We start from the raw sequence: 56,237 nt of genomic DNA on the forward strand, positions 1-56,237 counted from the left end.
ATGGATGGCAACTTGCCGCCGATAGAAGCGCCGTACGCGCGCACTGCGCGCTGGTTCGGTCACACGCCCGGCCAAGGATGGCCGGGCCGCCTTCTGTAGGAGCGGCGTCAGCCGCGACAGCCGCAGCGGTGTGCGCAAGCGTTGCGGCCGAAGACCGGACGTGCGAAACCGGCGCCCGACCGCGAGCGCAGAATAGGACGCACAAAAAACGGCCGTTTGTCGGCCGTCTCGGGTGGAATACGTGGTATTCGGCCGCTGCGATCGTCGCGGCTTACGCCGCTCCTACCGGGCGGCGAGGCTTACTCGAGCCCGTACTCGCGCAGCTTCTTGCGCAGGGTGGCGCGGTGGATGCCGAGCATCGCCGCGGCGCGGCTCTGGTTGCCGTCGCAGTGCTGCAGCACCTCGGCGAACAGCGGGATTTCCAGTTCGCGCAGGGCGATCTCGTACAGGTTTTCGGTGCCGCTGCCGTTCAGGTCGCCCAGGTAACGACGGATCGAAGTCGCGACATGATCGCGCAACGGAACGCGGGGTCCGGAGCGGGCGGCTTCGTTGCGGTCGTTGAGAGCGTTCAAGTGCGTCCCCGTGCAGGTATGTCCGCCGGGATCAGTACGGCGCGCTCGTTGCGCGCCCGCCGACGGGAGGGGGAGTCTAGCGCGCGGGAGTCGCGGCAGACAACGCGACGGTCGGTTTTCAGCGGAAGTCGAAGGTGAACGCGACCACATGCGGCGCCGGTTCGAGCACGTCGAACTGGACCGCCGCGCTTTGTCCCGGCGCGATCAGCCCGGCCGACGGCTGGCCTTTGCGGTAATCCTGTGGAGAGAACGCGCGCTGCCCGACCCGGCGGCCATCGACGTCGTCCAGACTCAGCACCAGGGTCGGCCAGGGCTGCGGCCAGCGCGCGTCGTTGCGGAAGCTGGCGGTGACGCGCAGCACCCCGGCGCGGCCGTCGAGCGGCAACACGTTGCGGTTGAGCATGGTCAGCGCGGCCGGTTCGCGCCACGGCGGAATCGCGCACGACAGCGCGCTGCACAGGCCGGCGACCAGCGGCCGCCAGCGCGCGTCGGCGGCGAGTTCGGCGCGTTGCGCCAGCAGCAATTGCAGCGCCAGCGCCAGGCTCAGCACGGCGACCGCGAGCGGGCCGAGCCACGGCCGCCGCGACGGCGCCGCGGCGGCTTGCGCGCGTGCGCGGCTGCGCACGAAGCTGGGCTGGGTGCGCACATGCGCGACCGCGGTTTCGGGCTTGCCTTGGCGGCGCGCCGGCGCGCGGCGCGGCGCCGGTTCGGGCACGGCCTGGGTCAGCGGCGGCAACGGAGCAACGGGCGCGGCCGCGGCCGCATCGGCCGTCGCTTCGTCCGCGGTCTCCTGCGCGGCTTCGCCGTCGCTGTCGTGCGCTCGCTCGTCGTTCTCGTCGTTCTCGTCGTCGGCTCCGCCGCGCGCCGCGTTCGTGGCCTCGAGCGGCTCGGCGCCGGGCGCAGCATGCGGCGGATCGTCGGCGGGCGGCGCAGCGGTCTGGCCTGCGGCCCGATGGTCCGCCGCGCTTGCGCCATCGTCCGTCGCGGCGTCGTCGGCCGCCGGCCCCGCCTCCGATGCCGACGGCAAGGCGCGTCCGCAACGCGGGCAGGAGCGCGCCGGACCGTCCTGTCCGACGATCAGGGCGACGAGGTAACCGCAATGAGGGCAGGCGACGAACATCGGTTTATTCAATCACGCCCGGAGCCTCAGCGCCGGCGCACGCCTGTGACCCGCATCCAGTCTTCGAGCCGGTCGGCGCGCAACTGCTCGAAGTCCTGCGCATAGCGGGCCAGCACCTCGTCCTCCTGGCCGGCGAGGATGCCGGACAGGGCGATGCGGCCGCCGGGTTCGACCCGCGCGGCCAGCGTGTCGGCCAACGCGACCAGGGCCGAGGCGAGGATGTTGGCGACCACCACCGGGTAGCGCTGCGCCGGTTCGTCCTGCGGCAGGTAGACCTCGATGCGCTCGCCGACCTGGTTGCGTTCGGCATTGTCGCCGGTGGCGAGGATCGCCTGCGGGTCGTTGTCCACGCCGACCGCATGCGCGGCGCCGAGCTTGAGCGCGGCCAGGGCGAGGATGCCGGAGCCGCAGCCGAAATCGAGCACGCGGCGGCCGCCGAGTTCGCCGTCGTCGGCCAGCCGGTCCAGCCACTGCAGGCACAGCGAAGTGGTCGGATGGGTGCCGGAGCCGAACGCCAGGCCCGGGTCCAGCCGCACCACCGCCGCGTCGGCGGCGCCGGCGCCTTCGGGCAATTCCTGGTTCCAGGGCACGATCCAGGTGCGGCGGCCGAACTGCAGCGGCTCGTACTGGTCCATCCAGGCGCGTTCCCAGTCCTGGTCCTCGACCCGGCGGAACTGCACCTGGGTCCATTCCAGGTCGGGATCGAAAGACTCCAGCGCCGCCAGCAACACCAGCGCATCGGCGTCGTGCGGGAACAGCGCGCTGAGCACGATCGACTGCCACAACGGCGTTTCGCCGACCCCGGGCTCGAGGATGGCGTGTTCGTTGCCGGTGTCGGCATCGGCGTCGAGCATGGTCACGGCGAGCGCGCCGACGTCGTCCAGTGCGGCTTCGTAGCGCGGCTGTTCGGCTTCGCTGCAGCGCAGGGTGAGTTCGAGGAAGGGCATCGGCACGGCGTGGGACGGAAACGGCGGCCATTATTGACCCGTTTCGCGGCGATCAGATAGCGTGCCGCCACCGAACAGGAGCGATACGCCATGGAACCGCATCTCCCGACCGCCCCGGCCGCCGCGCGCCTGCGCACCTGGGTTCTGCTCGGCGGGCTGGCCCTGGCCGCCGCCTGCGCCCGCGAGGCGGCTCCTGCCGCGACCGCCGACGCGCCGGCGCCCGCCGCCAACGCGCTGCCGGCCGCCAGCGCCCCGCCGGCCGAACCGGCGCAAACGCCGTCCGGCGGCGCCGCGGTCGAAGTGCGCGGCGAGTTCCCGGGGCTGCGCCTGGAGGCATTGAGCGCGCTGCCCAGCCCCGGCGAGGCGGCGCTGCCCAGCGAAGCCGACTCCAGCGATTGCGGCGTCTCCGCGCTCTCGCAGGAGGGCGGCCTCGCCGACAAGGCCGGCTGGACGGTGTTCGCCGAAGAAGCGTGGAACGGCTACCGGGTGGTCGGCATCTCGCATCCGGCGGTGATGCTGGCCGGCATCGGTTGCACCTACCCCGGCGGGCGGGTGCTGTTCTTCCGCGACGGCCGGCCGGTGGCGCAGGTGTTCGATCCGAACGCCGACACCAGCGAGGCCGACAGCGGCCTGCAGGGGCTGTGGAATCCGAGCAAGGACAAGGCGCCGGCGATGGAGGGCGCGGCCGAGGAACTGCGCCTGGGCGGCCTGCATTCCGCGCGCGCGCGGGTGCTGGCGCGCGGGCAGGCGCTGGAGCTAGCCGCATTGCCCGAGCTGGACCGCTACTGCGGCGGCCAGGCGCAAGTGCCGCGGATCGAAGGCCTGGACCTGTCCAAGGCGCGCGCGCGGCTGTTCGCCCAGGGTTGGCGCGGCGACCCGCCCGAGCGCGAGCAAGGCGTGGAGAACTTCCTGGGCGGCATGATCCAGGCCTTCCCCGAGGTCGAAGACTGCGCCGGCACCGGCATGGGTTTCTGCCGCTTCGCCTATCGCAACGCGGCCGGGCATGGGCTGGCCCTGATCACCGCCGGTGAGTACCAGGCGGCCGAGGGCGATCAGCGCGGTTACGAGCCCTCGGCGATCGGCTACGACGTCAGCTGCGCGGCCGGCGGTCCCGGCTGAAACTGAACAGGCGCGCGGCCGGATGCCGGCCACACGACCAAACCGAGTAATGGTTCACGATTCATCCGGGCGCAGGCATCGGCGCCCGGCTTGACTTACTATCGGCACCTCAGCGAAGCACCTCTTGCGCCGCGCGGTTCCCGCCGGCCGGCGCCGGGGGGCTCGTCGCGCCTTGCGGCGAGGCTTCATTTCCGCCGAGTCACCCCGCCGAGTAACGGTCTTGATGTCCGATGCCTGCACGTCCGACTACAAGCAGCGCCCGCCCGCGGCGTTGGCGGGGTCGCGCGTGAGCCGCTGGCCGCTGTTGGCGGCGCTGGGCGTGGCGGCCCTGACCGCGGCGCTGGTGTATGCGCGCCGCCCGGTGGAGGCGCCGTCCATGGCCGCGCGGACCGCCTTGGTCATGCCGACCACGGCGCGGGTCGCGCACGGCGATACGGCCCGCGACGACGCGGTGGCCGCGATCGCGCCGCGCACCGCGCCGCGCGGCGCGTCCTCGCCGTCGGCGCTGCGGGTCCAGTTCGAGCAGGCGCCGGACTTGTTCGCTTATGCGCAGTCGATCCGCTCGCGCGCCGAGGCCGGCGAGCCCGAAGCGATCTGGCTGCTGAGCCGGGTCTACGACTACTGCGCGAATTACGCCAGCGCGCCGGTCGACTACGCCGCCGACACGCGTGCGATCGAGTCGATGAAGCTGCGCACTTCGGCGGCGATGGTCGGCGCGCGGCAGCGGGTCAGCGATCGCTGCGCGCGTTTCTCGCCGGACGACGGGCTCAGTTATCAGCTGGTGTTCTTCAAGCGGGTCGAGGCGGCGCAGGCCGGCAGCCTGCCGGCCGAGGCCTCGCTGCTGGCCGGCGGCAAGCCGCTGGAGAAGACCGAGGAATACCGGACCAACCTGGTCGACCGGGTGCTGCGCTCGAAGGACCCGGAAGCGTATTCGGCGCTGGCGCCGGGGATGGGCATCGCCTCGGCCGGCCGGCGCAGCGCGGCGTCGCGCGTCGCCGGCACCCAGTTCGCGGAACTGGCCTGGCAGCTGGCGGCCTGCCAGCTCGGCCAGGACTGCAGCCAGAAAGGCTCGTTGATGACTTCGTATTGCGCCAATGGCGGCATCTGCTCGCAGGATCCGACCCAGGATTTTGCGGGCTTCGTATACGACGCGGCGATCCCGCGTCAGGGGGCGGAAGTGGTGGATGAAATGGTCGATTCGCTGGTCGGCGAAAAGAGGACAGTGCAATGAACCGCAAGCACTACGTAACCACGGCCAAGATCGGTTTTTGGACGCTGCTGCTCAGCGCGTACTCGGTCGGCGCCGCCGGGGTGATGATCGATGTGTTCGCCGACGACTACCGCGACCTGTCGCGGGTCGCGGTGACCTCGGTCGACTCCAAGAGCGAGCTGCGCTCGCTGAGCGCAGCCCAGATCGCGGCGGTGTACCGCGCCCAGAGCGGCGCGCCGTTCTCGTCGCTGCCGCCGGGCAGCACCTTCAAGGTGGTCTGGCCGGACGGCTCCAGCGAGTACGTCATGGTGGTCAGCCCGTCGTCGAGCGGCGGGGTGCGGCCGATTCCGGGCACCCAGGTGCCGGCGAGCGGCAAGGGCGACAAGCAGGCGCCGAAACTGGTGCCGCCGTCGGCCGACCTGACCGAAGGCGACGTCCAGGATCTGGCGGCGTGGGTCGACCCCTCGCTGCGGTGAGCCGGCGCCGCGTGACCGGCCGGCGCGGCCGATAGCGACTGCGTTGCGGGCGCTGCCGGCGCGCGCCGTTTCGCCGAAAGGCCGGCGGACCCGGCGAGTCGACCGGATCGAGCGGACAAACGAAACGGCCCGCGTCCTGCGACGCGGGCCGTTTCTGTTTGCGCCGTGGCGGCCGCGGCTCAGACGATCGAGATCGTCTTTTCCTTCTGCTCCTTGAGCCGCTTTTCCAGGTAGTGGATGTTCATCCCGCCCTGCTGGAAACCGGCGTCGGACAGGATGCGCTGCTGCAGCGGGATATTGGTCTTGATCCCGTCGACGACCATTTCGCTCAGCGCCACCCGCATGCGCGCGATCGCGGTCTCGCGGTCGGGGCCGTGCACGATCAGCTTGCCGATCATCGAGTCGTAGTTCGGCGGCACCCGGTAGCCTTCGTAGATGTGGCTGTCCACGCGCACGCCCGGGCCGCCCGGAGCGTGGAAGTGCTGGATCAGGCCCGGGCAGGGCATGAAGGTTTCCGGATCCTCGGCGTTGATCCGGCATTCGATCGCGTGGCCTTCCAGGACCACGTCCTCCTGCTTGATCGACAGCTTGCGGCCGGCGGCGATCATCAGCTGCTCGCGCACCAGGTCGATGCCGGTGACCAGTTCGGTGACCGGATGCTCGACCTGGATGCGGGTGTTCATTTCGATGAAGTAGAAGCGGCCGTTCTCGTACAGGAACTCGAACGTGCCGGCGCCGCGGTAGCCGATGCGGATGCAGGCTTCGACGCAGACCCGGCCGATCTCGGCGCGCTGCTCGGCGCTGATGCCCGGTGCCGGCGCTTCCTCGACCACCTTCTGGTGGCGGCGCTGCATCGAGCAGTCGCGCTCGCCCAGGTGGATGGCGTTGCCCTGGCCGTCGGCCAGCACCTGGATCTCGACGTGGCGCGGGTTCTCCAGGAACTTCTCCATGTACACCATGTCGTTGCCGAACGCGGCCTTGGCTTCGGACTTGGTGGTCTGGATCGCGGCGTTGAGGTGGGCTTCGGTGTGGACCACGCGCATGCCGCGGCCGCCGCCGCCGCCGGCGGCCTTGACGATGATCGGGTAGCCGATCTCGCGCGCGATCTTGATGTTGGCCGCGTTGTCGTCGCCGAGCGGGCCGCCGCTGCCGGGCACGCAGGGCACGCCGGCCTCCTTCATCGCCCGGATCGCCTCGACCTTGTCGCCCATCAGGCGGATGGTCTCGGCGCGCGGGCCGATGAAGACGAAGCCGGACTGCTCGACGCGTTCGGCGAAGTCGGCGTTCTCGCTGAGGAAGCCGTAGCCGGGGTGGATCGCCTGGGCGTCGGTGACCTCGGCCGCGGCGATGATCGAGGCCATGTTGAGGTAGCTCTCCGACGACGGCGCCGGCCCGATGCAGACCGACTCGTCGGCCATGGCGACGTGCTTGAGATTGCGGTCGACGGTGGAATGCACCGCGACCGTGCGAATGCCGAGGGCGTGGCACGCGCGCAGGATGCGCAGCGCGATTTCGCCGCGGTTGGCGATTACGACTTTGTCGAGCATAGAGGTTCCGGGACTCGGGACTCGGGACTCGGGACTCGAAGCGGCTCTCGCGATCGGATATCGGCGGCGGGCCGCGTCCGGCGCGCGAACGCGCGCGACGACGTACCGCCTTGCCGAGTCCCGAGTCCCGAGTCCCGAGTCCCGCGCATGTCAGCCGATGACGAAGAGGGGCTGATCGAACTCGATCGGCTGGCCGCTTTCGGCCAGGATCTTGAGCACGGTGCCGGAGACGTCGGCTTCGATCGGGTTGAACATCTTCATCGCCTCGATGATGCCCAGGGTGTCGCCGGCCTTGACCGACTGGCCGACCGAGACGAAGGACGGCTTGTCCGGGGCCGGGGAAGCGTAGAAGGTGCCGACCATCGGCGCGCGCACGACATGGCCGTCGGGCAGGTCGCTGCCGGCCTTGGCGCTGCCGCCGGTGGCCGCTTCGGTCGGCGAATGCATCGGCATCGGCGTGGCCGGACGCTCCGGGGCCGGGGCGTAGACGGCCGGGGCCGGCGCGGCGACCGCGTAGCCGCCCTTCGGCGCGCGGGCCAGGCGGACCGACTCTTCGCCTTCCTTGATCTCGATCTCGGCGAGGTTGGACTCCTCGAGCAGGTCGATCAGTTTTTTGATTTTTCGCAGGTCCATGGAGCGGGCCTCAAGTGGGATTCGTCGGGCGGGCCGCGCGGGCGCGGCCCGGTTGGATTCAGGATGCCAGCCGCTTGATGGCAGCTTCGAGTGCGTAGCGGTAGCTGTCGGCGCCGAAGCCGCAGACGACGCCGACCGCGAGGTCGCTGACGTAGCTGTGGCGGCGGAACGGCTCGCGGGTGTGCGGGTTGGACAGATGGATCTCGATGAACGGGATCGCCACCGCGGCCAGGGCGTCGCGGATGGCCACGCTGGTGTGGGTGAAGGCGGCCGGGTTGATCAGGATCAGGGCGGTGCCGTCGCCGCGCGCGGCCTGGATCCGGTCGACCAGCGCGTGCTCGGCATTGGACTGCAGGCTGTCCAGGCGATGGCCGGCGGCCTCGGCGCGGGCGCGCAGGTCGGCGTCGATCTCGGCCAGGGTGGTGCGGCCATAGACCTCGGGCTCGCGCGTGCCGAGCAGGTTCAGGTTGGGGCCGTGCAACACCAGGAGCTGGGCCATCGGACCGGGGGCGGGTAGCCTTCGAAGGCCGGCAGTGTGCGTCACCAGCGCGGAGCTGTCCAGAAGTTGCCCGCCAAATCGACGAAGTTGCGGCGTTTTAAGCAGTTGTTTGAGTGCCTGCTCTAGACCGGATCCGGTCGCTTGGCAAGTCCCGGAACGGCAGGGCGCGACGCCTTTCCGGCCGGGTCGTGGGCGCTGCCGCGGTTACGGCTTGCGATCGGCGTCACGCCGGCCCGAACGGCGTTTCGGCGACGTTCGCCGCCGTTGCCGGCACGGCGCGGCTCGGCGTGCCGGTCACTCGACCCAGGCGTCGATTTCGCCCTCGGCGAAGGGCCCGATGCGCTGTTTGAGCAGTGTGCCGTCCGCGCCGATCAATACCGTGTACGGCAGCACGCCTTTGGGATTTCCCAGCCGCACTCCGGCATCGCGCGGCCCTGGGGCGTCGAGCAGGATCGGGTAGCCGACCGGCACCCTATGCAGGAAGGCGGCGACGGAATCGCGGTCGTCCAGGGCGATGCCGACCACTTGCACGCCGTTGCCGCCCTGGCTGCGCGCGTAACGGTCCAGTTCGGGCATTTCCTTGATGCAGGGGCCGCACCAGCTGGCCCACAGGTTGACCAGCACCGGCCGCCCGGCGTAAGCCTGCGGCAGCGACATCGGGCGGCCGTCGAGGCCGGGCAGGGTCAGGCTGGGCACCGGCGCGCCGCGCCGGGCCACGGCCAGCCCGGCCGGCGGCGCGGGCGCGTCCTTCGCGTACCAGGACTGCAGCGCGCGCTGGCCGAGTTCGGTGCGGGTCAGCAGGCCGCCGCCGCCGACCCACTGGCCGGCGAGCAGGCCGATGCCGCCGGCGAGCACGGCGACGGCGACGATCTTCAGACTGGACGGAATCGCCATCGGCGCCGGCTCAGGGCTTGGCCGCGCGCGCGGCGCGTTCGGCGAAGGCCGGCGCCTTCTCGAAGCCGAACAAGCGCAGTTCGCGGCGTTCGGCGCCGGCGACGAAGTACAGGGTCGCCGGCGGGCCGATGATGCCCAGGCGCTGCATCAGCGCCTGATCGAGTTCGTCGTTGGCGGTGACGTCGGCCTTGAGCAGGACGAAGCCGTCCAGGGCGCGGTGCACCTGCGGCTCGGGGAAGGTGTATTTCTCCATCTCCTTGCAGGCCACGCACCAATCGGCATAGAAGTCGAGCATCAGCGGCTTGCCGGCGGCCTGGGCCGCGGCGATCTCCCGGTCGAGGTCGGCGCTGGACTTGATCTTGCGGAACGGCAGTTCGGCCGGATGCGCGGCGCCGCCGCGCAGGCCGACGAGCGGGCGCAGCGGATCTTGGCCGCCGGCCAGGGCGCCGAGCACCTGCGCCGCGCCGGCCAGGCCGAGCAGCAGCGCGGCCAGCCAGGCCAGCGCGCGCAGGCCGGTGCCATGGCCGCGGCCGCCGCCCGCCAGCGCGACCAGCACCGCCGCGCCGAGCAGCAAGGCGCCCCACAGGGCCAGGGTCAGCGCGCCGGGCAGGATCCGCGACAGCATCCACACCGCCATGCCGACGAACACCAGGCCGAACGCGCGCTGCACCGCGATCATCCACGGCCCGCTGGTCGGCAGGCCGCGGCCGGCGGCGACGCCGAACGCGATCAGCGGCGCGCCCATGCCCATCGCCAGGGCGAACAGCGCCGCGCCGCCGAACAGCGGGTCGCGGGTCTGGCCGATGTACAGCACCGCTGCGGCCAGCGGCGGCGCCACGCAGGGGCCGACGATCAGAGCCGACAGCGCGCCCATCACCGCCACGCCGAGCCAGGAGCCGCCGCGCTGGCGGTTGCTGAGCTCGCCCAGGCGGTTGCGCAGCGCGGCCGGCAACTGCAGTTCGTACAGGCCGAAGCTGGACAGGGCCAGGGCCAGGAACAACAGAGCGAACAGCACGATCACCCACGGCGTCTGGAAGGCGATCTGCAGATTGGCGCCGACCAGTCCGGCGACCACGCCGGCGACGGTGAACACCACCGCATTGGCGAGCACGTAGACCAGCGACAGGGCGAACGCGCGGCGCGCGCCCAAGCCCGGACCCTGGCCGACGATCAGGCCGGACAGGATCGGCACCATCGGCAGCACGCAGGGAGTGAAGGCCAGCAGCAGGCCGAAACCGAAGAAGGTCAGCAGCGCCCAGTAACGGTTTGGGCCTTTCAGCGACGCGGCGAGCAGGCTGTCTTCGGCCTGCGGCGCAGCGGCGGCGTCGGCGCTCGCCGGCGCGGTTGCGGCGATCGTTGCGTCGGCGGCGGCGATATCCGTGCCGGCGGCCGGCGGCGCCGCACTCGCGGCCGCATCGTTGGCGTCCATCGCAGCCGCAGGCGCGGCGGCGGCGCCGGCCGCATCGGTAGCCGATGCCGGGTTCGGCGCGGCCGGGGGCGCGCCGGCCGGCAACGTCGCCGCGGCTGTCGTCGCGGTGCCGGCGGTCGTCGCGGCGGTCGCGCCGACGTGGCCGCGCGGCAGGTCGACGGCGATCTTGCGGGTCATCGGCGGGTAGCAGATGCCGTCGGTCTGGCAGCCCTGGAAACCGACGGTAAGCGTGAGCCTGGCCGCGTCCGCGGTCTTGCGCAGCAGCGGCAGCGGCACGTCGATCTGGTCGAAGAACACCGTGACCTGGCCGAAGTGCTCGTCGCGATGGGCGACGCCGCGCGGCCATTGCGGCTTGCCGGCGACGATGTCGGCGCGGTCGGTCTTGAGCGAGGTCTTGTCGCGATACAGGTAATAGCCGCGCGCCGGGGTGAAGCGCAGCAGCAGGCTGTCGCCGTCGCGGGCGATGGCTTCCACGCCGAAGGCCTGTTCCGGCGGCAGCGGCAAGGCGTCGGTGGCGCCGGCAGCGTTGCTCGGCGCGCCCAGGGCCGGCGCGCCCAGCAGCGGATTGGACGCGGCACCGCCGCGCACGCCGAAGCCGGCCAGCGGCGCGGCCGCGGGCACCGGATCGACCGCGCCCTCGGCGGCCGCGGGCAGGGCCACGGCGACGGTGCGGGTTTGCGGCGGGTAGCAGATGCCGGCGTCGGCGCAGCCCTGATACTTGATGGTCAGTTTGACGCTGCCGGCCTGGGCCTGGCCGGGCAGGCTGGCCGCCACCCGGTCGCGATACGTCTCGACGTCGCCGAAGAACTCGTCCTTGTAGGCCTTGCCCTTGGGCAGTTGCAGCGCCTGCGCGGCGAAGCCGGCGTCGGCCTTGACCGAAATGCGGTGCTTGTAGAGGTAGTAGCCCTTGGCGATCTTCCAGTCGATGGCGATGCGATCGGCGGAAGCGGCCTGGGCGCCGAGCACGAAGGCCTGGTCGACCGGCAGCAGGTCCTGCTCGTTCACCGCCAGGGCGGGAGCGCTGGCCAGGGCGGCGACGGCGGCGAACGCGAAGGCCGCGGCGGCGCGCAGGCGCCGGCGGCGGCGGAACGGATGGTCGGTCATCGGTCGGGGGTCTGCTCGTTCACCCATAAGCCGTAGGGTCGGTAGTGGTCGCGCGGTTCGACCACAAGAACCTCCGGCAGTTCATACGGATGCAGTTCGATCAGGCGTTCGACCAGGGCCGGATAGGTCGCGGCGCCGGTCTTGATCAGCAACTGCACTTCGGTCGCCTGCTCGACTCGGCCCTGCCAGCGGTAGGTCGAGCGCGCTCCGGGCAGGCGGGTGACGCAGGCAGCCAGCCGTTCCCCGACCAGGGCCTGGGCGATGGCGTCGGCGCTGGCCTCGTCGGGACAGGTGCTGAGCACCAGCATGGGCAGGGTGGAAGTCGGCATCGGCCAAGTGTAAGGCCCCGCGCCGCGGCGCCGCCGGGGGCGGAACGCGACGGCTTTGCCGATTCGGCGCGGTTGCCGCGCTCACGCGGCCGGGCTTGCCGCTGCGCGCTCAGCCTCCGCCGGCGACGACCCGGTCCCAATGCGCCGGCTGGCCGAGGGTCTGCTCGAGGAAATCGATGAAGGCCTCGACCTTGCGCGGCCGGTACTCGCGGCTGGGATACACCGCATAGATGCCGATCGGCAGCAGGCTCCAGTCCGGCAACACCTCGACCAGGCGGCCGTCGGCCAGTTCGTCGGCGACGGCGAAGGTCGCGGTCTGCAGGATGCCTTCGCCGCGCAGGGCGGCCTCGACCAGGGGCAGGCCGTAGTTGGCCTTGAGCCGGCCGCGCACCGGCACCCGCAGCGGTTCGCCGTCGCGCTGGAATTCCCAGGTCGGCGCATCGCGGAACAGGGTGTAGTGCAGGCAGTCGTGCTCGATCAGCGCGCCCGGCGCGGCCGGCGCGCCGCGCCGCTGCAGGTAGCACGGCGCGGCGACCAGGATGCGCCGGGTCTGGGCGATGCGCCGCGCGACCAGCCGCGAATCCTCTAGCGCGCCGATCCGGATCGCGACGTCGAAGCCTTCGCCGATCAGGTCGACGAAGCGGTCGTCGAACTGCAGGTCGAGTTCGATCTGCGGCCAGCGGCGCAAAAACTCGCCGATGTGGGGGATCACGTAGAGGCGGCCGAAGTTCATCGGCAGCGACACCCGCAACTCGCCGCGCGCCTGCGCCGACAGATCGTGCACGCGTTCGCCGGCGGCGAGGATCTGGGCCAGCGCCGGCGCGACCTGGGCGTAGTAGTGGCGGCCGGATTCGGTGAGGCTCAGCCGGCGGGTCGAACGGTTGAGCAGCTTGGTCCCCAGCCGGGCTTCGAGCGCGGCCAGGCGCCGGGTCACCGCGCCCGGGGTCAACTCAAGATGGCGCGCCGCGGCGGTGAAGCTGCCATGGCGGAGGATGGCCTCGAAGGCTTCGAGTTCGGAGTACAGCCCGCCGGACATTATTGAGTCGGTCTCAATGATGAGTTGTCGCGACGATCCTATATCGCCGTACCCGGCAACAATAGCCTGTCCATCTCCGGCGCCACCGCGCGCCGTCCTGTTCCAGGAGCACTCGATGGACGCGTTCCAACTGCAAGGCCACGACCTCGCCAGCCTGCGCCGGGTGGCGCTGCCCGAACCCCGGCCCGGCCCCGGCGAAGTGCGGATCCGGGTCGCCGCGGCTTCGGTCAATTACCGCGACTACGCCCTGGCCACCGGCCGCTACCAGCCCCAGCTGCCGCGCCCGTTCGTGCCGCTGTCCGACGGCGTCGGCCGGGTCGATGCGGTCGGCGCCGGCGTCGACGGGATCGCGCTCGGCGAGCGCGTGCTCGGCCACTACACCACGCGCTGGACCGACGGGCCGTTCAAGTCCGAGAACCATTTGAGCAAGCTCGGCGGGCCGCGCGACGGCTGGCTGGCGCAGTGGATCGTGCTGCCGGCCGCGGCGGTGCTGCGCGCGCCGGATTTTCTCGACGATGCCGCCGCTTCGACCCTGCCGGTCTCGGGCCTGACCGCCTGGAGCGCGCTGCGCAAGCTCGAACTCGCCCCCGGCGCCAGCGTACTGGTGCAGGGCAGCGGCAGCGTGTCGCTGATGGCCTTGCAACTGGCCGCGGCGCGCGGCCTGGACGTGATCGCCACCACCGGCGACGCGGCCAAGGCCGAACGGCTGCGCGCGCTCGGTGCGCGCGCGGTGATCGATTACCGCGCCCGGCCCGACCTGGCCGCGGCGGTGCGCGAGGCGACCGGCGGCCGCGGCGTCGACGGCATCGTCGACGTGGTCGGCGGCGCTTCGTTCGCCGGCCTGCTGCAGGCCGCCGCCGACAACGCCCACATCGCGGTGGTCGGCTTCCTGCAGGGCACCCGCGTGGACGGCGAACTGATCGGGCCGATCATGGCCCGCCAGCTCAACATCCACGGCGTCAGCGTCGGCAGCCGGCGCGACTTCGAGGCCTTCCTGGACGAAGTCGAGCGCGCCCGCATCCAGCCGGTGGTCGGCGAACGCTACGGCTTCGCCCAGGGCGTCGAGGCGATCGCCGGCATGGCCGGCGCGCGCGCGTTCGGCAAGCCGGTGGTGCTGTTCGACGGCGTGGGGTGAGCGGGGCTCAGGCCGTGGCCGGCTCCTTGGCGGCGTCGGTCACGCCCTTGATCGCCTTGACCACGGCCTTGGCCTCGCCGGCCTGCAGCGCGATCGCCAGCGTCACCACGGCGGCGGCGATGCGCAGCCCGCGCTTGATCTGGGCGATGTCGTCCAGTGCGTCGCGCGCCGAATCGACCGCCTCGGTCAGTTCGGCCTTGGCCTGTGCGGCGCCCTTGCCAAGCAGTTGGATGCCGTGGTTGCGGAACAGCACCACGAACGCGTCCAGGTAGTCCTCGGAGCGTTCCAGGGCGCGCGCCTGCTCCGGTTCGAGATCGTGGGTGACGCGCAGTTCGAGAATACGCGCCGACACCTGGGCGAAGGAGTCGGCGATCGCGTAGGCCTGCTGGGCCTGGATGTTCGCGCTTTCGGTGGGCATGGCGGTCTCCGGGTCGCTCAGAACGCGTCGCGCAGTTGCTTGCGCAGCGCGGCGACTTCCTTGGCGTAATCGTTTAGTTGCTTGGCCAGTTCGGCGTCGTCGAGTTTGTCCAGCTTGCGCCGCAGTTCGGCATGGCTGGTCTTGAGCCGGTCGGCGGCCTTGAGGAACTGGTCGATCGAGGCCTGGCGCGCCTCGACCTGGCGGGTTTCGGTCAGCAGCGCGGCCTTGGCCGCGTTGGCCGCCAGCGGTTCGGTCTTGGCCGCGCGTTCGATCGACAGCCGCAACGGGCCCATGCTGCGCAGTTCGTCGCGCAGGTAACCGCGGTAGTTGAGGTCGGCATAGGCCTTGAGCGTATCGACCACCACGAACACCGCGTCCTGATGGTCGAGCAACTCGCGGATGTGCTTGCGCTGCTGGCGCTGGGTGGCGACCCGGGCCAGGAAATCGCCGAGCGCGATCACCGAATCGAGCTGGGCCTTTTCCAGCATCGGCGTGCTGCCGTCGTCGCGGGTCAGCTTGGCCAGGCTGCCCTTGAGCGAGCCGAAGTCCTCGCTGTAGGACGGCAGTTTCTTGTCGCTGAGCGCGGCCAGGGTGTCGGCATACTGGCTCAACAAATCGTTGAGCGCGGCGATGGTGCCGTTGGCCTCGGCGATGCTGGCGCAGCGCTCCTTGGCCTGGACTTCGACCTGCGCCGGATCGAAGCTGGGCGAGGCGATCAGTTTCTTGCGGGTGTAGTTGTCGACGCAGCTCTGCACCGAGCCGGCCATCATCGGCGCGAATGCCGCCGAGAGTTTCTTGGTCTGGTCGGAATACTTCTCCACCGCGGAGAAGTTGGCGCAGGCGCCGGCCGCCAGGCACAACGCGAGCGCCACCGGCAGGCGCAGCCGCGCGGTCAAGGTCCTTCTCATGCATCCCCCTGTGTCTTCGGCGCCGGTTGCGGCCGGGCGGCGCAACGGCCGGCGCCGATTGCCTGGAACAACGCGACCGCGCGACCAAACAGGACAATGTGCCGAGGGGGAAAACGGACGCCCGCAGCGAGCGGGCGTCCGTAAGTGCGCTTGCTTCTAGCCAGGCGCGATCCGATTACGGAATCAACTGGCAGCTCGCCGGCTTGGTCGAGGTGAACAACGACGCCGTCGCCCATTCCGGATGGTCGATGAAGGGGTTGCGGTTGCCCTGGAAGCTGTAGATCACTTCGTTGCGGGCCTTTTCCGCCGCGGTCGGCGGGTCGGCCTGGTGCCACTGCAGCAGGGTGGTCAACAGACCCATGTAGGCCGGCGAGGACGAAGTGATGACGATCTTGCTGCGGTCGTCGGTCAACTCCAGGTCCGGCTCGGACTGGCCGCTGTTCGGGTCGGTGCCGCCTTCGTAGCGGATCGCCATGTACAGGATCGCGCGCGCCATGTCGCCCTTGCGCTGGCCCCAGACTTCGAACGAACCGGCGTTGCCGTCCGGGGTCTTGAACCAGTTCGAGTTGCCCGGGTACACGCCGCTGCCGCCGCCGCTGCCGTTGTTGGCCTCGGTGACGCGCTCGCCGCAGCCGCTGGACAGCGAGCAGTTGGCGTAGGGCTTGTTGCCGCGGTCGGCGTTGTAGCCGGCGTCGGTGAGGTACAGCATGTGGGTGTCGGTGTACGGCGCGTTCGGCAGGCCCAGGTTGCCGGTGGTCGAGCCGAAGCCCAGCGAGTTCGGCCAGGTGTGTTCGCGGTTGTACTTCAGCCCGCTGCCGCTGCCGGCGCGGTCGGTGACCTTGAGGTAGCTGCGGTTGCGGTAGGCGTCGAGGATGCGGCCGGCGTTGTTCGGGTCTTCGTCGGCGATCTCGAGGATCGACCAGGTGTTGGTGGTGCCGCCGCTGTACGGATAGACGGTGTGGCCCTTGATGGTCGCGTGCAGCGAGCAGCGCAGCTGGCTGGCGCTGCTGGTGTTGACGTGGGCGTAGTAGCCGCTGGTGCCGCCGCCGCTGGCGACGTTGAAGTTGACCACGGTGTTGGCGGCCGGGCTGGCCCCGCCGGCGTCGGTGACCTTGCTGGCCACCACGGTGAAGGTGCAGGCCTCGCCGGCGTACAGGGCGGTGCCGGTCGAGGCGGAGATCGCGGTGCCGCTGGACGGATAGGTCAGTGCGACCGCGCCCGAGGTGGCGCACTGTAGGGTCAGCGCGCCCGCGGCCAGGCTGACCGCTTCGCTGAAGTTGGCGACCAGGTCGCCGGCGGCGGGGAAGTTGCTGGCGCCGTTGGCCGGGGTGGTCGAGGTCACGCTCGGCGGCGTGTTCGGATTCGAGCCGGTGAAGCTCTGGCCGTTGTTGCAGGCGCCGAAGGTCTGGTTGGCCGAGCTCTGCCAGGCGAACTGCGAGTACGCGCTGCCGCTGCCGGACAGTTGCAGCGAGGTGCCGGCCGCGGTCGAGCCGGACTCGGACACCGGCAGATTGCTGCTGGTCTTGCCGGCGGCGGGGCCGTTGCTGGCGGTGATCGAGCCCTCGTAGCTGAGGAACTGGACCACGTTGCCGCTGCCGTCGACCAGGGCGAAGCCGTCGTTGGAGCCGTTCTGGATGCCGTTGGTGGGGTAGCTGAGGGTGGCGATGCGCACGCTGCCGCCGCAGCTGACCACGCTGCCGGCCGGGACCGGGTCGTTGTCGTAGGTGGTCGCCGCCGACGGCGAGCTGCCGTTGTACAGGTAGATGCGGTAGTTGCTGAGCGTCTCGCCGGCCGTGGCCACGACCTCGATGCGCTCGCCGACGTCGCCGGACGCGGTGGCGTCGTCGTAATGGAATTCGTTGACGAACACCGCGGCCGGGGCCACGGACGGGATCAGCGCGGCCAGCGCCAGCGCCAGCGGCGCGCGGCGGCGCCAGGACGGAACAACGGGACAGCCACGAACGGACTTCGACATCGAACGGCTCCTTGTGATGGCGACGCGCACGCATGACGGTGGGCGCAGTCGGAAAGCGCCTCCCCAGGCGCATCCGGCCGAGTCTAGTCGGGGTTTGTGACAGCGCCGGCTGTCCTGCGTCACGCTTTGCGAGCGCGGCGCCGGTCACGCTTCCTCGGCCGCGAGCGCGGGCTCAGCCCGGTGCGCGCTTGGACACCGCCGAGCGCGCGCGGCCGGTGCGCAGCTCGGCCAGTTGCTCGGCGACCTCGACCAGGGGCGCGCGGCTGCGGGTCGGCGCCTCGCGGAAGGCCAGGATCAGGCGCAGTTCCAGCGGGTCGTCGACCAGCAGCGCCTCGGCCGCGGCGACCGAGTCCATCGCCGTGTCGGCCGAGAGGTTCATCTTGCCGCGCCCGGTGGCCAGCCACTCGAACTGCACTCCGGTCACCAGGGCCAATTCGCGCAGATGGGCCATGCTCGGAAACTTGCCCTGCGCCGACTCCCAGTGGCCGACCGCGCTGCGCTGCACGCCGACGGCGGCGGCCAGCGCGGCCTGGGACAGGCCGGCGTGGCGGCGGGCGAGGCGGATGCGCTGTTGCGGGGTCATCGGCGTTGCTCCGGCATCGAGGTAGGCGCTGAGTGCATTTTGCTACCGATTTTCACCTGGTGACCGATAGACGCCATAGCTGGTGCGCTACGGGTCACCAAGCCGATCTGACTTTATTTATGAAACATGGATTTATCGTGTTCCCATGCCGCTGATGCTACCGATAGTAGCGCCGTCCGCGCCTCCGTCGGCTGGTAACCGTTACCCGGACTTCGCAAGATCGGTTCCACGCCGATAGGGAGTTCGGCGAGACACGAGGTCGGTTCGGGGGAAGGGCGCCGGATAGCGCCATGCAGAGGACAGGCCGTCTCCGTACCAAAGAGCGCGTTCCACGGGACGCGCTCTTTTCTTTTGTCCGCCGCGCGCCGCTCAATCGAGCGGGCGCAATTGCTCGTCCAGCGAGCGGGTCTTGTCGGTGATTACCTCGCCGGTGTGCAGGGTGGTCTTGCGCTCGATCAGCAGCAGGTGGCATTCCTCCTCGGCGATCGGGTTGTGGCGCATGCCTTTGGGCACCACGAACATCTCGCCTTCGCCCAGTTCGATCCGGCGGTCTTCCAGTTCGATCGTCAGCCGGCCCTTGAGCACGTAGAACAGCTCGTCTTCGTCCTGGTGGCTGTGCCAGGCCAGGGTGCCGTGCACCCGCGCGACCTTGACGTAGGCATCGTCGACCTCGGCGACGATCCGGGGCGACCACAGTTCGGTCAGGGCAGCGGCGATGCGTGCGGGGGAAGTGGCGGACATGCGGTTTCCTGGCGACGGGGCTGGGCGCGCGATGGCGGTATCGGCCTTACCTTAGCGCGCGCCCGCGCCGACCGCGCTCAGGGCTGGGCTTCGACCCAGGCGCGCAGCTGCGGATCGCGGATCTGCATCGCCTCGAACAGGCCGATCGCGCGCAGCGCCGGCAGGACCTCGCGGATATGGCGTTGGGCCCGCTCGCGCGCCGCGGCGTCGGCCTGCGGGTCGGCCAGGGTGCGGGCGTTGGCGAGAAAAGCGGCGACCGAGCCTTTGCGCACGATGACGCCGCCGAGCACGGCGGTATCGGCACCGTCGGCGAGAATGTCGTGAGGACGCATGCGGGGATTCCTCGAATGGAGCGGGGTGGAAGCGGGAACGCCAGCTTGGGCGCCGCGCCCCGGCTCTGCTACGTTGCCGCGGCCGAGTTCCATCGCGTTCCGGCCAAACCGGAGGCCGCCCTTGCCCGATCCTCACTCGCGCGACCTCGCCCGGCGCGACGCTTCCGCGTCCGGCCAGGCCTGGCTGAGCGCTGCGCAGGCCGACGCCGGCGACGGCCCGGCGGTGATCGCCGTGGTCGGCGATGCCCGCGGCCCACGAACGACCGCGCCGCACCGCCACGCCCGCGGCCAGTTGCTCGGCGCCCGGCGCGGCCTGCTGACCGTCGGCAGCGAGCGCGGCCGCTGGCTGGTGCCGCCGTCGGACGCGGTGTGGATGCCGCCGCAGGCCGAACATTCCTTGCGTTCGCACGGCCCCGGCTTCGCCGGCTGGAGCCTGTACGTGGCCGCGGACGCCTGTGCCGGGCTGCCGGCGCAGCCCTGCGCGCTGCGCGTGTCCGGGCTGCTGCGCGAGATCGTCGCCCGGCTCGGCGACGGCACCGAAGCCACGCCGGCGCGGGCCCGGCTGGGCGCGGTGGCGCTGGACGAGATCGCCGCCGCGGGCGGCCGCGACGGCCGGCTCGGCCTGCCGATGCCCGACGACCCGCGCCTGCTGAAGATCGCCCAGGCCCTGATCGAGCGCCCGGACGACCCGCGCGGCGCGGCCGAATGGGCGGCCTGGGCGCACCTGTCCGAGCGCAGCCTACGCCGCCGCTTCGCCGCCGAGACCGGCTACAGCCTGCTGCAATGGCGCCAGCGCGCCGGGCTGATGACGGCATTGGAACGGCTGGCCGCCGGGGTCGCGGTGACCACCGTGGCCTTCGACCTGGGCTATGCCAGCGCCAGCGCCTTCGGTGCGATGTTCCGCCGCCATCTCGGCGCCAGCCCAAGCGCCTACCTCGATGCGGCGGGGCTGGGACCGGCCGGGGCCGGGGCGGAGCCGGGCGCGCCGTAGCGCCGACGCGAACGGCGGCCGGGGGAGGGGCGGCAGGGGTACGGGCCCCAGGACACGGCCGAAGCCGGCCGGGGCGGCTTTGCGACTTTTTTCGCCCGGGCCCTTGAAAGGCGCCGGCCGCGCCTCATCTAGCGTCCAGTCCCGGCGCGTCCGGGCGCTTTCGTCCCCGGCGTTGGCACTCTCCGGTGGCGACTGCTAAAATTCCGATTCTTTTCCCGATCATTCAATCACTTACAGAGGGACGCCATGAATCTCAAGCCGCTTTACGACCGCGTTGTGGTCAAGCCGATCGAAGCCGACGAAATCTCGGCCGGCGGCATCATCATCCCCGACGCCGCCAAGGAAAAGTCGACCAAGGGCGAAGTCGTCGCGGTCGGCGAAGGCAAGGCTCTGGACAACGGCAGCGTGCGCGCGCCGAAGCTCAAGGTCGGCGACAAGGTCATCTACGGCCAGTACGCCGGCAGCACCTACAAGCAGGACGGCGTCGAATTCAAGATCCTCAAGGAAGACGACGTCCTCGCGATCGTCGGCTGAAAGCCGGGAATCGGGAATGGGGAATCGTGAAGCGCTTGCGCTGACGAACCCGCCCCGCCCGATTCCGCCCGCTTTCGCTCGTCCCATTCCCGATTCCCCATTCCCTATTCCCGGAGTCAGCAACAATGGCTGCTAAAGAAATTCGTTTCGGTGAAGACGCTCGCGCCAAGATGGTGCGCGGCGTCAACGTGCTCGCCAACGCCGTCAAGGCCACCCTCGGTCCGAAGGGCCGCAACGTCGTGCTCGAGAAGAGCTTCGGCGCGCCGACGATCACCAAGGACGGCGTGTCCGTCGCCAAGGAGATCGAACTGGCCGACAAGTTCGAGAACATGGGCGCGCAGATGGTCAAGGAAGTCGCTTCCAAGACCTCCGACAACGCCGGCGACGGCACCACCACCGCGACCGTGCTGGCCCAGGCGCTGATCCGCGAAGGCATGAAGGCGGTCGCCGCCGGCATGAACCCGATGGACCTCAAGCGCGGCATCGACAAGGCCGTGACCGAAGCCGTCGGCGAGCTGAAGAAGCTGTCCAAGCCGTCCTCGACCTCGAAGGAAATCGCCCAGGTCGGCACCATCTCGGCCAACTCCGACGCCAACATCGGCGACCTGATCGCCCAGGCGATGGACAAGGTCGGCAAGGAAGGCGTGATCACCGTCGAAGACGGCTCGGGCCTGGAAAACGAACTCGACGTCGTCGAGGGCATGCAGTTCGACCGCGGCTACCTGTCGCCGTACTTCATCAACAACCAGCAGTCGATGTCGGCCGAGCTGGACGACCCGTTCATCCTGCTGCACGACAAGAAGATCTCCAACGTCCGCGACCTGCTGCCGGTGCTGGAAGGCGTGGCCAAGGCCGGTAAGCCGCTGCTGATCGTCGCCGAGGAAGTCGAAGGCGAGGCGCTGGCGACCCTGGTGGTCAACACCATCCGCGGCATCGTCAAGGTCTGCGCGGTCAAGGCTCCGGGCTTCGGCGACCGCCGCAAGGCGATGCTGGAAGACATGGCCGTCCTCACCGGCGGCACCGTGATCTCCGAAGAAGTCGGCCTGCAGCTGGAAAAGGCCACGATCAAGGATCTGGGCCGGGCCAAGAAGATCCAGGTCTCGAAGGAAAACACCACCATCATCGACGGCGCCGGCGAAAGCTCGGGCATCGAAGCGCGCATCAAGCAGATCAAGGCGCAGATCGAAGAGACCTCTTCGGACTACGACCGCGAGAAGCTGCAGGAGCGCGTGGCCAAGCTGGCCGGCGGCGTTGCGGTGATCAAGGTCGGCGCCGCGACCGAAGTCGAGATGAAGGAAAAGAAGGCCCGCGTCGAAGACGCGCTGCATGCCACCCGCGCTGCCGTGGAAGAAGGCATCGTCCCGGGCGGCGGCGTCGCGCTGCTGCGCGCCAAGGCCGCGATCGCCGGCCTGAAGGGCGCCAACGAAGACCAGAACCACGGCATCCAGATCGCCCTGCGCGCGATGGAAGCGCCGCTGCGCGAGATCGTGACCAACGCCGGCGACGAGCCGTCGGTCATCCTCAACAAGGTCATCGAAGGTTCGGGCGCCTACGGCTACAACGCCGCCACCGGCGAGTACGTCGACATGATCGAAGCCGGCATCCTGGATCCGACCAAGGTCACCCGCACCGCGCTGCAGAACGCCGCGTCGATCGCCGGTCTGATGATCACCACCGAAGCGATGGTCGCCGAGCTGCCGAAGAAGGACGAGCCGGCGATGCCGGGCGCCGGCGGCATGGGCGGCATGGGCGGCATGGACTTCTGATCCGTACCGTTCGCCGTTCGCGCGACACGAAAAACCCCGCCGCGAGGCGGGGTTTTTTTTGCCCGAGGCGCGCTGTCGGGTTAGGTCCGCGCCGGTCGGATTCGCCGCCGCAGGCGCACGGCGTCGCCGTGGCGCAGGGGAGCTGGCCCGGCTGGCGACGGGCGTCGCGGCGAAAGGCGGTTAGGCATGCGGGCGGAGCTCGTCCGTGTAGACGAATATGCATCGCGAATCGATCGTCTATACCGCTCGTCGGATAGATGCGGACATCTCGCGGCACATTCGACAAGTCACATTTTTCGTGCGCGATAGTGCGCCCGTCGGCCGACAAGGACGGGAAGCGGAATGGGATTGCAGACGAGGTATCGGCGCGCAAAGGCATTGCGCAATGTGCACTGGCTGGGCGCGATGCTGGCGATCGCGGCGGCGCCGGTAGCCGCGCAGCAGGTCGTGTACGACCCAGCCAACTTTGTCGAACAGGTGCGCCAGGCCGCGGTCGACGCAATCGAGTTCGGCAAGACCGCGCAGCGCTGGAGCGAGACCGCCAGCCACTACCAGCAGCAGCTGATTCGCGTGCAGCGGATCAATTTCAGCCAGACCCGGATGCACGACGACTTCCCGCCGCGCGCGGCCGATCACGGCATGGCCGACCTGTGTCCGGGCGACTCCGCGCCGCGCGAGCCGGTCGCGGCGGCGCTCAGGCTGGCCTTGCCCAGGCTCGACGGCAATCTGGTCAGCGAGCAGCTGACCCTGTGCCAGCGCCGGGTTTATGCCGAGAACATGAAGTACAACGAGTCGGTGCAGATGCTGCGCACCCTGGTGGCGCGCAACCGCGAGTTTGAGTCGATCGAGCTGCAGCGCGACGCCGCCGGCACCAGCCAGGGCGCCCTGGCCGCCAACGACAACGAAGCCCATCGCTTCATGCTGCGCACCTCGATGGAGCTGGACTACTGGCAGGCGCGGATGAAGGCCTACGACGACTACATCGCTGCGCTCAAGGCCGACCAGTCGCGCCTGGCCAAGCGTGCGCTGGACGGCAACAAGGGCACGCTGATCGGCAACGTGATCCAGGCGGCGCTGTTCGCGGCCGCGTTGCGCCATTGATCCGGACGGAGAACCCATCGCAATGGACCTGCCGTCGCTCGCAGACCTCGCCCCATGGCTGGCCCCGCAGTCCCAGTCGGGCTTGGTCGACTATGCGTTCTACAAGCTGATCAACAACTATTTCACCGAAGAGATCAACGCCTTCGGCTTCGCCCTGATGAAGCGCATGATGAGCTGGGTCGCCAGCGTCGCCTTCACCCTGGCCACGCTGTATTTCCTGATCATGGGCTATCGCGTCGCCACCGGGCAGTCGCGCGAGCCGATGATGGGGCTGGTGGTGAGCGGGATGAGGGTCGCGCTGATCCTCGGCGTGGCCACCACGATGAGCTTCGCCAGCCTCGACCTGTACCGCCTGCTGACCACCGGCCTGGACCAGGAGATCCACGAGGCGGTCAGCGGCAACCGCGGCCAGACTGCGGCGGAGGCGGTGGACCAGAACCTGGCCTACATGCAGATCGCGATGAACGCGATCGACGCGGTGCGGATCGTCGACGGCGACGATGAGACCCGCGAACAGAAGTCGCGCGCCCTGCTGATGGCCGGATTCGGCACCGCCAGCGTGCCGATGACGGTCGGCGCGCTGATGCTGATGTACAAGTTCGGCATCGCCTTCTTCGTCGGCCTGGCGCCCTTGTTCATTCTGTGCCTGATGTTCGACCAGACCCGCGACCTGTTCCGCAAATGGCTGATGTCGGGCATCGCCACCTTCTTCTCGATGGCGGCGCTGAGCATGATGTCGGCGATGGCGCTGAAGCTGACCGGCAAGGTCGCGGCCGCGTTCTGGGCCGCCAAGGCCGCCGGCATCCTCGGCCTGGAGGCCGAAGGCATGTCCTCGCTGGCGATCCAGCAGGGCGGCCTGGGCCTGATCCTCACCGTCGCCCTGATCACCGTGCCACCGATGGTGGGGATGTTCTTCCATGGGGCGCTGGGGAACTTCCTGCAATTTCCAGCATTTGGCAGTGGCGGCCAGACGCAGGGGGATAGGCCGTCGGGGCATGGTCGGGCGCTGGCTGGCGCAGCATCACCGAAGCAGTACCCTGACGAGACGACCTATGGCGCTAGCAAAGCCGGAACCAGCTACGACCAAGGCGCAAGACGAAGCTACCCCTCGGCGGTCGAACCGGTGAACCAGGACGAGATCAGAAAGAAATGAAAGCCTCGGTCTTGATTAAGGCGATAGTCCTGTACGGCATTGCCCTTTCGGTAAGCGCCGAGGGTGGGTGTCCTCCAGGCATGATTCCTTACCGAGGATCGGATGTGGCGTCCTGCGGTCCAATTCCCACCTCGGGAAACGATGTCCCTAGCGGACCGGTGTGGTCGAACCGCTGGGGGGCTGTGGCCAGCGATCCGAACAACGGCGTCATGGGGGCGGTTGCGAACCGACGAAAAAGGGATGTCGCTGAAAGAGCCGCGATCAAGGAGTGTGAATCTCGTGGCGGGATAAGCTGTCTGATCGAGACTTCATACAGCAATCAATGCCTCGTCACGATTCAGGGAAAAACGGGCGTGACTCATTCCAAGTCGAGTTCAGTCGAGCAGGCGGAAAAACTCGGTATGGATGCGTGCGCGAAGCGCGGCGATCCCGACTGCCATGTCTACTACCAGGCCTGCAGCCTTCCGGTTCGGATTCAATAAGGCGCCAAGATACCGGTTGCTAGCGGAGCGGCGACGATGGATTCTCGTTTATTGCCGCCGCTCCACCATGGTGTCGCCGAACATGATGTCGGCGATGGCGCTGAAGCTGACCGGCAAGGTCGCGGCCGCGCTCTGGGCCGCCAAGGCCGCCGGCATCCTCGGCCTGGAAGCCGAAGGCATGTCCTCGCTGGCGATCCAGCAGGGCGGCCTGGGCCTGATCCTCACCGTCGCCCTGATCACCGTGCCACCGATGGTGGGGATGTTCTTCCATGGGGCGCTGGGGAATTTCATGCAGTTCTCGGCGTTTGGGGGGCAGGGTGGAGCAGGTGTAGCACACACTGGATCAGCCGGGCCGACCGAGCCGGTACGGGGCATTCCGCATAACCGCGACACCGGTGCTCCGCAAATGGAGCGAATGCAAGGATCTAGCTACGATCCAAGCGTCAGAGTGGTGCCAAGTGGAAATTTTCTCAGCCAAAATGAGATCAAGAAGAAATGACTAATAGCGCCCTTCGCTCGGCGACAGCGATATGTCTCTTCGCCATCTCTGGCTGTTTGCTTGCGGAAGGGGGATGCCCGGCTGGAATGATTCCGGCCCAAGGAACTTCGATTTCAACTTGCGCTCCGATACCTTCGGTGCCTGGAGAGTCCGTTCCCGCGGGGCCGAAGTGGAAGTCGCGGTGGGGTGCGATCGCGGCTGACGAAACACTGGGGATAATGGGCGCGGTCGCCGACCGTGACAGTAAGCGAAAAGCATCCAGCGACGCGTTATCGGAGTGCCGCATTCGCGGTGGAGTAGCCTGCAAGGTCAAGCTTGCCTACCACGATCAATGCGTGGCCACAGTGCAAGGTGCGACTGGGGCCAATAACGCTCATGCGGAATCTACGAATTTGGCGGTCCGTATCGGCATGGACGCATGCCGAAAGCGCGGTGACGGCGACTGCCATGTCTACTACCAGGCCTGCAGCCTTCCGATCCGTATCCGCTGAGCGTCAGCAAACAGGCCTTTCGGGGCCTTAAGATTCTTTGCGGTGGTGGTTCTGGCGACGACGCGAGCACGGCCGGAATAACGCCAACGAATGTACGCGTCCGCCGCAGCTCTACATTTCGAAGCGAGTAGGCCAACATCGAAGCAAGGATGCGCTCGACAAAGTCGAAGACGGGGACGATGGCCATCGCCAAGGCGCTAGCCATGATCGGGGGTGTCATGCAGAAGGCGGTTGTCCCAGCGGCCTGATTGCCTATGGCAGCGGGGACGTCGCCTCTTGCGGCCCGATCCCGGTCTCCGGCGACACCTGGGCCGCCGAGCCGCAATGGCGGATCGCTGGGCGCGATCGCCGGCGACGCGGAACGCAAGGTCTTGGCGGCCGCGGCCGGGCTCGCTCGCCGGCGCGCGGCGGAGGAACGGGCCGTCGGGGCGTGCCGGGCGCAAGGCGGCCGCGGTTGCACGGTCCAGATGACTTATCGCAATCAATGCGTGGCGACGATCCGGGGCGTCGCGGGGACCGAGCACATCAGGGCGGTGTCGGCCGAGCATGCCATCGGGGTGGGCATGGCGCTATGCCGCAAGCGCCGCGACGGCGATTGCCGCGTCCACTACCAAGCCTGCAGTTTCCCGGTTCGCTTACGCTGACCCGAGCGGTACGGCTCGCAACCGGCCAAGGCGCCGTCGACGCGGAGATGCCCGCAGTCCGGCGATTTACTCCCGCCCCGCCCACCCCGGACAATGACCGCAGGCCCTCTTCCGGTGGTTTCCATGTCCCGATCCCCCGTCGCCTGGCTCGCGCTCGGCCTCGCCGTCCTGCTCGGCAGCGGCTGTGCCGTGGTCAAGGTCAAGGAGCGCGCTTTCGGCGAGGTCGCGGTCGAGCGCAGTATCGATGCGCTCAGCGGCGACCGGCTTAGCGCCTCGGCGGCGAGCGTGCTGGGTTCGGCTGGGCTGGATCCGGAGGCCTGCGCGCGCGAGCCGGGGCCGTGCATCGAGCAGTTGCGCTCGCTGGCGCCGGTCGAGGACTGGCTGGCGGCTTCGGCGGAACTGCAGTTGCTGCGCATGAACGCCTTGCCGGCTTCGGTGAGCCGGGCGGCGGAAAGCGCCGGCCTGGCGCGCAAGCCGGTCGAACCGGCCGCCATCGCGGCGCCGGACGTGGCCGACGACGCGCGCACCGCGGCGGCGATCGAGGCTGCGCGTTATGCCTACGCCTACCTGTTTCTGACCCCGCGTACGCCGGAGCAGCGGGTGTTCGAGGCGCGGCAGGAGCGGATGCTGCGCTTCTACAACCGCGCCGTCGATGCGGTCGCCCAGGCCGCGTTCGAGGCCAGCCGCGGCCAGGTCGGCGCCAGCCCGGTGCGGGTCGGCGGCCTGGAGTTGCGCATCGCCCTGCACGGCTACGAATCGTCGGAGATCGAGCAGCAACCGGAGGCGTTGCTGGCCTCCGACACCCTGGGCTTCGACAATCTGCGCGCGGTGTACCGCCGCGACGGCTTCGGCACCTCGCTGGTGGCGGTGTTCCCGCGCCGCGCGCCGACGCAGGGGGCGGCGGCGGAGAACGTGCCCTATCGAGATACCCGCTACCTGCCGGTCACCGCGACCCTGCGCTTCGGCGGCGATTCGCTGGACGCGCTGCTGGCCGAGCGCAGCGCGCGCATGGACGTGTACAACCCGTTCCGGATCGAAAGCGAGACCATCGCCGGGCGCAGCGTGCCGCTGGCGGCGAACTATTCGGCCGCCTACGGCATCTGGCTGGCGCGCTCGGAACTGGCGCGGCTGAGCCTGTCGAGCCTGCTGCGGCCGAAGCAGGCGCGCGCGTTCTCGCCGCGGGTCTACCTCAACCAGCCCTACGATCCGGACAAGCGGGTGATCGTGCTGGTGCACGGGCTGGCGAGCAGTCCGGAGGCCTGGGTCAACCTGGCCAACGAACTGCTCGGCGACGAGACCCTGCGCCGCAACTACCAGCTGTGGCAGGTGTTCTACCCGACCAACCTGAGCATCCTCGGCAACCGCGCGGCGATCGAATCGGCGTTGGCGCGAACCTTCGCCCACTACGATCCGCAGGGCGACGACATCGCCAGCCGCGATGCGGTGCTGGTGGGCCACAGCATGGGCGGGGTGATCTCGCGACTGCTGCTGAGCGACAGCGGCGACAAGGTGCGCGAGGCCAGCCTGAGCGGTTTCGACGCCGCCACCGCGCAGCGCCTGCGCGATGATCCGCTGGTGCGCGAGCTGACCGTGTTCCGGCCGATGCCGCAGTTCGGCCGCGCCGTGTTCCTGGCCTCGCCGCATCGCGGCGCGGTGGTCACCGACGCTTGGCCGCTGCGCATGGTGCGCAAGCTGATCCGGCTGCCGTTCGACGTGTTGCGCGATACCGCCGAACTGATCCAACGCAGCCAGCTCGATCAGGACCAGCTGCAGAAGATCGGCTTCCGCAAGGGCCGTCCGCCGACCGGGCCGGACGATCTCAGCCCGAATTCGTTGTTCATGCGCAGCACCGCCGGGCTGACCCTGGAAGCCGGCCTGCCGTACCACACCGTGGTCGGCTGGCGCGATCCGAAGCTGCCGCTGGCGCAGTCCAGCGACGGCGTGGTGCCTTACGCCAGCGCCCACCTGGAGGGGGCGCAATCGGAGAAAGCGATCGTCTCCGGCCACAGCGTGCAGGAGACGCCGCAGGCGATTCAGGAACTGCGTCGGATCCTGCGCATCGATCTGGCCGAGCACCACCGCCGCAACGGCCGCTGAGCGCCCGCGCAGGGCGGATCAGCGTCGCTCAGCGGCGCTGGCGCCAGTAGGCGGCGCGCTCGGGGTCGTGACGCTCGCTGTCCTCGTCGCCGTACAGCGCCAGCAGGTGCTCGATGCTGCCGCGATGGCCGCCCTCGGCGGCGGCCAGCCACAGCCTTTCGGCCTCCTCGACGTCGCGCTCGACGCCCTCGCCGCGCATCAGCAGGCCGGCCAGGTCGCTGCCGGCGACGTGCGCGCCGGCGTAGCGGTCGTGTTCGGCGGCGCGCCGCAGCCAGCGCGCGGCTTCGGCGCCGGCGGCGGCGCGGTCGGCGCCGGCATTGGCGCCCAGGCGCAGCGCGACCAGCCCGGCGCGATGGGCGCCGTCGCCGTCGCCGACTTCGGCGGCGCGCCGGTAGTGGTCCAGCGCGCGTTGGTGATCGATCGCGGTGCCGAGGCCGAACTCATGCGCGTGGCCGAGGTTGTACAGCGCGTCCGGTTCGGCTTGCGCGGCGGCGCGTTCGAACAGGCGCAACGCGCGCTCGGCATCGGCGTCGCCGCCGACCCCGTTCTGCAGCAGATGGCCGAGGCGGGTCTGCGCCCGCGGATGATCGGGCGCTAGCGTGAGCAGCCGCTCCAGCCAGTCCCGGGCCAGCGCCGGCGCGGCGGGGCCGCCGACGCCGTCGATCAGCATCGCCGCCAATTCGTCCATCGCATCGACGCTGGCATCGGCGGCCGCGCCGGCCGGCGCCCAAGCCGCATCGGCGGCGCCGAACAGGCGCGCGAACAGGCCGGGCCGCCGTCCTGGCGCGTTCGGCTCGATGCCGGCGGCGCGCGCCATCCACAGCCGCGCCGCGGCCGGATCGGCGCCGACGCCGTAGCCGTCGCGCAGTTCGCGCGCCAGGCGCAGCGCGGCGCCGCGGTCGCCGGCGGAGAACCCGGCGGCCAACCACTCGAGGTGATCGTGGCGACGGCCGTCGCGGCGCAGCCACTCGAAGCGGTCGTCGTCGCTGCGCACCGCCTCGACCGGCTGGTCCGCCGACCAGGCGCGGTACAGGTGCAGGGCGATCGCCGACAGCTCGCTCCAGTCCAGCAGCCGGGCCACGCCGATCCAGGCGTAGCCGGCATGCAGCACGGCGCCGTCGGCGCGCAGCACCTGCATGCGCTGGCGGCCGTGGTCGTGGTCCTCGTGCTCGGGCAGGTCCTCGGCGACCAGGTAGCCGCCCACGACCGCGTCGCCGTCGCGGTACAGCGCGGCGGCGAACACGTGATCGTGCGCGCAGGGCACGACTTCGCGGCCGAGCCGCAGGTCCCAGGCGCCGCGCCGCTCGCGGCCGTCGACTTCGCGCCGCAGCGCGATCAGGTGCTGAGGCGTGCGCCAGGGCTCGTCGTGTTCGTGCGCCGATTCGCCGGGCCCGGCCTCGATCCACGATGCGAACGCCGACAACTCGTCGTACACCGGCGGAACCAGTTCGCGGCCGTCGGCGTCGATCATGCCCAGGCCGCCCTCGCGGCCGGCGGTGCGTACCAGGTAGCGCAGCGCTTCGCGCCGGGCCGGCTGCGCGCCGTCGACGGTTTCGTGATCGAGGTCCAAGGCGCGGTAGATCGGCGCGACGCATTCGCGCCCCGACCAGTCGAGCAGGCCATAGCGGCCCTTGCGCCGCACCCGGATCGCCGCGCCGGCGGGCATCGCGTCGATCTCGTCCCATTCCATCCCGACCCAGGCGCGGCCGTCGGCGTGCAGCCAGCCGCACTGGCGGCCGCGCCGGGCCAAGTAGGCGCCGGCCTCCTCATGCCATTCCAGCGCGTCGTACTGCGGCTCCAGCACCAGCGCGCCGTGGCGGTCGATCAGGCCGACCCGGCCCTTGCGCCGCACGTCGGCATGGCCGGCGGCGGTGAATTCGCCGCCGCCGTCGAAGGCCGGCGCCACGCACCACTGCCCGGCCGGGTCCAGATAGCCGTAGCGTTCGCCGCTGCGCGCGCAGGCGCGAGCGTGGCTGAAACGGCCGATGTCGTGCGCCGGCGGCGAGGCCGCGTCCGGCGAAAGGCGCCAGGCGCCGTCGTCCTGCAACAGGCCGGCACGCTCGCCGATCCGCACCGCGGCCAGGGCGCAGGGGCCGAGCGCCTGGAACTCGTCGACCTCGTCCAGCACCGGTTCCAGCAACAGTTGCAGGCGACCGTCGGCATGGCGTTCGAGCAGGCCGTAGCGGTCCTCGCGCGCGACCCAGTACAACTCGCGCGCTTCATGGCCGGCATCGAGGATGTCCTGCCATTGCGCCGGAATCAGCACCTCGCCGGGCTGCAGCCGGTCGTGCTCGTCGTATTCGCCGCGCCGGCGCAGGCCGCGCAGGCCGCCGGCCTCGAACAGGATCCGGTCGCGGCCCAGTTCGGGCTGGTCGGCGTAGTCGTCGTGTTCGAAGGCCTCGAACGCGATCCGCCGCGGCCGTTCGCGCTGGCCGAAATAGGGGTGGTCGAGCCCGCCGAAACCGAACTGCCACAGCCAGGAACTCCATTCGTCGACGTGCCAGGCCGGTCCCTCGACTTCGAGCAACTCGGCCACCCGCTCGGCGTGGTCGGCGGAGATTTCTTCCTGCAGTTCGCGCCAGAACGCGCTGCACTGCGCGGCCATGCGCTCGATGAAATCTTCGCCGTCGCCGTCGAGCCAGGACAGTTCGTCGATGTCGGCGGAAAACTTCAGCGGCGCGCCGGGGCGGTCGGCGCCGGCGCGGACCAGGGCCGACTCCTCTTCGAAGTAGCGGCGGAAGGCTTCGAACTGCAAGCCCAGCCCGGGAATGCGGTCCAGGCGCGGGTGGCCGACCACGTAGCGCTCCAGGATCGCGAAGCGCTCGCGCGCGGCGGCGGCGTCGCCGATCAGGTTGCCGGTGTCGGTGTCGAGGAAGGCCAACCGCTGGGCGGCGTTGGACGGCCCTTCGCGACTGTCGGCGAGCAACAGCTGCCACAGAGTCGGGAAGTGGTTCTTGGCCTCGGCGAACGGCCGGCCGCCGCCTTGCGCGGCTTCGACTTCCGTACACAGATATAGGAAGACCCGATTGCCCATGGACGCTCCCTGCGTGGCGGGGCGAGCAGGGTAAAGGATCTTCGCGCCGGCAGCCTGGCCGCAACGGGCGAAGCGGCGAAATGACGGGCCGGTCGCAGCCGGCGGCGGCCGTGGTCGAGCATTTGCGGGCGGCGTGGAGAACGAGCGCGGAGAAACGAGCGACTCGTTCCTGCGCACTCGTTCCCCGCCGACCGCCGTTACATCGCGCGGCTGTGCTGTTGCTGTTGTTGCGTCTGCGATCCCGGTCCCTGTTGCTGGTTCAAGGCATCGAGCTGGCGGAACGCGTCCTCGGTCGGCGGCGCCTGCTGCAGCGACATGCCCACCCGCAGGTGCGAGGGGCTGCTTGGGTCGCCCTGGACCAGGAATGCGGTCTTGCCGACTTCCTTGGTGGCCGGATCGACGCTGAGCACCACGTGGTCCGGACTGGACAGGTGGTTGCGCTTGCTTTCCAGGGCCAGGCCCGCGGCCAGGCGTTCGGCGTCGCGCTCCGGCAGGGTGCCGCCGAGGCGCGCGTACTCGCCCTGGACCTTGTCGAGGATGCCGCGGTACAGCCGGTGGTCCGGGTGCTCGGCGCTGCGCGGATCGAGCTTGGCGTGGTCGTGCGCGTGCCCGTCGCCCTGCAGCTCGCGCAGCGCGTCCAGCGGCGCGTTGCGGATGTTGACGTGGGTGTGGGTGGTCTTGGTGTGGTCGAAATGGCTCTGCTTGGGCGGGTTGCTGCTGGTGTCGTAGTACGGCTGGCGCCCGGCCGAGTTGGCGCCCAGGTCGATGCCGTTCTGCTCCATCAGCTTTTCGTTGAGCTTGAGCTCGGTCATGTTGAGGTGCACCTGCGGCTTGCCGCCGCTGGCGGTCTTGCCGTGGGCGTGTTCGAGCTGGCTGATGTAGCTCATGTACGACGCGCCGTAGTAGTTGGCGTAGTCCGACTTGCCGTCGTGGCCCAGGCGCGCTTGCGCCGGCGGCATGTCGAAGTAGTACTTGCCCATCGACTTGACGTTGTCGGCGCTCATCTTCATCGACAGATCGGCTTCGACCGTCAGCCCGGCCTTCAACGCGTAGTTGAAGTTCGGCGCGGTGCCGGTGCGGTCGATGAAGTCGCCGGCGCGGCCGGGCGACTTGGCGTAGACGTCGGCCAGGGTGGCCTTGGGATTGGTCTCGCGCACGTTGCCGACCAGCGCGTTCCAGCCGGCGATGTGGGCCTTGGCCTCGTTGTCGCGGTCGGCCTGGATCACCTTGCCGACCGAAGCGGTGTAGTCGTGCTTGTCGGCGACGGTCTTGGCCAGCGCGGTGGCTTCGGTGGCGAAGGTCTGGATCGCCTTGTCGCGGTCGGTGCGGTAGAAGCCGTGCTGCACCTCGTGGCCGAGCACGAAGGTCATGTTGCCGGCGTCGTAGGTGCCGGCGGGCGCCTTCTCCAGGCCCTTGATCGGCAACAGCATCGCCTGTTCCTTGCCGTTGTAGGCGCCGCCGGCGTGCGGATCGGTCAGCGGCTTGAACGACTTCAGATGTCCCTGGGCGATGGCGTCGTCGAGCTGCTTGGACAGCGCCGGCGAGCCTTCGATGGTGGATTTGAGATTGGCCGAGGCGTCGGCGCTGACGCCGGGCTGCTTGGCGAATTCGTCGAGCAGCTTCTGCAGCTCGGGACTGATCTTGGCGGGCATGACGGCCTCCTTGCCTTATTCGATGGTGAGGGTCTTGACGCAGTGGTGGCCGATCTTGGCCGGCGATTCGCTGGATTCGCCTTCGACGAAGATCTGCAGCGACAGGCCGGTGCGGCTGAAGTTCCAGTGGTCCAGGCGGCCGTGTTCGGCGTAGCTGGCGTTGCCGTTGAAGCCCATGCTCTTGAGCTCGCGCGCGTAATGCTCGAAGTCCAGGCCGCAGACCGGGGTCATCGGCGCGCTCTGGTCGCCGGTGCGGGCGAAATCGAAGATCAGCTTGCTCTTGTGCTCGCCGGCCGGGCGGGTGACGTAGAGGTTGTACGACCAGTCCGGGTTCAGCTGCGCGCCGGTGCCGAAGGAACCGTCGCCGTTGGCGGCGAGCTGGATGTCCAGGCCGGTGTGGCGGCGGACGTGGTCGGCGTTGAGGTCGGCGTTGGACGTCAGGCTGCCGATCAGCTTGAGCATGCGGCGGCTGATGTCTTCGCCGGTGACGTGGGGCGTGCCGCTGGCGGCAGTGCTCATGGGGTCCTCCTTGATGGGATTCGATGTTGGGGCATGCGCGCAAGCGGCCGAGGCCAGGCTCAGGGCCAGGACGGCGGCCGCGCGCGCGGTGCGGGGGAAGCGGGAGCGGGGCATTGGCGTCTCCTCCGTGTAACGCGAATCGCTCCGCGAATTACAGCAGGCTGCGACACCTGATGAACGGCGGAGGCGCGCGGCTCCGGACAGAGTTGCGACCGCGGGCACATTGCGGCTGCGGCGTCGGCGCAATGCTCGCGCAGCTGCCCCATTCAGTTTCGCTGCGGCGCGTCTCGCGCCCTGCTCGCGCGCCGCTGTGGACAAGTCGACTGTCATCGATAACAGTCCCGCCGCTGCTGGCTTCCGCGGAACTCCCGCGGGTGTCGGCGGGCGCGTTTCAAATGAACTGGCAAGTTCTGTTTTGCACTGCAGCGTGCAAACCCAATAACGCTTCCTTCACGATCGCCCCGCATCCCGACGTGGGGGAGGGAGCAAGCCCGCAACCGGTTCTACCGGAAGCGGGCTTTTTATTTGCGCGGTTTTTTTCCGGCGGCAGCGCCGGTCGCCCGGGTCGGGCACAGCCCGGATGCGTCTGCTGCGCGGTTGCGCGGCGATCCGGATGCGCTCCGCCGAGCGAGGCTTGGCCCGGCGACGGCGCCATCGGCGCCGATCGGCAGCGAAGTCCGGCGATGCGCGGACATGTCGCTCGCCGCGCGCCGTGCGCGAGGCCGCCGCGGCGGGCGCATGCGATCATCGGCGCATGCCTGCTTCGCAACCTTCCGCCGCCGCGTCGGATACCGCCATCGATCCGCTCGCCGCCGCGCTCGCCGAGCGCGCGCTGGCGCGTTTGCGCGCCGCCTCCGCGCAGGCGCGCGATGCGCTCGAGGATCCGCGCCTGGTCGCGCGGGTGGCGCGGGTCGCGGTGGTCAGCGATTTCGCCATCGACACCCTGCTGCGGCAGCCGGCGCTGCTGCTGGCGCTGGCCGCCGACGACGGCGCCGCCGAGCCGGCGCCGCCGGAACTGCCGCCCGAGCACCGCAGCGACTGGGGCACGCGCCTGCGCCGTTACCGCGCCGCCGGCTCGACCCGGTTGATCTGGCGCGACGCGCTGGGCCTGGATCGGGTCGAGGACACCCTGGCCGGCAGTACGGCGCTGGCCGAGCGCTGCCTGGACAGCGCCCTGCGCGCGCTGGAGGACGAGTTCGCCCGCCAGCGCGGCAGCGTCCGCACCCGCGACGGCGAGGCGGTGCGGTTGGTGGTGTTCGGCCTGGGCAAGCTCGGCGGCGGCGAACTCAACTTCAGTTCCGACGTCGACCTGGTCTACGCCTACGAGCACGACGGCAGCACCGAGTTCGACGGCCGCGACCCGGCGCGCGCGCTCGACGCCGAGGCCTATTTCGCCCGGCTCGGCCAGCAACTGGCGCGCTTGCTCGACGAAATCACCGGCGAGGGGTTTTGTCATCGCGTCGACCTGCGCCTGCGTCCCTACGGCAATGCCGGCCGGGTGGCGTGGTCTTTCACCGCGATGGAGCAGTACTTCCAGCGCGAAGGCCGCGACTGGGAACGCTACGCGTGGCAGAAGGCGCGGCCGGTGGCCGGCGACCTCGAGGCCGGCGAGCGCTTCCTGGCCGCGTTGCGCCCGTTCGTGTACCGGCGTTACCTGGACTTCGGCGCGCTCGACGGGCTGCGCACGATGAAGGCGGCGATCAGCGCCGAGGTCGCGCGCAAGGAACTGGCCGACGACATCAAGCGCGGGCCGGGCGGGATCCGCGAGATCGAATTCCTGGTCCAGGCCTTGCAGCTGATCCGCGGCGGCCGCGAGCCGGAACTGCGCGGCCGTCGCTTGCAGCCGGCCTTGCGCGAGCTGGTCGCGCAACGCCAGATCGGCGAGACCGCCGGCGCCGACCTGGCCGAGGCCTACCGCTTCCTGCGTCGGCTGGAAAACCGCCTGCAGATGCTGGGCGACGCGCAGACCCATGCGCTGCCCGCGACCGCGCAGGATCGCGCGCGCATCGCCCTGGGCCTGGACTACCCCGATTGGGAGGCGCTGCAGGCGCAACTGGCGCATCACCGCGAACGCGTCACCGCCGAGTTCGAAGCCCTGCTCGCGCCGCGCCGGCGCCGTGCCGCGCCCGACGCCTTGACCGCGTATTGGCGCGCGCTGCCGGAGGCGGGCGAAGCGGCGGTGCTGGACGAGGCCGGTTTCGAGCCGGCCGCCGACGCCGACGCGGCGCTGCGCGATTTCGCCCGCAGCCCCGGCGTGCGCGGCCTGTCGGATGCGGCGCGGGTGCGCCTGGACCGGGTGCTGCCGGCCTTGCTGCACGGCGCGGCCGGGTCGACCCAGCCGATGCTCGCGCTCAAGCGCCTGCTCGCGCTGCTGCACAACGTGCTGCGCCGCAGCGCCTACCTGGCCTTGCTCGACGAACAGCCCGCGGCGCTGACCCGACTGGTCGAAGTGGTCTCGCGCAGCGCCCTGCTGGCCGAGCGCCTGGCCTCGCATCCTCTGCTGCTCGACGAACTGCTCGATGCGCGCGTGGTCGGGCCGCTGCCGGGGCGCGAGGAGTTGCTGGCGGCCTGCGCCGAAGTCGACGGCGGCGACGACGCCGAGGCGACCCTGCAGGCGCTCAACGAAGTGCGGCAATCGCTGAGCTTCCGCATTGCCATGGCCCTGCGCGACGGCCGCCAGTCGGCCGAGGACAGCGCGCGCCAGTTGGCCTGGCTGGCCGACGGTGTGGTGGTGCGGATCCTCGCCCTAGCCGAAAGCGAAGTGGCGTCCGCGCACGGGCGCATCGCCGGCGGCCGCTTCGCCGTGCTCGGCTACGGCAGCCTGGGCGGCGAGGAACTCGGTTTCGGTTCCGACCTAGACCTGGTGTTCCTGTACGACGCGCCCGCGGTCGAGGGCGGCGCCTGGTCGGACGGCGCGCGCTCGCTGGACGCGCCGCGCTGGTTCGCCCGGCTGGCACAGAAGATCGTCGCCTTGCTCGGCGCGGTGACCGCGGCCGGGCGCTTGTTCGACGTCGACGTGCGGCTGCGCCCGGACGGCGCCAAGGGCCTGCTGGTGTCGTCGCTGGCGAGCTTTTCCGAGTACCAGTTCGAGCGCGCCTGGACCTGGGAGCATCAGGCCCTGGTGCGGGCGCGCTTCGTCGCCGGCGACGCCGGCCTGGGCGAGCGCTTCGAAGCGGTGCGCGCGCAGGCGCTGGCGCGCCCGCGCGACCCGGACAAACTGCGCGAAGAGGTCGCGGCGATGCGCGCGCGGATGCGCGCCGAGCTCGACCGCAGCGATGCGGCGCACTTCGACCTCAAGCAGGGCCAGGGCGGCCTGGTCGACCTGGAATTCCTGCTCCAGCACCGGGTGCTGGGCGATTCGGCCCAGGCGCCGGCGCTGCTGCGCCCGCGCGACACGCCGGGGCTGATCGAGGCCGCGCGCGCCGCCGGCCGGCTCGGCGATGCGCAGGCGCAGGCCCTGGCCGCGGCGCACGGCGTGCTGCTCGCGGCCGGGCTGGAATGCACCCTGGACCGGCGCCCGCGCCGGGTCGCGCAGACCGCGCCGATCCAGGCCGCGCGCGCGGCGATCGATGCGGCGATGCGCGAGCAGGGTTTGCGCGGCGCCGGATCCTGATTCGCGGCCGCGCCGCGCTCAGTCCGGCAACCGTAGCCGGCGCCGCACTTCGGCCGCGACCCGCGCGGTCTCGCGCAACGGCGTCACCGGCCAGGCGCGCAGCGAGGCGTCGAACGGCCGCACCCGGCCCAGGCCGAGCAGGCTGTCGACGAAGCGGCGCGGCCGGCCGTCGATGCGCTCGACGCCGTAAGCGAACACCGGCGCATGGGTGGCCGCGGCTTCCGACAGCATGTTGACCGAGTCGGCGGTGCAGACGATGCGGTCGGCCCAGCCGAGCAGGCCGGGGTAGGGGTTGGCGCCTTCGCCGGGTTCGTACCAGGACACTCGCGGCAGCCGCGCCAGGCGCTCGCGCAGGCGCGCGCGCACCGGCGCCGGGGTGCGCCGCGAGGTCGTCGCCAGCAGGCTGCCGCCTTCGCGTTCGAGCACCGCCTGCAACCGCCCGGCGAGGTCGTCGAACGCATCCTGGTCGAAGTCGGCATGCGCGCTGGAGCCGCCGAGCAGCAGCGCGGTGCGTGGGCCGGGCAGGGCGCCGAAAGCGGGGAAGGTCTTGCGCGCGCCGGCCAGCCAGAGGTCGTCGACCGGGTTCAGGCTGCCGAGCAGGGTCACCACGTTGGCGCCGCGCAAGCCGTCGTGTTCGGGCGCGACCACCAGATCCCAGAACTGCGGATCCAGTCGCGGATCGAGAATCTGCACCGCCGCGCAATCGGCGCTGCGCAGCAGCCGGGTCGCCAGCGCGGCCTGGCGGCCGCAGCCGATCGCCAGCCGCGGCCGCGCCGCCAGGGCCTGGGCGAAGGCCGGGCCGAACGCGCCGCGCGCGCCGGGCAGGCGCCGCGGCGCCAGCCAGCGCCAGGGCGCGCGCGGGCTCAGGGTCCAGTCGGCGGTAGCGCGGCCCAGGGCCAGGGCCAGGGCATTGGCCTGGCGCTGATTGCCGGCACGGCCGTCGGTCAGGACCCAGGTTGCAGCAGTGGAGCTAGTTTTGGCAGGAAAGCCGTTTTGTTGCACGAGTGTTGTTAATCCGTTCCGAAGGTGTCGGTTCTGCGGTCGGATCGAGACTCTACACTTCCCCTCCCGATCACATGCCGAGCCTGGCAGCCTCCACGGAGAAAACGATGTCCCGGATCTTGACCGACGACGCGCTCGATCAGCTGTTCCGCACCGCCCGTACCCACAACGAGCTCGGCGGCGAGGTCAGCGACGAGACCCTGCGCCAGCTCTACGATCTGGTGAAATGGGCGCCGACCAGCGCCAACGGTTCGCCGGCGCGGTTCGTGTTCGTCAAGTCGGCGCAGGCCAAGGAGAAGCTGCGTCCGGCCCTGTCCGAGGGCAACCTGGCCAAGACCCTGGCCGCGCCGGTCACGGTCATCGTCGGCCACGACCTGGAGTTCTACGAAAAGCTGCCCTACCTGTTCCCGCACGCCGACGCGCGCAGCTGGTTCGCCGGCAACGACGAGGCCATCCGCACCACCGCGTTCCGCAACGGCAGCCTGCAGGGCGCGTACCTGATCCTGGCCGCGCGCGCGCTGGGGCTGGACACCGGCCCGATGTCCGGCTTCGACAACGCCAAGGTCGACGAGGCCTTCTTCGCCGGCACCCAGATCAAGTCCAACTTCCTGGTCAACCTCGGCGTCGGCCAGCCGGAAAAGCTGTTCCCGCGTTCGCCGCGCCTGCCCTTCGACGAGGCCGCGCGCATCGACTGAGGTTTCGTCGCCGCTTTGCCCGCAGTTCCCCGCAGTTCCTTCCTGTCCGCCGTTTCGAGGAGACCACCCATGAAGCGCATCCTGCTCGCCGCCGTCATCGGCTTCGCTTTCGCCGGCGCCGCCGTCGCCGCTCCGCTGACCTACAAGATCGACCCCAACCACACCGACGTCGTCGCCGGCTGGAGCCATTTCGGCTTCTCCCACCCGGTCGCCCACTTCGGCAAGGTCGACGGCAGCATCACCTACGATCCGGCCAAGCCGGCCGCGTCCTCGGTGCAGGTGACGATCCCGCTGGACGGCCTGAACTCGCACGTGCCGGACTTCGACGAACACCTCAAGAGCGCCGACTTCTTCGACGCCGCCAAGTACCCGACCATCACCTTCAAGAGCACCAAGGTCGAGGCCGCGGGCGAGAAGAAGCTCAAGGTCACCGGCGACCTGACCGTGCACGGCGTGACCAAGCCGGCGGTGCTGGACGTCACCATCAACAAGATCGGCGAGCAGCCGATGGCCAAGCGCGCCGCAGCCGGCTTCGACGCCAGCACCACGCTCAAGCGCAGCGATTTCGGCCTGGGCAAGTACGCGCCGAACGTCAGCGACGAAGTCAGCATCCGCATCACCACCGAAGCGCTGGTGCCCAAGCAGTAATAAACTGCGCGGCATGATCATCGAACGTCCATCCGCCGCCCGCGGCCTGTTGCAGGCGGACCAGCGCGAGAGCCGCCACGCGTTTTCCTTCGGCGGCTACTACGACCCGGCCTGGATGGGCTTCGGTGCGTTGCGGGTGGTGCACGAAGCCCGCGTCGGTCCCGACGCGGGCTTCGAACCGCACCGCTACGCCAACATGGACATTCTCAGCCTCGTGCTGAGCGGCGCGCTGGCCCATCCGGAACTGGACGGCGGCGGCGCGGTGCAGGCCGGGCAATGGCAGTGGATCGGCGCCGGCCACGGCCTGGCCCACGGCGCGCGCAACGCTTCGGCCGAACAGCCGTTGCACTTTCTGCAGTTCTGGATCCAGCCCGACCGGCTCAATGCGCGCCCGGCCTGCGTCCGCGCGACGCCGGCCGCGGCCGGCGAGGGCGAATGGAGCCTGCTGGCTTCGCGCGACGGCGCCGGCGGCGGCCTGCCGGTGCGCCAGGACCTGCGCCTGTACGCGCTGCGCCTGGGCCGCGACGGCCGAGCCGGCTACCCGCTCGACTCCGGCCGCAGCTACTGGCTGCAGATCCTGCGCGGCGAGGTCGAAGCCAACGGCCGCCGGCTCCAGGCCGGCGACGCGCTGGGCCTGCACGGCGAATCCGGCACGCTGGCCCTGACCGGGCTCGGCGAAGCGCCGGCCGAACTGGTCTGGTTCGATCTGCCGCCGCTGGCCTGAGCGGTTCCGGCCGACGGCGATCACCGGCGCGGGGCCGCACGCTGGTAAACTGCCCACCCGCGTCGCCACCCGTCGTTTCCCATGACCACCGCAGCCAACGCCCATCCCACCCAGGCCAACGCCGACCAGCGTTACACCGTCACCCGGGCGGACCTGCCGCTGAGCTGCCCGCTGCCGTCGATGGCGCTGTGGAACTCGCATCCGCGCGTGTACCTGCCGATCGAGGCCGAGCGCGAGTGCCAGTGCCCGTACTGCGGCGCGCACTACACCCTGGTCGACGACTGACCGCCCGCGCATGGCATCGCCGGAGCCGCGCCGGCTGACGGTGGTGCAACTGCTGCCGGCGCTGGAGTCCGGCGGGGTCGAACGCTCCACCCTGGAAATCGCCGACGCGCTGGTGCGCGCCGGCCATCGCGCGATCGTGGTTTCGGCCGGCGGCCGGCTGGTGCCGCAACTGCTCGCGCTCGGCGCCGAGCACGTCGAACTGGCGATCGGGCGCAAGTCGCCGGCGACCCTGCGCCACGTCTTCGCGCTGCGCCGGTTATGGGCTGCGCACAACGTGGACCTGGCGCATGCGCGCTCGCGCCTGCCGGCCTGGGTCGGCCTGCTGGCCTGGCGCGGCCTGGCCGAAGACGCGCGGCCGCGTTTCGTCACCACCGTGCACGGACTCAATTCGCCCTCGCGCTACAGCGCGGTGATGGCCCGCGGCGAACGGGTGATCTGCGTATCCGACACGGTGCGCGAGTATGTCCTGCAGCACTACCCAGACACCGATCCGGCGCGGCTGCGGACGATTCCGCGCGGCATCGATACGACCGCGTTTCCGCGCGCGCCCTGGCCCGACCCGGACGCGCGCGCCTGGGCCGCGGCGGCGCATCCGGCGCTGGCCGGCGACGGCCCCTTGTTGTTGCTGCCGGGCCGCGGCACGCGCCTGAAGGGCCATGCCGATGCGCTGGCGCTGTTGGCCGCGCTGCGCGGCGAGGGCGGCGACGCGCGGCTGTGGCTGCCCGGCGCGCGCGAAGCCGGACGCGAGGCCTATATCGCCGAACTGGAACAGCAGGCGCAGGCGCTGGGCATCGCCGACGCGGTGGCCTTCACCGCGCCGACCGATGCGATCGCGCGCGCCTACGCGGCCAGCGACCTGGTCCTGCAGTTGTCGCGCAAGCCCGAGGCCTTCGGCCGCACCGTGGTCGAGGCCTGGTCCTGCGGCCGCGCGGTGCTGGGCTGGAACCACGGCGGCGTCGGCGAGCTGCTGGCGCGTTCGCAGCCTTCCGGCGCGGTGGCGCCGTTCGACGCGCAGGCCTTGCATCGGACCGCTTGCGAATTGCTAACGCAGACGCCGCCGGCTGTGGATACGATGGCGTTTTCCTTGCGGGCGATGCAGGAGGCCACGCTTGCCGTCTATGCCGAACTCGTCGATGGCGCCGACCGCGGCTGAGCCCGGCGCGCCCGAGCCGCGCCACGCGATCGTGGGCTGGCGCTGGGCGCCGGCCTGGATCCTGGCCTACGTCGCGCTGCTGTTCGCGCCCGGCTACGCCGAGGGCGTGCTGACCCTCGGCGCGCTGACCGCGCTGGTCAAGCTGGCGCTGGCGCGCTTCAACACCGGCGCGCGCCTGCTCAGCGATCCGGCCTGGGCGCTGACCAGCGTATTGTTCGCCGCCTACTGGCTGCCCGAGCTGGTCTCGGCGATCGACGCGGTCGACCCCGGCCGCGCCCTGCGCGAAGCCGCCGTGGACCTGCGCTATCTGCCGTTCCTGTGGCTGGTCGCGGCCGCGGTGGCCTCGCCGCAGGGGCGCCGCACCACCTTCGGCGGGCTGGCGATCATCCTCTCGGTCTGGACCGTCGATGCGCTGATCCAGTGGCTGGCCGGCACCAGTCCGTTGTTCTTCGGCATCGACGCGCTCAAGCAGGCGATCAGCGGCCACGGCATGTGCAGCGCCGCCGAGACCGCCGCCGCCGATCGCCTCAGCGGCGTGCTCGGACCGTGCAATCTCAAGCTCGGCCAGGTCATCGCCAGCTTCTCGCCGTTCGTGCTCTACGCCGCCGGGCGTCGCTTCGGCAGCGCCGGCTGGCTGCTGGCCGCGGCTGCGGTCGGGGTGGTCGTGGTCCTGGCCGGCTCGCGCGCGTCGTGGATCACCTACGGCCTGGTGCTGCTGCTGTCGGGCTGGCGCCTGCTCGGCTGGAAGCGCCTGCTCGGGGTGTTCGCCGCCGGCGCGCTGATTCTCGGCGTGCTCGACCGCACCTCGCCGCAGGTGCACGAGCGCTTGGTGCGCACCGCGCACGTGGTCAGCGCCGACGTCGAAGGCGTCGACAACGCGCTGTCCGGCCGCACCCGGATCTGGCGCGCCGCGCTGTGCATGGTCGCCGAGCACCCGGTCAACGGCGTCGGCGCGCGCGGCTTCCGCGAAGCCTTCCCCGCCTGCGATCCGCAGCCCGGGCGCCTGACCTCCTGGGGCGAGGGCCCGGCCCTGCACGCGCACCAGTTGCTGCTGGAAGTGCTCAGCGAAACCGGCGCCTTCGGCCTGCTGATGTGGCTGGCCGGCGCCGCTCTGGCCTGGCGCGCCTGGGCCTTCGCCGACGCCCAGGCGCGCGAAGCCGCGCGCCCGGCGATGCTGGCCCTGCTGGTCACCGTGTTCCCGTTCAACACCCACCTGGCGTTCTACTCGACCTTCTGGGGCGGGCTGACGCTGTTGCTGGCGGCGTTGTATGCGGGCAGCTTGCTGGCGCAGCCCCGGAGCGAGGAGTGAGCGGGGAGGAGTGAGGAGTGAGCGACAGCGCTGCGGTTTCGCTCACGCCTCGCTCCTCTGCGCTCACTTCTGCTTGTAGGGAGAAACCTCCCCCGCCGGCCGCCGCTTGAAGCGCCGGTGGATCCACAGGTACTGGCTCGGCGCCTGCCGCACCATGGCCTCGATCTGGGCATTGACTCGGGCGCTGTCGGCGGTGGCGTCGGCGGAGGGGAAATCGGCCAGCGGCGCGCCCAGCCGCAGCACGTAGTCGGCGCCCTCGCGGCGATGGAAGAACGGCACCACCGCGCAGCCGCTGAGGCGGGCGAACTGGTGGGTCGCGGTGATGGTCGCCGCCTGCACGCCGAAGAACGGCGCGAACACCGTGTCCTTGCCGCGCATGTCCTGGTCGGGCGCGTACCACAGGAAGCCGCCCTGCTTGAGGTGGCGCATCGCCGGGCGGATTTCCTCGTTGGTGAACATCGCGCTGGCGTAGCGCAGGCGGCCGCGCTTGACCGCCCACTCCATCACCGGATTGCGGTGGCGGCGGTACATGCCGGCCAGCGGCAGGTGCTCGCACATCAGCCGGCCGCACATCTCCAGGGTCATGAAATGGCCCGAGACCATCAGCACGCCGCGGCCGGCGGCGCGGACTTCGTCCAGCAGTTCCAGGCCTTCGATCCGCACCGTGCGCCGCATCGGCGCCACCGAGCCCCACCAGGCGCGGGCGAATTCGAACAAGCCGATGCCCAGATCGCGGAAACTCTCGCGCAACAGCGCCTCGCGTTCGGCCTCGCTCTTCTCCGGGAAACACAGCGCCAGGTTGATCCGCGCCGCGCGCCGGCGAGTGCCGGCCACGCCCAGCGCGAACGCGCCGATCCAGCCGCCGAGCAGGCGCTGCAGGCCCCAGGGCAGGCGCGCGCCCAGGCACATGCCGGCCAAAGCCAGCCACATCGGCCACAGACGCGGCGAAAGCAGGGACGGACGCGGGGGCAGGGCAGGTTCGGCCATGGCGATAGTTTATGCGGTGCGGGCGTGAATGCCGGCGCGCCGAGGATCGCGTTGCGCTGCGCGCGCTCCGATTCCGGCAGCCCTCGGGCCGGACAACGCCGCGATCGTATCGGCCGCGCTGCGCGCGCCGCCCGTTCCGGCCCGGCGCGGGCGCCGCCTGCACGACCGAATCACCTCGCCAGCCTTTATCCTTGGCGGATGCGGAAAGACTTGATCGAACGCCTGTTGCGCGGCCTGTATTCGGTCGCGCTGTATCTGTTGGCGCCGGTCACGGTCTACCACCTGATCTGGCGCGGCTTTCGCCAGCCGGCGTATTTCCAGCGCTGGCTGGAGCGCTACGCGGTCTATCGCGGACCGGCCCAGGCCCGCACCCTGTGGCTGCATGCGGTCTCGGTGGGCGAGGTCAACGCGGCGATCCCGCTGGTGAACGCCTTGCGCCGCGGCCGCCCGGACCTGCGCCTGCTGGTCACCACCATCACCCCGACCGGTTCGGACCGGGCGCGCTCGGCCTGGGGCGATTCGGTCGAGCACGTCTACCTGCCCTACGATCTGCCCGGCGCGGTCGCGCGGTTCCTGCGCCACCACCAGCCCTGCGCGGCGCTGATCATGGAAACCGAGCTGTGGCCGAACCTGCTGTTCGGCTGCCGCGACCGCGGCATTCCCGCCTATATCCTCAATGCGCGCCTGTCCGAGCGCTCGCTGCGCGGCTACCGGGTGCTGGCGCCGCTGGTCGGACGCGCGCTGCGCACCGTGCGCACGGTGGCGGCGCAGTCGCGCGCCGACGGCGAGCGCTTCGTCCAGCTCGGCGCGCGGCCGGAGCAGGTCACCGAAACCGGCAACCTCAAGTTCGACGTCAACGTGCCCGACGCGCTGGACGAGTTCGCCGCCGAATGCCATCGCCATACCGGCGAGCGGCCGGTGTGGATCGCCGCCAGCACCCACGAGGACGAGGAAGCGGCGACCATCGCCATGCACCGGCGCCTGCGCGAGCGTTTCCCCGATCTGCTGCTGCTGTGGGCGCCGCGCCATCCCGAGCGCTTCCGGGTGGTGGCCGAGCAGGCGCGCAGCGCCGGCTGGCAGGTGTCGGCGCGTTCGCGCGCGCGCTGGCCGCAGCCGGGCGACGACGTGTTCGTGATCGACACCCTCGGCGAACTGATGAGCTTCTACGCCTGCGCCGACGTCGCCTTCGTCGGCGGCAGCCTGCAGGCGATCGGCGGCCACAACCTGCTCGAACCGGCGGCCACCGGCACGCCGATCGTGACCGGCCCGCACCTGCACAACTTCGTCGAGATCGCCCAGCGCCTGGACGCCGCCGGCGCTTTGCGCATCGGCGCCGACGCCGAAGCGGTCGAGGCCGCGGTCGAGCGCCTGCTCGCCGATCCGCGCGAACGCGCGCAGATGGTCGAAGCCGGCCGCGCCCTGGTCGAACTCGGCCGCGGCGCCCTGGCGCGCACCATGGCGCTGCTGCGCCCGGCATTGCCGCCGGCGTGATCGCGGGCTGGCAGGAGCGGCGTCCTGCGGGGATTTCCTCCGGCCATGGGCCGCGACAGCCGCAGCGGTGATCGAGAGCGTAGTGGCCGAAGCTGCCGTGCAGCCTGCGTACAAGGCGCTGTGTGTCCGGGCTTCGGACGCAACGCGCGGAACGCCGCTGCGGCTGTCGCGGCTCACGCCGCTCCTACAGGGCGAGGTTCGGGCATGAAAAAACCGCCGGTGGTGCCGGCGGTTTTTCGTGTCGCGCTGCGGCGCGAGGCTTACTGCATTCCGCTCGGCGGCGGCGCCAGGTTGGTGGCGGCGTCGGCGGTCAGCAGGCGGTTGATCTCCTGCACGTCGCTCACGTCGAGCGAACCGGCGGCCTGTTCCAGCAGCAGGCGGTTCTGCAGGTAGTTGTACTTGGCGGTCGCATAGGCCTGCTGCGCCTGCAGCAGGGTGCGCTGGTTGTTGAGCACGTCGAGCACGGTGCGGGTGCCCACTTCCAGGCCGACCTGCGAGGCGTCGTAGGCCGCCTGCGCCGAAACCAGGGCCAGGCGGCGCGCTTCGACCTCGCTGATGCCGGCGACCAGGGTCTGGTAGGCGTTGCGGGTGGTGCGCACCAACTGGCGCTTCTGCCGTTCCAGTTCGTCCTGGGCGGCGTCGCGGCGCGCCAGCGCCTGGCGCACGCCGGACTGGATCCGGCCGCCGGCGTAGATCGGCACCGACAGCTCGATGCCGATGCTCGGGCCATAGTTGGAGTTGCCCGGCGCGTTGCGGGTGGCGCCCATGAAGGTGCGGTCGCCCCAGCTGGCGTTGTCGCCGTAGCCGCCGGTCAGGCTCAGGGTCGGCCAGTGGCCGGCGCGCGCGGTTTCCACGCCGATCTCGGCGGCCTCCACCTGCAGCTGCTGGGCATGCAGCGCGGGATTGTTCTGCACCGCGTTGTCGACCCAGCTTTCGACGTTGCGCGACTCCGGCAGCGCCGGCTTGAAGTCGGCCGGCAGCGCCTTGAGCGTGCGCACCGGCTGGCCGGTGATCTGGCTCAGCGCCTGGTAGGCGTCCTCGACCGCGTTGCGCGCGGTGATGGTGCCGGCGCGCGCGCTGTCGTACTGGGCGCGCGCCTCGTGCACGTCGGTGATCGGCGCCAGGCCCACGTCCAGGCGCTTGGAGGCGTAGTCGAACTGCTTCTGCAAAGCGGTTTCGGCGGCCTCGGCGGCGGCCAGGTTCTCCAGCTTGACCAGCACGTCGAAGTAGGCCGCCGAAGTGCGGGTGATCAGCTCCTGGTTGGCCGACTCCAGGGTGAAGTCGCTGGCCTCGCTGAGCACGTTCTGGCCCTGGTAGGTCTTGATGCTGGCGCGGTTGTACAGCATCTGGCTGGCCGACAGGCCGGAGCTGCGGTTGGTGGTATCGGACTTGAACATCGCGCCGCTCGGCAGGTCGACGCCGCCGTCGCTTCCGTTGTTGCCATCGCTGGTGGTGCGGCTGCGGGTCAGGCGCACGTTGCCCGACAACGACGGCAGCAGCGCGGCGCGGGCCTGGATGCGGTCTTCCTTGGTCGCCAGGCGGTTGGCTTCGGCCGCCGACAACTGCGGGTCGCCCTGGCGCGCCAGTTCGTAGGTCTGCAGCAAGTCCTCGGCCGACGCCAGGGTCGGCAACAGGCTCAGGGCCAGGGCAAGAACGAGCGGACGGCGGATCGTGCGGCTTCCCATGCGGCTTCCTTGAGCTTGCTTGTTTTTGGGAACCCGCATGCTGGCACGCGGGTTCTTACGGGGGACTGACGTTGAGCTGACAGGACGGTCAGAACTCGAAGGCGGGCGCGGGCGCGGCGCCGACGAGATACGGCAAATCGGTTTCGAACAACGACTGGATGCGCGAAGCGTTGACTTCGTTGCGCTCGCCGGCGGTGACCCGGATCGCTTCCATGGCCGGCGAACGGCCGCGGACCACGAACAGGCGGCCGCCCGGCTGCAGCCACTGCAGCCACTGCGCCGGCAGCTCGGCGACCGCGCCGGTCACGCAGATGGCGTTGAAGCGGCGGTCGGTGCGGTAGGAGAACACGTCCGCATCGACCACCTGCACGTTGAGGATCGACTGCGCGGCCAGGCGCTCGCGCGCGGTCGCGGCCAGGTCGGCATGGCGCTCCAGGCTGACCACTTCGCGCGCCAGGCGGCCCAGGCAGGCGCTGAGGAAGCCGCTGCCGGTGCCGATTTCCAGCACGTCGTCGGTCGGGTCGAGCTCCAGCGCCTGCAGGGCGCGGCCTTCGAGCACCGGCTTGAGCATGAATTCGCCGTGCGCCAGCGGCAGGGCGAGGTCGGTGTAGGCCAGGTTGCGGTGCGTTTCGGCGACAAAGGCCTCACGCGGCAAATTCGCCAGCACCTCGAGCACGCGCGGGTCGAGCACGTCCCACGGCCGAACCTGTTGTTCGACCATCAGTTCACGAGCCTTGGCGTAATCGAGCGTAGTCATGGGGGCGTTCTTCATGTAGCGCGGGGAATCGCGAATTCTACCGGGACCGCGCGGCCCCCGGCGGAAAAAGAATTAACCACGCCCCTGCCGGGGCTTAGTGCCGAAAGTCACCAGAACTCACGGCACCGTATGGCCCGCACGGCGGCCCGCTAGCGCCGGCCGTACGCGCGCAGGAACAGGGTCACGGTCGCCTCCAGGTGGGCGCGGATTTCGTCCGGGTCCGGCGCGCCGCAACCGAACATCAGCAGGGCGTGCGGCTCGCCCTTGGCCAGGCAGAAGAACTGCGGAGCGGCCCGCGCCACGTCGTCGATCTCCAGTTCCCCGGCCTCGACCCGGCGTTGCAGCAGGGCGGCGAATTCGTCGTGCAGGCGCTGCGGGCCGGCCTCCCAGAACATCTTCGACAGCGGCGATTGCGCCACCTGCGGCGAGCACAGCAGGCGGTGGATCTGGATCGCCTCGGGCGAGCTGATCATCTCGTAGAAGGCCGTGGCGATCGCCAGCAGGCGCTCGCGCAGCGGCGCGGCCGGGTCCGGGGCGAACATCGGCGAGGGCAGGTGTTGCTGGCAATACGCCTGCACCGCGGCCGCGAAAAGGCTGTCTTTGTCGCCGAAATGGCTGTAGACGGTCAGTTTCGAGACCCCGGCCTCGGCGGCGATCTGGTCCATGCTCACGCCGTCGAAGCCCTGGCCGAGGAACAGCCGCTTGGCCGCCTCCAGGATCGCGTTGCGCTTGCTCAGGTCCTTCGGGCGGCCGGGGCCGGCCGGCTTGGCCGGTTCCGGGGCGGGGCTGGAGGGGCGGGGCGACATCATGGTTGAATACTGGACTATCGGGTTCGTTATTTATACAGTACTGGCTAGTACATTAATTCCCGATGAGGCTCACCGCAATGCGCCACCGGATTTTTTCCGCCGCGCCCGCCGTTCCGGCGCTGCTCGGCGCGGCCCTGGCCGCGACGCTGTCGCTGACGGCCTGCAGTAAAGCCGAGCCGCAGGCCGAAGCCGCGCGGCCGGTGCTGGTGACCCGCCCGGGCGCCGCCGCCGGCGCCGTGTCGGCCTTCGCCGGCGAGGTGCGGGCGCGCGAGGAAAGCCCGCTGTCGTTCCGGGTCGGCGGCAAGCTGATCGAGCGCAAGGTCGATGTCGGCGCCCACGTCGCCGCCGGCCAGGTGCTGGCGGTGCTCGACGCCGGCGACCTGGACGCCCAGGCGCGCGCCGCCCAGGCGCAACTGGCCGCGGCCGAGGCCGATTACGGCCGCGCCCGCGCCGACCAGGCGCGCTACGCGCAACTGGCCAAGGACCAGTTGGTCAGCCGCTCGACCATGGATGCCCAGGACGCCGCGGCCAAGGCCGCGCAGGGCCAGGTCAATGCCGCCCGGGCCAACCTCGACGTCGCCCGCAACCAGTCCGCCTATACCCATCTGCGCGCGCCCAGCGCCGGGGTGATCGCCTCGCGCAGCGCCGAGGCCGGCCAGGTCGTGGCCGCCGGCCAGCAGGTGTTCGCGCTCGCCGCCGACGGCGTGCGCGAAGTCGCCTTCGCGGTGCCGGAAGGCGCGATCGCCACCTTCAAGCCCGGCCAGGAGGTTCTGGTCGAGCTGTGGTCGCAGCCCGGCAAGCGTTGGCCGGCGCGAGTGCGCGAAGTCGCGCCGGCGGCCGATCCGGCCTCGCGCACCTACGCCGCCCGGGTCAGCGTCGACGCGCCCGCCGGCACCCTCGAACTCGGCCAGAGCGCGCGCATCTACCTGCCCGGCGCGGCTACGCCCGGCCTCAGCGTGCCGCTGTCGGCGCTGCAGCGCACCGCCGCCGGCGGCAGTGCGGTGTTCGTCGCCGACCCGCGCAGCGGCACGGTCAAGTTGAAGCCGGTCCACACCGGCCCCTACGGCGCGCAGAGCGTGCCGGTGCTGTCGGGGCTGAGCGCGCAGGACTGGGTGGTCAGCGCCGGCGGCCATCTGCTGCGCGACGGCCAGAAAGTGCAGCCGGTCGACCGCGACAACCATCCGGTCGCGCGCTGAGCGGGTCGCGGCGCGCGCAGCGCCGCGATCGCGACCGCGCGACCGTCTCGCGCGCCGGCGCCGCCGGCGCGCCCCAGATCCCGCCGCCGCGCCCGCGCGGCGGCCGTTGAACGAAGCGAGCCCAGCGTATGCGTTTCAACCTATCCGAGTGGGCGCTGCGCCATCGCAGCCTGATCATCTACGCGATGCTGGTGCTGGCCGTCGCCGGTGCCATGTCCTACCTGCGCCTGGGGCGCAGCGAGGACCCGGCCTTCACCTTCAAGGTCATGGTGGTGCGCACCTTGTGGCCCGGCGCCACCGCCGAGGAGGTCTCGCGCCAGGTCACCGAGCGGATCGAGAAGAAGCTGATGGAGACTGGCCAGTACGAATACATCCGCTCGTACTCGCGCGCCGGCGAATCGCAGGTGATGTTCGTCGCCGGCGACGCGATGCGCTCCAAGGACATCCCGCCGCTGTGGTACCAGGTGCGCAAGAAGATCGGCGACATCCGCCCGACCTTGCCCAGCGACGCGATCGGCCCGTTCTTCAACGACGAATTCGGCGACACCTTCGGCAACATCTACGCCCTGACCGGGCCAGGCTTCGACTACGCGGTGCTCAAGGACTACGCCGAGCGCGTGCAGTTGGCGCTGCAGAGCCAGACCGACGTCGGCAAGATCGAACTGTTCGGGGTCCAGGACGAGAAGATCTGGGTCGAGCTGTCGAACGTGAAGCTGTCGACCCTGGGCGTGCCCGCGCAGGCGGTGCAGGACGCGCTGAACCAGCAGAACGCGCTGGTCTCGGCCGGCTTCTTCGAAACCCCGACCAGCCGGGTGCCGATCCGGGTCGGCGGCCAGTTCACCTCGGTCGAGCAGATCCGCGACTTCCCGATCCGGGTCGGCGACCGCACCTTCCGCCTGGCCGACGTCGCCGAAGTGCGGCGCGGCTTCTCCGATCCGCCGCAGCCGCGCATGCGCTTCATGGGCGAGGACGCGATCGGCATCGGCGTGTCGATGAAGCAGGGCGGCGACATCCTCAAGCTCGGCAAGACCCTGGAGGGCGAGTTCGCGCGCCTGCAGAAGACCCTGCCGGCGGGCATGCAGCTGCGCAAGGTCGCCGACCAGCCGGCCGCGGTCGAGGAATCGGTCGGCGAATTCGTGCGCGTGCTCGCCGAGGCGGTCGCGATCGTGCTGCTGGTGAGCTTCTTCTCGCTCGGCCTGCGCACCGGCCTGGTGGTCGCGCTGTCGATCCCGCTGGTGCTGGCGATGACCTTCGCGGTGATGGACTTCTTCGGCGTCGGCCTGCACAAGATCTCGCTCGGCGCGCTGGTGCTGGCGCTGGGCCTGCTGGTCGACGACGCGATCATCGCGGTGGAGATGATGGCGATCAAGATGGAGCAGGGTTTCGACCGCCTGCGCGCGGCGGCCTTCGCCTGGGACAGCACCGCCTTCCCGATGCTGACCGGCACCCTGATCACCGCCGCCGGCTTCCTGCCGATCGCCACCGCCGCTTCGAGCACCGGCGAATACACCCGCTCGCTGTTCCAGGTGGTGACCATCGCCCTGCTGGTGTCGTGGATCGCCGCGGTGGCCTTCATTCCCTTCCTCGGCGACAAGCTGCTGCCGGACTACGGCCACGCCGCGGCGCCGCCGAAGCCGGGTTCGCCGGCCGCGCGCTGGCGCGACGCGCGCAGCGCGCTGGCCCGGCGCCTGCCGATGTTCGCCGGCGTGCTGGCGCCCAAGCCGCCGATCGACGGCCACGTCCACGACCCCTACGAGTCCAAGTTCTACGTCGGCTTCCGCCGCTGGGTGACCTGGTGCGTGCGCCGGCGCTGGCTGGTCATCGCGATCACCGTCGCCGCCTTCGTCGGCTCGATCTTCATGTTCCGCTTCGTGCCGCAGCAGTTCTTCCCGGACTCGGTGCGTCCGGAACTGATGGTCGACATGGAGCTGGCCGAAGGCAGCTCGCTGCGCCAGACCTCCGCCCAGGCCCAGCGCCTGGAGGCGATGCTCAAGCAGCGCCGCGACCTGGCCAACTACGTCGCCTACGTCGGCACCGGTTCGCCGCGCTTCTACCTTCCGCTGGACCAGCAACTGCCGGCGGCCAACTTCGCCCAGTTCGTGCTGATGCCCAAGGACCTGGAAGCGCGCGAAACCCTGCGCAAGTGGGTCATCGAGGACGTGGCGCCGCGCTTCCCAGAGCTGCAGTTGCGCGTGACCCGGCTGGAGAACGGCCCGCCGGTCGGCTACCCGGTGCAGTTCCGCGTTTCCGGCGAGCACATCGACCAGGTGCGCAAGATCGCCTACCAGGTGCGCGAGAAGATCCGCGCCAACCCGCACGTGGCCAACGTCAACCTGGATTGGGACGAGCCGAACAAGGTCGTGCGCCTGCAGGTCGACCAGGAGCGCGCGCGCGCCCTGGGCATCAGCTCGGCGCAGCTGTCGCAGTTCCTGTCCAGTTCGCTGTCGGGTTCGCACATCAGCACCTACCGCGAGAGCAACGAACTGATCGAGATGCTGCTGCGCGGTCCCGAACAGGAGCGCTTGCAGCTGGACATGCTCGGCAGCCTGATGGTGCCGACCGGCAACGGCCGCAGCGTGCCGCTGACCCAGGTCGCGACCCTGGACTACGGCTTCGAGGAAGGCATCATCTGGCACCGCGACCGCCTGCCGACCATGACCGTGCGCGCCGACATCTACGACGGTACCCAGCCGTCCAGCGCGATGGCGCAGATCTCGCCGACCCTGGACGGGTTGCGCGCGCAACTGCCGTACGGCTATTCGATCGACATCGGCGGCAGCGTCGAGGACTCCGCGCGCGGGCAGAAGTCGATCAACGCCGGCATGCCGCTGTTCCTGTTCGCGGTGTTCACCCTGCTGATGCTGCAGCTGCGCAGCTTCTCGCGCAGCTTCATGGTGCTGCTGACCGCGCCGCTGGGCCTGATCGGAGTGACCTTGTTCCTGCTGGTGTTCCGGGTGCCGTTCGGCTTCGTCGCCATGCTCGGCACGATCGCCCTGGCCGGCATGATCATGCGCAACTCGGTGATCCTGGTCGACCAGATCGAGCAGGACCGCAGCGAGGGCCACGAGCCGTGGAAGGCGATAGTGGACGCGACCGTGCGCCGCTTCCGGCCGATCGTGCTGACTGCGCTGGCGGCGATCCTGGCGATGATTCCGCTGTCGCGCAGCGCCTTCTTCGGGCCGATGGCGGTGGCGATCATGGGCGGCCTGCTGGTTGCGACCGCGCTGACCCTGCTGTTCCTGCCGGCGCTGTACGCGGCCTGGTTCAAGGTCAAGGTGCCGGCGCAGGCCTGAGCCGCGCCGGCACGATTTCGGGGGCTCTCGGCCCCGTCCCCTTCCACTGACGGGAGGGACGTTTTTCTTCGCCGGGGCAGGCTTGCCTGCCTGCGGCGCGTCGCAGGCGCCAGCCCGATCTCGTCGCTTCTCTCCCTTTCCCGCGTGCGGCGACCGTAGGAAGTGCGGAGCTGAGACGGGGGAGGGGCTCAAGCCCTAAGCGTGCTCGACGCTGAACGCCAGCGTCGCCTCGATCGCCCGTTTCCAGCCCGCATACAGCTTCTCGCGTTCCGCGCCGAGCATTTGCGGCTCGAAGCTGCGCTCGACCTGCCACTGCTGGGCGATCTGCTCGCGGCTGTCCCAGAACCCGACCGCCAGCCCGGCCAGGTAGGCCGCGCCGAGCGCGGTGGTTTCGCTGACCCGCGGACGCTTCAGCGGTACGTCGAGGATGTCGGCCTGGAACTGGGCGGTGAAATCGTTGCCGATCGCGCCGCCGTCGGCGCGCAGCGAAGTCAGCCGGATGCCCGAATCGGTCTGCATCGCTTCGAGCACGTCGCGGGTCTGGTAGGCCAGCGATTCCAGCACCGAGCGGACGAAATGCTCTTTGCTGGTGCCGCGGGTCAGCCCGAACATCGCCCCGCGCACGTCGCTGCGCCAGTACGGCGCGCCCAGGCCGACGAAGGCCGGCACGAAATAGACCCCGTCGGTGGAGTGCGCGCGCTCGGCATAGGCCTGCGAATCGCCGGCCTTGCCGAACAGGCGCAGGCCGTCGCGTAGCCACTGCACCGCCGAGCCGGCGACGAAGATGCTGCCTTCCAGCGCGTACTCGACCTTGCCGTCGATGCCCCAGGCGATGGTGGTGAGCAGGCCGTTGTCCGAACGCACCGCTTTCTCGCCGGTGTTCATCAGCAGGAAGCAGCCGGTGCCGTAGGTGTTCTTGGCCATGCCCGGAGCGAAGCAGGCCTGGCCGAACAGCGCCGCCTGCTGGTCGCCGGCGACGCCGCAGATCGGCACCGAATTGTTGAAGAAGTGGCGCGCGCCGGTATGGGCGTAGACCTCGCTGCTGGAGCGCACCTGCGGCAGCATCGAAGCCGGTACGTCGAGCATCTTCAGCAGCTCGGGGCACCACTGGCGCTTGTGGATGTCGTACATCAGCGTGCGCGAGGCGTTGCTGTAGTCGGTGACGTGGGCACGGTTGTCCGACAGGTTCCAGATCAGCCAGCTGTCGATGGTGCCGAACAGCAGGTCGCCGCGTTCGGCGCGCTCGCGCGCGCCCTCGACGTTGTCGAGGATCCACTTGACCTTGGTCCCGGAGAAGTAGGCGTCGATCAGCAGGCCGGTGCGTTCGCGCACCAAGGGCTCGTAACCTTCGGCCTTGAGCCGGTCGCAGATCGCCGCGGTCTGGCGCGACTGCCAGACGATGGCGTTGTGCACCGCCTGGCCGGTGTGGCGGTCCCAGACCACGGTGGTCTCGCGCTGGTTGGTGATGCCGATGCCGGCGATCTGGTCGGCGCCGACCTGGGCCTTGGTCATCACCTCGATCGCGGTGGTCTGCACGCTGGCGAGGATCTCGCGCGGATCGTGCTCGACCCAGCCGGGGCGCGGAAAGATCTGCTCGAACTCGCGCTGGGCCACGCCGACCACCGCGCCCTGGCGATCGAACAGGATCGCCCGCGAGCTGGTCGTGCCTTGGTCGATGGCCAGGATGTAGGGCTTGTCCATGTGGGTACTCGTTCGGAGGTCGGGAATCGGGAATAGGGAATCGGGAGCGGGAATGGGGAATGGGGAATGGGGATGGGGAACTGAGCGAGGAGGTCGGAAGTAATCAGCGATGCGCCGCCTTACGCTTCCCGATTCTCCATTCCCGATTCCCGCCTCTCACCCATACACGGCTTGGAAGGCGAACGCCCCCAACACCGCACCGATGATCGGCGCGACCACCGGCACCCAGGCGTAGCCCCAGTCCGAACCGCCCTTGCCGGCGATCGGCAGCAACGCATGGGCCAGGCGCGGGCCGAGGTCGCGCGCGGGGTTGATCGCATAGCCGGTGGGGCCGCCGAGCGACATGCCGATCACCACCACCAGCAGGCCGACGCCGAACGGTCCCAGGCCCGGCGACAGCGTGTTGGCGCCGATCGCGAGCGCGGCGAAGGTCAGCACGAAGGTGCCGATGGCCTCGGTGAGCAGGTTGGCGCGGGTGTCGCGCACCGCCGGCGCGGTGCAGAAGATCGCCAGCTTGGCGGCCGGGTCGTCGCTGAGCCGCCAGTGGGCGAGATAGCTGAGCCAGACCAGCACCGAGCCGGCGAACGCGCCGGCGAACTGGGCGGCGACGAAGCCCGGCACCAGCGACCAGGACAGCTTGCCGATCGCCGCCAGGGCCAGGGTCAGGGCGGGATTCATGATCGCGCCGCTGGTCGGGCCGGCGATGAAGATGCCGATCAGCACCGCCAAGCCCCAGGCCGCGGTGATCACGCCCCAGCCGGCGCCCTGGGCCTTGGATCGATCGAGCAGCGCGCCGGCGACCACGCCGTTGCCGAGCAGGATCAGGATGCCGGTGGCGACGAACTCGCTGAGGTATTGCGACATCGGGGTGGGCATTGCGGTGGATCTCCTGGGCGATGCGGCGGTTCGGGCGTACGGG

The 56,237-nt window shown here is 70.4% G+C and carries 48 protein-coding genes and 2 pseudogenes; 24 read left to right on the forward strand and 26 right to left on the reverse strand.

The window, feature by feature from the left end; all coding sequences use genetic code 11:
• Positions 1-299: 299 nt before the first annotated feature.
• The 3 genes from fis to prmA form a co-directional block, all read right to left on the reverse strand.
• The gene (fis, locus tag AC3A57_RS14370; protein WP_031370276.1) at positions 300-572 is read right to left on the reverse strand and encodes a DNA-binding transcriptional regulator Fis; all 273 of its coding nucleotides are present in this window, start codon (positions 570-572) and stop codon (positions 300-302) included.
• Positions 573-690: 118 nt separating this feature from the next.
• Positions 691-1,692 (reverse strand): DUF3426 domain-containing protein, encoded by a 1,002-nt coding sequence (locus tag AC3A57_RS14375; RefSeq protein WP_487579527.1) that lies wholly within the window; start codon positions 1,690-1,692, stop codon positions 691-693.
• Between the two features lie 26 nt (positions 1,693-1,718).
• The gene (prmA, locus tag AC3A57_RS14380; RefSeq protein ID WP_487579528.1) at positions 1,719-2,639 is read right to left on the reverse strand and encodes a 50S ribosomal protein L11 methyltransferase; all 921 of its coding nucleotides are present in this window, start codon (positions 2,637-2,639) and stop codon (positions 1,719-1,721) included.
• Positions 2,640-2,729: 90 nt separating this feature from the next.
• Between prmA and AC3A57_RS14385 the strand changes: the two genes are divergently transcribed.
• The 3 genes and pseudogenes from AC3A57_RS14385 to AC3A57_RS14395 form a co-directional block, all read left to right on the forward strand.
• Positions 2,730-3,758: a hypothetical protein gene (locus tag AC3A57_RS14385; RefSeq protein ID WP_487579529.1), complete on the forward strand. Its 1,029-nt coding sequence runs from the start codon at positions 2,730-2,732 to the stop codon at positions 3,756-3,758.
• 286 nt (positions 3,759-4,044) lie between these two features.
• Positions 4,045-4,989 carry a hypothetical protein gene (locus AC3A57_RS14390; RefSeq protein WP_487579530.1) on the forward strand — a complete coding sequence of 315 codons (945 nt, stop codon included), beginning with the start codon at positions 4,045-4,047 and terminating at the stop codon, positions 4,987-4,989.
• Positions 4,986-5,336 (forward strand): annotated as a pseudogene (locus AC3A57_RS14395) (hypothetical protein); the annotation flags it as partial. The gene AC3A57_RS14390 and the pseudogene AC3A57_RS14395, both read left to right, overlap by 4 nt.
• A gap of 287 nt (positions 5,337-5,623) precedes the next feature.
• On the opposite strand, the gene accC reads toward AC3A57_RS14395, so the two are convergent.
• The 7 genes from accC to AC3A57_RS14430 form a co-directional block, all read right to left on the reverse strand.
• Positions 5,624-6,991, reverse strand: coding sequence for an acetyl-CoA carboxylase biotin carboxylase subunit (gene accC, locus AC3A57_RS14400; RefSeq protein WP_064746090.1), 1,368 nt, complete (start codon positions 6,989-6,991; stop codon positions 5,624-5,626).
• A gap of 150 nt (positions 6,992-7,141) precedes the next feature.
• Positions 7,142-7,624 carry an acetyl-CoA carboxylase biotin carboxyl carrier protein gene (gene accB, locus AC3A57_RS14405; protein WP_487579531.1) on the reverse strand — a complete coding sequence of 161 codons (483 nt, stop codon included), beginning with the start codon at positions 7,622-7,624 and terminating at the stop codon, positions 7,142-7,144.
• A 58-nt stretch (positions 7,625-7,682) separates the two neighbouring features.
• On the reverse strand, positions 7,683-8,123 hold the full coding sequence (aroQ, locus tag AC3A57_RS14410; protein ID WP_221671306.1) for a type II 3-dehydroquinate dehydratase: 441 nt from the start codon (positions 8,121-8,123) through the stop codon (positions 7,683-7,685).
• Between the two features lie 294 nt (positions 8,124-8,417).
• A complete protein-coding gene (locus tag AC3A57_RS14415; protein WP_487579532.1) occupies positions 8,418-9,017 on the reverse strand; it encodes a TlpA family protein disulfide reductase in 600 nt (199 codons plus the stop codon).
• A 10-nt stretch (positions 9,018-9,027) separates the two neighbouring features.
• A complete protein-coding gene (locus AC3A57_RS14420; protein WP_487579533.1) occupies positions 9,028-11,550 on the reverse strand; it encodes a protein-disulfide reductase DsbD in 2,523 nt (840 codons plus the stop codon).
• Positions 11,547-11,879, reverse strand: coding sequence for a divalent-cation tolerance protein CutA (gene cutA, locus AC3A57_RS14425; RefSeq protein WP_487579534.1), 333 nt, complete (start codon positions 11,877-11,879; stop codon positions 11,547-11,549). Before cutA ends, AC3A57_RS14420 begins: the two co-directional genes overlap by 4 nt.
• A 109-nt stretch (positions 11,880-11,988) precedes the next feature.
• Positions 11,989-12,915: a LysR family transcriptional regulator gene (locus tag AC3A57_RS14430; RefSeq protein WP_487579535.1), complete on the reverse strand. Its 927-nt coding sequence runs from the start codon at positions 12,913-12,915 to the stop codon at positions 11,989-11,991.
• A gap of 115 nt (positions 12,916-13,030) precedes the next feature.
• Here AC3A57_RS14430 and AC3A57_RS14435 point away from each other — a divergent pair, with 115 nt between their 5' ends.
• Positions 13,031-14,050 carry a zinc-dependent alcohol dehydrogenase family protein gene (locus AC3A57_RS14435; protein WP_487579536.1) on the forward strand — a complete coding sequence of 340 codons (1,020 nt, stop codon included), beginning with the start codon at positions 13,031-13,033 and terminating at the stop codon, positions 14,048-14,050.
• Positions 14,051-14,057: 7 nt separating this feature from the next.
• Here the strand turns inward: AC3A57_RS14435 and AC3A57_RS14440 are convergent, their stop codons facing one another.
• The 6 genes from AC3A57_RS14440 to AC3A57_RS14465 all read right to left on the reverse strand — a co-directional run bounded on the left by AC3A57_RS14440 (position 14,058) and on the right by AC3A57_RS14465 (position 19,007).
• Positions 14,058-14,468 (reverse strand): hypothetical protein, encoded by a 411-nt coding sequence (locus tag AC3A57_RS14440; protein ID WP_487579537.1) that lies wholly within the window; start codon positions 14,466-14,468, stop codon positions 14,058-14,060.
• Positions 14,469-14,485: 17 nt separating this feature from the next.
• Positions 14,486-15,376 (reverse strand): hypothetical protein, encoded by an 891-nt coding sequence (locus tag AC3A57_RS14445; protein WP_487579538.1) that lies wholly within the window; start codon positions 15,374-15,376, stop codon positions 14,486-14,488.
• Positions 15,377-15,551: 175 nt separating this feature from the next.
• Complete coding sequence (locus tag AC3A57_RS14450) at positions 15,552-17,351, reverse strand: endonuclease (protein ID WP_487579539.1); 1,800 nt, start codon at positions 17,349-17,351, stop codon at positions 15,552-15,554.
• A gap of 172 nt (positions 17,352-17,523) precedes the next feature.
• The gene (locus tag AC3A57_RS14455; RefSeq protein ID WP_487579540.1) at positions 17,524-17,934 is read right to left on the reverse strand and encodes a helix-turn-helix domain-containing protein; all 411 of its coding nucleotides are present in this window, start codon (positions 17,932-17,934) and stop codon (positions 17,524-17,526) included.
• 369 nt (positions 17,935-18,303) lie between these two features.
• Complete coding sequence (locus AC3A57_RS14460; protein WP_487579541.1) at positions 18,304-18,675, reverse strand: cupin domain-containing protein; 372 nt, start codon at positions 18,673-18,675, stop codon at positions 18,304-18,306.
• A 77-nt stretch (positions 18,676-18,752) separates the two neighbouring features.
• The gene (locus tag AC3A57_RS14465; protein WP_487579542.1) at positions 18,753-19,007 is read right to left on the reverse strand and encodes a hypothetical protein; all 255 of its coding nucleotides are present in this window, start codon (positions 19,005-19,007) and stop codon (positions 18,753-18,755) included.
• 121 nt (positions 19,008-19,128) lie between these two features.
• Between AC3A57_RS14465 and AC3A57_RS14470 the strand changes: the two genes are divergently transcribed.
• The 10 genes and pseudogenes from AC3A57_RS14470 to AC3A57_RS14515 all read left to right on the forward strand — a co-directional run bounded on the left by AC3A57_RS14470 (position 19,129) and on the right by AC3A57_RS14515 (position 28,765).
• Positions 19,129-19,998 carry an AraC family transcriptional regulator gene (locus AC3A57_RS14470; protein WP_487579543.1) on the forward strand — a complete coding sequence of 290 codons (870 nt, stop codon included), beginning with the start codon at positions 19,129-19,131 and terminating at the stop codon, positions 19,996-19,998.
• A gap of 246 nt (positions 19,999-20,244) precedes the next feature.
• Complete coding sequence (locus AC3A57_RS14475; protein WP_221671319.1) at positions 20,245-20,532, forward strand: co-chaperone GroES; 288 nt, start codon at positions 20,245-20,247, stop codon at positions 20,530-20,532.
• Positions 20,533-20,657: 125 nt separating this feature from the next.
• Complete coding sequence (gene groL, locus AC3A57_RS14480; protein ID WP_221671320.1) at positions 20,658-22,298, forward strand: chaperonin GroEL; 1,641 nt, start codon at positions 20,658-20,660, stop codon at positions 22,296-22,298.
• Positions 22,299-22,685: 387 nt separating this feature from the next.
• Positions 22,686-23,399: a hypothetical protein gene (locus tag AC3A57_RS14485; RefSeq protein ID WP_487579620.1), complete on the forward strand. Its 714-nt coding sequence runs from the start codon at positions 22,686-22,688 to the stop codon at positions 23,397-23,399.
• A 22-nt stretch (positions 23,400-23,421) separates the two neighbouring features.
• The gene (locus AC3A57_RS14490) at positions 23,422-24,552 is read left to right on the forward strand and encodes a TrbL/VirB6 family protein (RefSeq protein ID WP_487579544.1); all 1,131 of its coding nucleotides are present in this window, start codon (positions 23,422-23,424) and stop codon (positions 24,550-24,552) included.
• 179 nt (positions 24,553-24,731) lie between these two features.
• Positions 24,732-25,034 (forward strand): annotated as a pseudogene (locus tag AC3A57_RS14495) (DUF4189 domain-containing protein); the annotation flags it as partial.
• A 94-nt stretch (positions 25,035-25,128) separates the two neighbouring features.
• On the forward strand, positions 25,129-25,533 hold the full coding sequence (locus AC3A57_RS14500) for a hypothetical protein (RefSeq protein ID WP_487579545.1): 405 nt from the start codon (positions 25,129-25,131) through the stop codon (positions 25,531-25,533).
• Positions 25,534-25,619: 86 nt separating this feature from the next.
• A complete protein-coding gene (locus AC3A57_RS14505; RefSeq protein WP_487579546.1) occupies positions 25,620-26,024 on the forward strand; it encodes a DUF4189 domain-containing protein in 405 nt (134 codons plus the stop codon).
• Between the two features lie 254 nt (positions 26,025-26,278).
• The gene (locus AC3A57_RS14510; protein ID WP_487579547.1) at positions 26,279-26,668 is read left to right on the forward strand and encodes a DUF4189 domain-containing protein; all 390 of its coding nucleotides are present in this window, start codon (positions 26,279-26,281) and stop codon (positions 26,666-26,668) included.
• 123 nt (positions 26,669-26,791) lie between these two features.
• Positions 26,792-28,765, forward strand: coding sequence for an esterase/lipase family protein (locus tag AC3A57_RS14515; RefSeq protein ID WP_487579548.1), 1,974 nt, complete (start codon positions 26,792-26,794; stop codon positions 28,763-28,765).
• Between the two features lie 28 nt (positions 28,766-28,793).
• On the opposite strand, the gene AC3A57_RS14520 is transcribed toward AC3A57_RS14515, so the two are convergent.
• From AC3A57_RS14520 to AC3A57_RS14530, 3 genes are all read right to left on the reverse strand, one after another.
• The gene (locus AC3A57_RS14520; RefSeq protein ID WP_487579549.1) at positions 28,794-31,799 is read right to left on the reverse strand and encodes a WG repeat-containing protein; all 3,006 of its coding nucleotides are present in this window, start codon (positions 31,797-31,799) and stop codon (positions 28,794-28,796) included.
• A 197-nt stretch (positions 31,800-31,996) separates the two neighbouring features.
• Positions 31,997-33,451: an XVIPCD domain-containing protein gene (locus tag AC3A57_RS14525; RefSeq protein ID WP_487579550.1), complete on the reverse strand. Its 1,455-nt coding sequence runs from the start codon at positions 33,449-33,451 to the stop codon at positions 31,997-31,999.
• Positions 33,452-33,466: 15 nt separating this feature from the next.
• Positions 33,467-33,970: a hypothetical protein gene (locus AC3A57_RS14530; protein WP_487579551.1), complete on the reverse strand. Its 504-nt coding sequence runs from the start codon at positions 33,968-33,970 to the stop codon at positions 33,467-33,469.
• Between the two features lie 754 nt (positions 33,971-34,724).
• Between AC3A57_RS14530 and glnE the strand changes: the two genes are divergently transcribed.
• Positions 34,725-37,583, forward strand: coding sequence for a bifunctional [glutamate--ammonia ligase]-adenylyl-L-tyrosine phosphorylase/[glutamate--ammonia-ligase] adenylyltransferase (gene glnE / locus AC3A57_RS14535; RefSeq protein WP_487579552.1), 2,859 nt, complete (start codon positions 34,725-34,727; stop codon positions 37,581-37,583).
• 18 nt (positions 37,584-37,601) lie between these two features.
• Here glnE and AC3A57_RS14540 read toward each other — a convergent pair whose 3' ends face one another.
• Positions 37,602-38,585: a mitochondrial fission ELM1 family protein gene (locus AC3A57_RS14540; protein WP_487579553.1), complete on the reverse strand. Its 984-nt coding sequence runs from the start codon at positions 38,583-38,585 to the stop codon at positions 37,602-37,604.
• Positions 38,586-38,692: 107 nt separating this feature from the next.
• On the opposite strand from AC3A57_RS14540, the gene AC3A57_RS14545 reads away from it, so the two are divergent.
• From AC3A57_RS14545 to AC3A57_RS14570, 6 genes are all read left to right on the forward strand, one after another.
• Positions 38,693-39,280 (forward strand): malonic semialdehyde reductase, encoded by a 588-nt coding sequence (locus AC3A57_RS14545; protein ID WP_487579554.1) that lies wholly within the window; start codon positions 38,693-38,695, stop codon positions 39,278-39,280.
• 69 nt (positions 39,281-39,349) lie between these two features.
• Positions 39,350-39,928, forward strand: coding sequence for a YceI family protein (locus AC3A57_RS14550; protein WP_487579555.1), 579 nt, complete (start codon positions 39,350-39,352; stop codon positions 39,926-39,928).
• Between the two features lie 13 nt (positions 39,929-39,941).
• Positions 39,942-40,652: a pirin family protein gene (locus AC3A57_RS14555; RefSeq protein ID WP_487579556.1), complete on the forward strand. Its 711-nt coding sequence runs from the start codon at positions 39,942-39,944 to the stop codon at positions 40,650-40,652.
• 81 nt (positions 40,653-40,733) lie between these two features.
• Positions 40,734-40,937, forward strand: coding sequence for a zinc-finger domain-containing protein (locus tag AC3A57_RS14560; protein WP_221671336.1), 204 nt, complete (start codon positions 40,734-40,736; stop codon positions 40,935-40,937).
• A 10-nt stretch (positions 40,938-40,947) separates the two neighbouring features.
• Complete coding sequence (locus AC3A57_RS14565) at positions 40,948-42,090, forward strand: glycosyltransferase (RefSeq protein WP_487579557.1); 1,143 nt, start codon at positions 40,948-40,950, stop codon at positions 42,088-42,090.
• On the forward strand, positions 42,071-43,399 hold the full coding sequence (locus AC3A57_RS14570) for an O-antigen ligase family protein (RefSeq protein ID WP_487579558.1): 1,329 nt from the start codon (positions 42,071-42,073) through the stop codon (positions 43,397-43,399). The genes AC3A57_RS14565 and AC3A57_RS14570 overlap by 20 nt, the downstream gene beginning before the upstream one ends.
• A gap of 63 nt (positions 43,400-43,462) precedes the next feature.
• On the opposite strand, the gene lpxL is transcribed toward AC3A57_RS14570, so the two are convergent.
• Positions 43,463-44,386 (reverse strand): LpxL/LpxP family Kdo(2)-lipid IV(A) lauroyl/palmitoleoyl acyltransferase, encoded by a 924-nt coding sequence (lpxL, locus tag AC3A57_RS14575; protein ID WP_487579559.1) that lies wholly within the window; start codon positions 44,384-44,386, stop codon positions 43,463-43,465.
• 198 nt (positions 44,387-44,584) lie between these two features.
• Here lpxL and waaA point away from each other — a divergent pair, with 198 nt between their 5' ends.
• Positions 44,585-45,877, forward strand: coding sequence for a lipid IV(A) 3-deoxy-D-manno-octulosonic acid transferase (waaA, locus tag AC3A57_RS14580; protein ID WP_487579560.1), 1,293 nt, complete (start codon positions 44,585-44,587; stop codon positions 45,875-45,877).
• Between the two features lie 260 nt (positions 45,878-46,137).
• On the opposite strand, the gene AC3A57_RS14585 is transcribed toward waaA, so the two are convergent.
• The 3 genes from AC3A57_RS14585 to AC3A57_RS14595 all read right to left on the reverse strand — a co-directional run bounded on the left by AC3A57_RS14585 (position 46,138) and on the right by AC3A57_RS14595 (position 49,128).
• Positions 46,138-47,562: a TolC family outer membrane protein gene (locus AC3A57_RS14585; RefSeq protein ID WP_487579561.1), complete on the reverse strand. Its 1,425-nt coding sequence runs from the start codon at positions 47,560-47,562 to the stop codon at positions 46,138-46,140.
• 88 nt (positions 47,563-47,650) lie between these two features.
• A complete protein-coding gene (locus AC3A57_RS14590; RefSeq protein ID WP_487579562.1) occupies positions 47,651-48,334 on the reverse strand; it encodes a protein-L-isoaspartate O-methyltransferase family protein in 684 nt (227 codons plus the stop codon).
• Positions 48,335-48,468: 134 nt separating this feature from the next.
• Positions 48,469-49,128 (reverse strand): TetR/AcrR family transcriptional regulator, encoded by a 660-nt coding sequence (locus AC3A57_RS14595; protein ID WP_487579563.1) that lies wholly within the window; start codon positions 49,126-49,128, stop codon positions 48,469-48,471.
• Positions 49,129-49,190: 62 nt separating this feature from the next.
• Between AC3A57_RS14595 and AC3A57_RS14600 the strand changes: the two genes are divergently transcribed.
• Complete coding sequence (locus AC3A57_RS14600) at positions 49,191-50,324, forward strand: efflux RND transporter periplasmic adaptor subunit (RefSeq protein ID WP_487579564.1); 1,134 nt, start codon at positions 49,191-49,193, stop codon at positions 50,322-50,324.
• 128 nt (positions 50,325-50,452) lie between these two features.
• Complete coding sequence (locus AC3A57_RS14605; protein ID WP_487579565.1) at positions 50,453-53,617, forward strand: efflux RND transporter permease subunit; 3,165 nt, start codon at positions 50,453-50,455, stop codon at positions 53,615-53,617.
• Positions 53,618-53,812: 195 nt separating this feature from the next.
• Here AC3A57_RS14605 and glpK read toward each other — a convergent pair whose 3' ends face one another.
• Complete coding sequence (gene glpK / locus AC3A57_RS14610; RefSeq protein ID WP_487579566.1) at positions 53,813-55,318, reverse strand: glycerol kinase GlpK; 1,506 nt, start codon at positions 55,316-55,318, stop codon at positions 53,813-53,815.
• Positions 55,319-55,474: 156 nt separating this feature from the next.
• Entirely contained in the window at positions 55,475-56,194 is a 720-nt protein-coding gene (locus AC3A57_RS14615) for an MIP/aquaporin family protein (RefSeq protein ID WP_487579567.1), read from the reverse strand.
• Positions 56,195-56,237 lie beyond the last annotated feature (43 nt).

This window comes from Lysobacter sp. Soil_C_15, assembly GCF_057657315.1.

Bases quoted from the DNA above. Each gene is read 5' to 3' on its own strand.
- AC3A57_RS14375 (WP_487579527.1), bottom strand. From the start codon at position 1,692: ATGTTCGTCGCCTGCCCTCATTGCGGTTACCTCGTCGCCCTGATCGTC.
- prmA (WP_487579528.1), bottom strand. From the start codon at position 2,639: ATGCCCTTCCTCGAACTCACCCTGCGCTGCAGCGAAGCCGAACAGCCG.
- AC3A57_RS14385 (WP_487579529.1), top strand. From the start codon at position 2,730: ATGGAACCGCATCTCCCGACCGCCCCGGCCGCCGCGCGCCTGCGCACC.
- accC (WP_064746090.1), bottom strand. From the start codon at position 6,991: ATGCTCGACAAAGTCGTAATCGCCAACCGCGGCGAAATCGCGCTGCGC.
- accB (WP_487579531.1), bottom strand. From the start codon at position 7,624: ATGGACCTGCGAAAAATCAAAAAACTGATCGACCTGCTCGAGGAGTCC.
- aroQ (WP_221671306.1), bottom strand. From the start codon at position 8,123: ATGGCCCAGCTCCTGGTGTTGCACGGCCCCAACCTGAACCTGCTCGGC.
- AC3A57_RS14415 (WP_487579532.1), bottom strand. From the start codon at position 9,017: ATGGCGATTCCGTCCAGTCTGAAGATCGTCGCCGTCGCCGTGCTCGCC.
- AC3A57_RS14420 (WP_487579533.1), bottom strand. From the start codon at position 11,550: ATGACCGACCATCCGTTCCGCCGCCGCCGGCGCCTGCGCGCCGCCGCG.
- cutA (WP_487579534.1), bottom strand. From the start codon at position 11,879: ATGCCGACTTCCACCCTGCCCATGCTGGTGCTCAGCACCTGTCCCGAC.
- AC3A57_RS14430 (WP_487579535.1), bottom strand. From the start codon at position 12,915: ATGTCCGGCGGGCTGTACTCCGAACTCGAAGCCTTCGAGGCCATCCTC.
- AC3A57_RS14435 (WP_487579536.1), top strand. From the start codon at position 13,031: ATGGACGCGTTCCAACTGCAAGGCCACGACCTCGCCAGCCTGCGCCGG.
- AC3A57_RS14440 (WP_487579537.1), bottom strand. From the start codon at position 14,468: ATGCCCACCGAAAGCGCGAACATCCAGGCCCAGCAGGCCTACGCGATC.
- AC3A57_RS14445 (WP_487579538.1), bottom strand. From the start codon at position 15,376: ATGAGAAGGACCTTGACCGCGCGGCTGCGCCTGCCGGTGGCGCTCGCG.
- AC3A57_RS14450 (WP_487579539.1), bottom strand. From the start codon at position 17,351: ATGTCGAAGTCCGTTCGTGGCTGTCCCGTTGTTCCGTCCTGGCGCCGC.
- AC3A57_RS14455 (WP_487579540.1), bottom strand. From the start codon at position 17,934: ATGACCCCGCAACAGCGCATCCGCCTCGCCCGCCGCCACGCCGGCCTG.
- AC3A57_RS14460 (WP_487579541.1), bottom strand. From the start codon at position 18,675: ATGTCCGCCACTTCCCCCGCACGCATCGCCGCTGCCCTGACCGAACTG.
- AC3A57_RS14465 (WP_487579542.1), bottom strand. From the start codon at position 19,007: ATGCGTCCTCACGACATTCTCGCCGACGGTGCCGATACCGCCGTGCTC.
- AC3A57_RS14475 (WP_221671319.1), top strand. From the start codon at position 20,245: ATGAATCTCAAGCCGCTTTACGACCGCGTTGTGGTCAAGCCGATCGAA.
- groL (WP_221671320.1), top strand. From the start codon at position 20,658: ATGGCTGCTAAAGAAATTCGTTTCGGTGAAGACGCTCGCGCCAAGATG.
- AC3A57_RS14490 (WP_487579544.1), top strand. From the start codon at position 23,422: ATGGACCTGCCGTCGCTCGCAGACCTCGCCCCATGGCTGGCCCCGCAG.
- AC3A57_RS14500 (WP_487579545.1), top strand. From the start codon at position 25,129: ATGGCGCTGAAGCTGACCGGCAAGGTCGCGGCCGCGCTCTGGGCCGCC.
- AC3A57_RS14505 (WP_487579546.1), top strand. From the start codon at position 25,620: ATGATTCCGGCCCAAGGAACTTCGATTTCAACTTGCGCTCCGATACCT.
- AC3A57_RS14510 (WP_487579547.1), top strand. From the start codon at position 26,279: ATGGCAGCGGGGACGTCGCCTCTTGCGGCCCGATCCCGGTCTCCGGCG.
- AC3A57_RS14515 (WP_487579548.1), top strand. From the start codon at position 26,792: ATGTCCCGATCCCCCGTCGCCTGGCTCGCGCTCGGCCTCGCCGTCCTG.
- AC3A57_RS14520 (WP_487579549.1), bottom strand. From the start codon at position 31,799: ATGGGCAATCGGGTCTTCCTATATCTGTGTACGGAAGTCGAAGCCGCG.
- AC3A57_RS14525 (WP_487579550.1), bottom strand. From the start codon at position 33,451: ATGCCCGCCAAGATCAGTCCCGAGCTGCAGAAGCTGCTCGACGAATTC.
- AC3A57_RS14530 (WP_487579551.1), bottom strand. From the start codon at position 33,970: ATGAGCACTGCCGCCAGCGGCACGCCCCACGTCACCGGCGAAGACATC.
- glnE (WP_487579552.1), top strand. From the start codon at position 34,725: ATGCCTGCTTCGCAACCTTCCGCCGCCGCGTCGGATACCGCCATCGAT.
- AC3A57_RS14545 (WP_487579554.1), top strand. From the start codon at position 38,693: ATGTCCCGGATCTTGACCGACGACGCGCTCGATCAGCTGTTCCGCACC.
- AC3A57_RS14550 (WP_487579555.1), top strand. From the start codon at position 39,350: ATGAAGCGCATCCTGCTCGCCGCCGTCATCGGCTTCGCTTTCGCCGGC.
- AC3A57_RS14555 (WP_487579556.1), top strand. From the start codon at position 39,942: ATGATCATCGAACGTCCATCCGCCGCCCGCGGCCTGTTGCAGGCGGAC.
- AC3A57_RS14560 (WP_221671336.1), top strand. From the start codon at position 40,734: ATGACCACCGCAGCCAACGCCCATCCCACCCAGGCCAACGCCGACCAG.
- AC3A57_RS14565 (WP_487579557.1), top strand. From the start codon at position 40,948: ATGGCATCGCCGGAGCCGCGCCGGCTGACGGTGGTGCAACTGCTGCCG.
- AC3A57_RS14570 (WP_487579558.1), top strand. From the start codon at position 42,071: ATGGCGCCGACCGCGGCTGAGCCCGGCGCGCCCGAGCCGCGCCACGCG.
- lpxL (WP_487579559.1), bottom strand. From the start codon at position 44,386: ATGGCCGAACCTGCCCTGCCCCCGCGTCCGTCCCTGCTTTCGCCGCGT.
- waaA (WP_487579560.1), top strand. From the start codon at position 44,585: ATGCGGAAAGACTTGATCGAACGCCTGTTGCGCGGCCTGTATTCGGTC.
- AC3A57_RS14585 (WP_487579561.1), bottom strand. From the start codon at position 47,562: ATGGGAAGCCGCACGATCCGCCGTCCGCTCGTTCTTGCCCTGGCCCTG.
- AC3A57_RS14590 (WP_487579562.1), bottom strand. From the start codon at position 48,334: ATGAAGAACGCCCCCATGACTACGCTCGATTACGCCAAGGCTCGTGAA.
- AC3A57_RS14595 (WP_487579563.1), bottom strand. From the start codon at position 49,128: ATGATGTCGCCCCGCCCCTCCAGCCCCGCCCCGGAACCGGCCAAGCCG.
- AC3A57_RS14600 (WP_487579564.1), top strand. From the start codon at position 49,191: ATGAGGCTCACCGCAATGCGCCACCGGATTTTTTCCGCCGCGCCCGCC.
- AC3A57_RS14605 (WP_487579565.1), top strand. From the start codon at position 50,453: ATGCGTTTCAACCTATCCGAGTGGGCGCTGCGCCATCGCAGCCTGATC.
- glpK (WP_487579566.1), bottom strand. From the start codon at position 55,318: ATGGACAAGCCCTACATCCTGGCCATCGACCAAGGCACGACCAGCTCG.
- AC3A57_RS14615 (WP_487579567.1), bottom strand. From the start codon at position 56,194: ATGCCCACCCCGATGTCGCAATACCTCAGCGAGTTCGTCGCCACCGGC.